Genomic DNA, 57,671 nt, shown 5'->3' with positions numbered 1-57,671 from the left:
TATAAGAGTTGCTGCTGAGACATTAAACGGCGCCAACGAGAACTTGATCTTTGAAAACTGAACAACGAGTGAGTAGGAAATCACGCAAGTGAAATCCAAATTAGAGAATTAATTTTCTCGTCAGATGTTTCAAAATGAGCATATCGCTCTTTTCAATACTAATTGGAGAGTTTGATCCTGGCTCAGGACGAACGCTGGCGGCGTGCCTAATACATGCAAGTCGAGCGGAGTTATTTTGAAAGCTTGCTTTCAAAATAACTTAGCGGCGGACGGGTGAGTAACACGTAGGCAACCTGCCCTTCAGACTGGGATAACTACCGGAAACGGTAGCTAATACCGGATAATTTCTTTTTTCTCCTGAGAGAAGAATGAAAGACGGAGCAATCTGTCACTGAGGGATGGGCCTGCGGCGCATTAGCTAGTTGGTGGGGTAACGGCCCACCAAGGCGACGATGCGTAGCCGACCTGAGAGGGTGAACGGCCACACTGGGACTGAGACACGGCCCAGACTCCTACGGGAGGCAGCAGTAGGGAATCTTCCGCAATGGGCGAAAGCCTGACGGAGCAACGCCGCGTGAGTGATGAAGGTTTTCGGATCGTAAAGCTCTGTTGCCAGGGAAGAACGTCCGGTAGAGTAACTGCTACCGGAGTGACGGTACCTGAGAAGAAAGCCCCGGCTAACTACGTGCCAGCAGCCGCGGTAATACGTAGGGGGCAAGCGTTGTCCGGAATTATTGGGCGTAAAGCGCGCGCAGGCGGCTATTTAAGTCTGGTGTTTAAACCTTGGGCTCAACCTGAGGTCGCACTGGAAACTGGGTGGCTTGAGTACAGAAGAGGAAAGTGGAATTCCACGTGTAGCGGTGAAATGCGTAGATATGTGGAGGAACACCAGTGGCGAAGGCGACTTTCTGGGCTGTAACTGACGCTGAGGCGCGAAAGCGTGGGGAGCAAACAGGATTAGATACCCTGGTAGTCCACGCCGTAAACGATGAGTGCTAGGTGTTAGGGGTTTCGATACCCTTGGTGCCGAAGTTAACACAGTAAGCACTCCGCCTGGGGAGTACGGTCGCAAGACTGAAACTCAAAGGAATTGACGGGGACCCGCACAAGCAGTGGAGTATGTGGTTTAATTCGAAGCAACGCGAAGAACCTTACCAGGTCTTGACATCCCTCTGAATCTGCTAGAGATAGCAGCGGCCTTCGGGACAGAGGAGACAGGTGGTGCATGGTTGTCGTCAGCTCGTGTCGTGAGATGTTGGGTTAAGTCCCGCAACGAGCGCAACCCTTAACTTTAGTTGCCAGCAAGTAATGTTGGGCACTCTAGAGTGACTGCCGGTGACAAACCGGAGGAAGGTGGGGATGACGTCAAATCATCATGCCCCTTATGACCTGGGCTACACACGTACTACAATGGCCGGTACAACGGGAAGCGAAGCCGCGAGGTGGAGCCAATCCCATCAAAGCCGGTCTCAGTTCGGATTGCAGGCTGCAACTCGCCTGCATGAAGTCGGAATTGCTAGTAATCGCGGATCAGCATGCCGCGGTGAATACGTTCCCGGGTCTTGTACACACCGCCCGTCACACCACGAGAGTTTACAACACCCGAAGTCGGTGGGGTAACCCGCAAGGGAGCCAGCCGCCGAAGGTGGGGTAGATGATTGGGGTGAAGTCGTAACAAGGTAGCCGTATCGGAAGGTGCGGCTGGATCACCTCCTTTCTATGGAGAATCGTTCTCTGCAATGAGGACATTCAAATCGGAAGTTTAACTTCCAAAACTCAGGTTTAGGCCTGTTACTCACTCGTTGCTCAGTTTTGAGAGTTTAAGCTCTCAAGTAAGACTTGATCCTTGAAAACTGGATACCGAAACGAATTTGCGTTTTAGAACATCTTTTAGCAACTTGTGTAAACAAGTAAATGTTATTAGTGAGATTTTTCTTCGGAAGAATCAAGGTTAAGCTAATAAGAGCACACGGAGGATGCCTAGGCGCCAGGAGCCGACGAAGGACGTGGCGAACAACGAAACTGCCTCGGGGAGCTGTAAGCAAGCTTTGATCCGGGGGTGTCCGAATGGGGAAACCCAGCTGTGGTAATTCGCAGTTACTCATTTCTGAATACATAGGAAATGTAGAGGCAGACCAGGGGAACTGAAACATCTAAGTACCCTGAGGAAGAGAAAACAATAGTGATTCCGTCAGTAGCGGCGAGCGAACGCGGAACAGCCTAAACCTAAGAGCTTGCTCTTAGGGGTTGTGGGACGTCTCACATGGAGTTACAAAGGAATATGGTAGGTGAAGAGGTCTGGAAAGGCCCGCGATAGAGGTAAAAGCCCTGTAACCTAAACTGTGTTCTCTCCGAGACGGATCCCGAGTAGTGCGGGGCACGTGAAACCCCGTATGAATCCAGCAGGACCATCTGCTAAGGCTAAATACTACCTGGCGACCGATAGTGAAACAGTACCGTGAGGGAAAGGTGAAAAGCACCCCGGAAGGGGAGTGAAATAGAACCTGAAACCGTGTGCTTACAAAAAGTCAGAGCCCTATTAATGGGTGATGGCGTGCCTTTTGTAGAATGAACCGGCGAGTTACGTTTAACATGCAAGGTTAAGCCGAGAAGGTGGAGCCGCAGCGAAAGCGAGTCTGAATAGGGCGAATTAGTATGTGGACGTAGACCCGAAACCGTGTGATCTACCCCTGTCCAGGGTGAAGGTGCGGTAACACGCACTGGAGGCCCGAACCCACGTACGTTGAAAAGTGCGGGGATGAGGTGGGGGTAGCGGAGAAATTCCAATCGAACTCGGAGATAGCTGGTTCTCCCCGAAATAGCTTTAGGGCTAGCCTCGGTATAAGAGTAGTGGAGGTAGAGCACTGATTGGGTGCGGGGTCCGCAAGGATTACCAAGCTCAGTCAAACTCCGAATGCCATATACTTATTGCCGGGAGTCAGACAGTGAGTGCTAAGATCCATTGTCAAAAGGGAAACAGCCCAGACCATCAGCTAAGGTCCCCAAGTGTGTGTTAAGTGGGAAAGGATGTGGAGTTGCACAGACAACCAGGATGTTGGCTTAGAAGCAGCCACCATTGAAAGAGTGCGTAATAGCTCACTGGTCGAGTGACTCTGCGCCGAAAATGTAACGGGGCTAAACACACCACCGAAGCTATGGCTAGATACGTATGTATCTGGGGTAGGGGAGCGTTGTGTAGGGGTTGAAGGTGTACTGAAAAGAGCGCTGGACACTACACAAGTGAGAATGCCGGTATGAGTAACGAAAAGATCAGTGAGAATCTGATCCGCCGAAAGCCCAAGGTTTCCTGAGGAAGGCTCGTCCGCTCAGGGTAAGTCGGGACCTAAGGCGAGGCCGAAAGGCGTAGTCGAAGGACAACAGTTTGAAATTACTGTACCACCGTAATCCGCTATGAGCGATGGGGTGACGCAGGAGGGTAGTGACGCGGACTGATGGATGTCCGTCTAAGCAGTGAGGCTGATGTGTAGGCAAATCCGCACATCGTTAAGGCTGGGCTGTGATGGGGAGCGAAAATTATAGTAGCGAAGGTCATGATCTCACACTGCCAAGAAAAGCCTCTAGCCAGGAGAAGGTGCCCGTACCGCAAACCGACACAGGTAGGCGAGAAGAGAATTCTAAGGCGCGCGGAAGAACTCTCGTTAAGGAACTCGGCAAAATGACCCCGTAACTTCGGGAGAAGGGGTGCCCCGGTAGTGTGAATAGCACGAGGGGGCCGCAGTGAAAAGGCCCAAGCGACTGTTTAGCAAAAACACAGGTCTGTGCGAAGCCGCAAGGCGAAGTATACGGGCTGACGCCTGCCCGGTGCTGGAAGGTTAAGGGGAGTGGTTAGGGGTAACCCGAAGCTATGAACCGAAGCCCCAGTAAACGGCGGCCGTAACTATAACGGTCCTAAGGTAGCGAAATTCCTTGTCAGGTAAATTCTGACCCGCACGAATGGCGTAACGACTTGGGCGCTGTCTCAACGAGAGATCCGGTGAAATTTTAATACCTGTGAAGATGCAGGTTACCCGCGACAAGACGGAAAGACCCCATGGAGCTTTACTGCAGCTTGATATTGAATTTGGGTACGATCTGTACAGGATAGGTGGGAGCCGTAGAAATCGGAGCGCAAGCTTCGGTGGAGGCGCCGTTGGGATACCACCCTGATCGTATCTAGGTTCTAACCTAGTACCCTTATCGGGTACGGGGACCGTGTCAGGCGGGCAGTTTGACTGGGGCGGTCGCCTCCTAAAGAGTAACGGAGGCGTTCCAAGGTTCCCTCAGAATGGTTGGAAATCATTCGCAGAGTGCAAAGGCATAAGGGAGCTTGACTGCGAGACCTACAAGTCGAGCAGGGACGAAAGTCGGACTTAGTGATCCGGTGGTACCGCATGGAAGGGCCATCGCTCAACGGATAAAAGCTACCCTGGGGATAACAGGCTTATCTCCCCCAAGAGTCCACATCGACGGGGAGGTTTGGCACCTCGATGTCGGCTCATCGCATCCTGGGGCTGAAGTAGGTCCCAAGGGTTGGGCTGTTCGCCCATTAAAGCGGTACGCGAGCTGGGTTCAGAACGTCGTGAGACAGTTCGGTCCCTATCTGTCGTGGGCGCAGGAAATTTGAGAGGAGCTGTCCTTAGTACGAGAGGACCGGGATGGACGTACCGCTGGTGCACCAGTTGTTCCGCCAGGAGCATGGCTGGGTAGCTACGTACGGACGGGATAAGCGCTGAAAGCATCTAAGCGTGAAGCCCCCCTCAAGATGAGATTTCCCAATTAGTAAGACCCCTTGAAGACGACGAGGTAGATAGGTTGGAGGTGGAAGTGCAGTAATGCATGGAGCTGACCAATACTAATCGGTCGAGGGCTTATCCTATACGTAGAATGCAGATTCGTTTCGGATTCAGTTTTCAGGCATCAAGCCTGTAACACGCTTAGAAATTCATTGTCACTTCTGGTGATGAACCGAATTTCACGCGGCAGCGTCTGTTTCACAGACGCATGTTTGGTGGCGATAGCGGAGGGGTTCCACGCGTACCCATCCCGAACACGACCGTTAAGCCCTCCAGCGCCGATGGTACTTGGACCGAAGGGTCCTGGGAGAGTAGGACGTTGCCAAGCACATTAAGCCATTGTTGATTTATCAGCAGTGGCTTTTTTGTTTTTTTTGGACAAGAGTGTTATTTGAAGGGGAGTACAACATCTGAAGGGGCTGTAATTGAGTGACATTTTTGTTACCGACGCTGAGGTCGATACAAGTATAATAGATAAGTGCAAATAATAAGCAACATCTCTAATACGAAGGAACTACTCATAAATTCTAACTTTGAATTTTCTTGTGTCTTTAGATGCATTGTGGAGGTAAGGAGGATTTAAGGCATGAAACAAACAAGAATTATTAAGATATTAATTTTTTCGTGTATAGTAGCTTTAATACTGGCAGGCTGCGGTACGAAAGCGCCCAGCTGGGATGCTTTTGAGGGTGCGCTAAACGAGAAAAATTTCCCTGTGCCCCAAGAGGCGTACTCCCCAGACCAGACTACGACAAACGTTGCTATGGATTATGTGCGTTATTCTTTACCTGGATTAAAGGAGAAGAACGGCATCCCAGAGGAGTATATGGATACTATTAAGGCCTGGGGATGGGTTGAACAGGAAGAGGAGAATACCGATTCATCTGGTGTTTTTCAGAAGGATGGAGTAACGGTTCATTTAACAGTGCATGATGATTATTTTATAGTTATGATTCCTAAAGAAAAGAAGGCCTTAATTAAAGGTCTTAAGACAAAATAAATAATCGCCGTCCTTTATGGATGGCGATTATTTATTTATATGCGAACACAGGTTAACTGTACTCTATTGAGAGTAATAGGAGGCATCGGTTGGATTAAACTTAAGCATGCCTTCCTTGTTGCGTTGATTTATTTTGAACAGTGTATAGAGACGGGGCAATAAAAGCCACAAGTGGCAAATAATCAGGGATACTGTAAATGCCGGTGGTGACCAAAAAATAAAGAGAGCTGCAATACAAAGACCAATATAAAAATTATGTAACTGTACTTTACGGAAAATGCGGTAACTAATGTGTTGATCTGGCATGAAGCCAAGCCACGGGATTTTAAATGAGATGGACCATCTTTTTGAAATAGGATGCCCGGAGATTAGAAGTACTGAGCGTGAAATAACATATTGAACCCAGAACATAACCGGAGCAGCTATAATTAAGTAGAGAATACTCCACCAAGAAAGAAAGACTGTCTCGAGCACAAGGACCAAAAGAGGGAGCAAAATATAAACACGCAGCAGAGGTGCCGTTAGATTAATTTTTTTGATTAATTTATATTGATAGAATGTAGCAGCGCCTTTGGTGTTGGGTTCCATATAAAATAGACTAACCTCCTCACAGATTCATATGTTCTTAATATCGGCGAATGAAAGCATTTTATTAAACTATGGGCGAATATTCACCGATATAGGGGCAGCGGAATATATATAATACACGAAACGAAGGATATGAAAAAACTATGAAAAGGTTTAAAATGATAGAAGGTGTATCATACTGTTCTTAAAAGAGTCAAGGTGGGATGGTTATGGAACAGCAAACCGGGCAAGCTTGTATCATTTGTGGGCAGGAAAAAGAAGAAGGTATTGTGATTGTCTCGCATTTTATTTGTGAGGATTGTGAGGCAGAAATGATCCGTACCGAGGCAGAAGATGCTAAGTACCGTTTTTTTATTGGCCAGATGAAGAAGATCGGATTGCAAAAGAACGCTTAAGTAGAGTAACTCTGTTAATTGATGCGGATAAGAGAGCAGTCTGGATGAAAGATATAAGGGCTGCATTAGAGATATTCATATACGGCTTCCTCGTTGTTTAAGCGGGGGGAGCCGTTTTGCTGTTCAGTCAGATGCTTTTATGAGGAAACATAGGAGTTTCTGAATATTTACGTTAAAATAGAAGGAACCCTATGGGAAGGAATTTAATATGAATAAATTACAACGATGTAGGGCACCTGTATACGAAATGCTGGAGCAATATAGAATTGTGGGTAATATATCTTATCATGTGCCGGGACATAAAAATGGAGCGGCATATGACTGCGTAGAAGGCGCTGGGTTTCTAGATGAGGTCATGAAGTACGATGTTACGGAGATTACCGGCACGGATGATCTTCATCATCCTGAGGGAGTCATTAAGGAAGCACAGGAGCTGGCTGCTGATTGCTTTGGAGCAGAGGAGAGTTTTTTTCTAGTTGGCGGAAGTACGGCGGGTAACCTGGCGCTGATTCTAACGTCTTGCCCCGAGCCAGGAATGATTCTGATTCTTCAACGAAATGTGCATAAATCAGTGATTCATGGTCTTATGTTAGCTGGAGTGAGGGCTGTTTTCGTCGAGCCGCTGATTGATCCACTCAGCGGCTTGGCAGTAGCGCCGGCGGCAGAAGCTGTTGAGGCTGCACTTGCAGCCTATCCGGAAGCCGCCGCTGTATTTGTCACCATGCCCAATTACTACGGCATGGGCAGTGACCTTGCGCCCCTCGCGCGTATTTGCCACGACAGCGGTGTACCGCTGCTTGTCGATGAAGCGCATGGGGCGCATTACGGGCAGCACCCGGCACTGCCTGCCGGGGCGCTTGCTTGTGGCGCGGACGGCGTAGTGCAGTCCACGCACAAGATGCTCACTGCGATGACCATGGGCGCTATGCTGCATGTTCAAGGGCAGCGGCTCGACCGCGCCCTGCTCTCGCAGCGGCTCGCCATGGTGCAGAGCTCCAGCCCATCATATCCTATGATGGCGTCACTTGATCTTGCCCGGCGGCTGCTGCACAGCCGGGGCAGCGAGGCTTTCACGGCAGGGCTGGCCGCCGTGGATGTCCTGCGGCGCGGCCTTGCCGAGCTGCCGCGCTATGGATTGGTGCAGCCGGCAGAGCCGCTGCACGACGGCACGCCGCTGCATAAGGCGGCGTACGAGACGCAGGACCCCTTCAAAGTCGTCATTTATGACGCCACCGGGGTCCTAGGCGGTTTCGAGCTGCAGCGCAGGCTCGAGGCTAAGGGCTGTGTGCCGGAGATGAGTGACGACCGGCACGTAGTGCTGCTGTTCAGCCTCGGTTCGAAGGCTGAAGATGCAGCAAGGTTATTGCAGGCGCTGCGGGAAATAGAGTCGGAGGATACATCCGAATCACCGCACACCGCAGGCATTTCAGAATCTCGAAATATTTCCACGTGGAACAATTTGAATGTTTTACAAATCTCAGCACCTGTTCCCTTCTCTTTGAAGCCGGTGTCAGCCAATGAGGTAGAAAGTATTAATCTTGAACACAGCGTGGGGAGAGTAGCTGCAGAAATGGTAATTCCCTATCCACCAGGCATTCCATTATTATATCCGGGTGAGGTCATCACAGATCAGATACAGCAAAGACTGACTGGTTTAGCTTATGGAGGCGCGAAGTTCCAGGCTTGTGCTGATCCGGTCTTGCAGCGTATTAAGGTATACAACATTCAGAAGGGCGGAGAAGTATAAGTGGGCAAAGAAGGTTTCTTCATAACATTAGAAGGGGGCGAAGGCTCCGGAAAAACAACGGTACTGGGCAGAGTAGCAGCATATTTGCAGAATCGGTCCATGCCCTATCGAATTACACGTGAACCTGGAGGCATAGAAATCGCCGAAAAAATTCGCTCTATTATTCTGGATCCTGCCCATACTGCAATGGATGCACGTACTGAGGCATTGCTGTACGCTGCATCAAGAAGCCAACATCTCGCTGAAGTAGTAGAGCCAGCTCTTAGAGAAGGGCTTACAGTCCTCTGTGACCGCTTTGTAGACAGCAGTCTCGTTTATCAAGGACATGCAAGAGGATTAGGTATGGAAGAGGTGTGGAGTATTAACCGTTTTGCTATTGGAAATCGCATGCCCGATCTAACCTTTTATCTGGATGTAGACCCTGAGATTGGATTATCACGGATTGCGGCCAATCAAGATCGCGAAGTCAATCGTCTGGATATGGAGAGTCTTGCCTTTCATCAGAAGGTTCGTGAAGGTTATCATTTATTAATTAAGGCGAATCCGGAGAGAATAGTAGTTCTTGATGCAAACCGCCCTATTTATCTGGTAGAACAAGATATCGTGAGAACTCTTGAAGAGAGAGTATTAAAGGGTTTTTAGGGTGTTTTGTCTAATATAATAAGAGAAGTGGCATATAACTAAGCGTTTGCTTATGAAGTGAGGTTACTACTAAGAACACATTAAGTAGTAATACTCCATAAAACTTTTTTGGGAGGGAATGCGAAGATGAAGTTGATCATTGCAATTATCCAGGATAAAGACAGTAACCGGTTATCCAGTGAGCTAGTAAAAGCCAATTTCCGTGCTACCAAACTCGCAAGTACAGGTGGATTTCTGCGGGCGGGAAATACGACATTTATGATTGGGGTAGAAGACAGTCAGATCGAAGCTGTATTGAACGTTATCCGTAACAGCTGTAAAGTGCGTGAACAACTAGTCACTCCAGTAACTCCGATGAGTGGCACGACGGATTCCTATTTACCGCTCCCTGTTGAAGTACAGGTCGGTGGCGCTACTGTATTCGTGCTTCCTGTAGATCGTTTCGAACATTATTAAGTATAATATAAATGAGTAAGTCATTTACAAAAAAGGGGCGGTAGATAACCTTTGAAGATCAATCCGGGATATAGGCCCTTAAAGAGTGAGCTTCCAAATGCAGAAGGGGCTAATAAGCCTGTTCAGCAGAAATCGTTCTCTGACGTTTTTCAGCAGCAAGGTGAACAGAAAACCAAAGATGAACTAAACCGCCAGATCAAAGAAATACAGTCACAAGGCGACCGTTTATCTAAGTCTATGACCATTCGTGAACTCACCATTTACCGGATGATGATCAAAAGGTTTCTGGAAGAAACCGCTCGTAGAGGCGTTATACTGAAAGAGACACGTGGATGGGATAGACGTGGGCGGGGTAAGCGTTACAAGCTGCTTGAGGAAATTGATGCGGCTTTGCTATCTATGGCAGACGATCTGCTGAATAGTGAGCAGGGCCGAATAGATCTGTTGGGACGTGTTGGAGAAATTCGTGGGTTGTTAATCAACCTTTCTTTTTAAAGTTTTGGGAGGAAATTATGCCTTTTCATGATATAGTAGGCCAGGAGCATGCTAAACGGCTACTCCAAAATGCCTTGCGCAAGGATGCTGTGAGCCATGCTTATTTATTTACAGGACCAGCAGGCAGTGGACAAATGAAGACGGCGCTGATGTTTGCCCAAGCAATTTTTTGCACGGAAAGCAAGGATGACGCCTGTGGCGAATGTCTAGAGTGCCGAAAGGTTGAGCATGGAAACCATCCTGATTTGTCATTGCTGCAGCCCGACGGTGCAAGCATAAAAATAGACCAGATCCGTGAGCTGCAGCGTGTCTTTTCCTATCGATCTGAGGGTGTGAATCCAAAGGTTTATATTATAGATGGGGCAGACAAAATGACGGTACAAGCTGCCAATAGTTTGTTGAAGTTTCTGGAAGAACCGCCAGCTCCGGCAGTGGGAATCCTAATATCTGATAATAGTCGTTCTTTATTGCCGACGATTCAGTCACGGACTCAGCGGATCCCATTTAGTCCGTTAAATCCGGATATTATGCTTCAAGCGCTAGCAAGTGAGGGTGTGCCGATCCCCTTAGCTCGATGTGCAGTATCACTCAGTTCGGGACTTGATGGTTGCAGGGAACTTTTGGAACAGAATTGGTTTGCAGAAATGAGAAATCTAGTGTTACAATTAGCTAAGGAGTCCTTAAGCAAGGGCAGCTCCACGGTAGCAACTGCCGGGCAGAAGCTGTTCAAGACTGGGCTCGCTGAACATTTGGATATCCTTTTCAGCATGTTCCATCTATGGTTTAAAGATATGCTCTACTTCCTGTACCGCAAGCACGAAAGTATCGTTTTTATAGATCAGTTAGACTTTATTTCCAGGCATGCCCGTGGGCGCAGTGCGGAACAATGGGTGGCTTATATGGGATATGCTGCAGAGAGTACTAAGAAGCTGCGTTCCAATGCCAATGCCCAGTTGTGTCTGGAGCAGTTCTTAATCCGACTGGAAAGTTAAAGGATTAGCAATGATATATCCTCCGGATGTCGCTTTACCTGGAAGTATCGTTTTAACAGACGAGGAAGGACAAGCATGGATCATCAGGGAGCGGACATGCCCATAGGTTCCTTTTACCGGCAAACAAGGGGGTTAATTTTTGTACAGCGTAGTAGGTGTCCGTTTTAAAAAAGCGGGTAAAATATATTATTTTGATCCACTTGATTTTCCGATTGAACGAGATCAATGTGTTATTGTTGAGACAGCACGTGGGGTGGAATACGGTAAGGTTGTCGTAGGCAAAAAAGAGGTGGAGGAGTCCGATGTTGTACTACCCCTCAAAAAAGTGATGCGTATTGCCGGAGAAACCGACGCACGCGTTGTTGAGGAGAACAAAAGCGCCGCTAAGGAGGCTTTTACCACCTGTTTAAATAAAATACGCGACCACGGTCTCAAAATGAAGCTCGTAGATGTAGAGTTTACTTTTGACCGTAATAAGATTATATTTTACTTTACGGCTGAAGGACGCGTTGACTTTAGAGAATTGGTTAAGGATCTGGCAAGTATTTTTCGGACCCGCATTGAGCTTCGGCAAATTGGGGTACGTGATGAAGCTAAGATGCTAGGTGGACTTGGACCTTGTGGACGAGTGCTTTGCTGCTCCTCATGGTTAGGGGATTTTGAACCCGTATCCATAAAAATGGCCAAGGATCAGAACCTTTCACTTAATCCGACGAAGATTTCCGGACTTTGTGGACGTCTGATGTGTTGTTTGAAATTTGAGCATGACAATTATGAGAGTGTAAAGGAAGAAATGCCAGCGGTCGGCAAAATTGTCGTGACCTCATTGGGGGATGGCAAAGTAGTAGGAATCAATGCCGGAAACCGTACGGTTCATGTACAGTTGTTTGAAGTGGGCAAAGTTAAGGAACTTCCAATGGATGATGTTGTCGTCAAGTAAACCATATAAGGTTACTTTCGGGGTGGAAACTTGGAGAAGAAAAATATATTTGCACACATGCAGGATATGGAAGCGCAGATGGAAACGATGCGCGCCAATCTTGGAGAATGGAAACAGACGGTAAAAGAACTGATGGAAGCTAACCAGAGGTTAACTCTGGAGAATGAACAGCTTCGCAAAATTTTAAAGCGGGATGCACCTTTGGATCCTACCGTAGATTCTGCGGAGGCGGAAGCTCTTTTAGCTACCGGAGAGGGAACAGAAGAGGTTGTCGGGGAAGGTTATGACAACTTGGCTCGACTTTACCACGAAGGCTTTCACATCTGTAATGTTTATTTTGGACATTTACGCACGGAAGGTGACTGTCTGTTCTGTCTTTCTTTTCTTAATAAATGAGGATATCCAGCCGTAGGAGATTAATCCTACGGTTTTTTTTGAATTTTAGCCCATAGGCATATGGCTTTGAAGCAAGTTTTTCTCAACAAAACCTTTAGGAGATTATTACATGACGAATTCTTTTAATGATATATCTGTCCCCTTGTTACCGACGGAGCGGGTGGATGATTTACTAACACATGATCTGCGCATTATTCAAAGTGATGAAGTATTTAGTTTTTCTATGGATGCTGTATTGCTTGCTCGTTTCGCCAGTGTTCCGCCACGTGGAAGAGTTCTAGATCTTTGTACGGGAAATGGTGTAATACCGATTTTAATGACTACCCGGACAAAAGCTTCTATAGAAGGTATTGAAATACAACCTCGTTTAGCTGATATGGCTCGTCGTAGCGTGGCTCTAAATGGCCTTCAGGATCAGGTTGTAATTCATGAAGGTGATTTGCGCGAGTTATATACTACCGCAGGACATGGTGTGTATGATGCAATAACGGTGAACCCTCCTTATATGCCGCTTAATGGCAGTGATCTGAAGCTGAACAGCCATCAGGCTATGGCTCGCCATGAGATAGGCTGTACACTGGAGGAGGTCATTCAGGCTTGTGTGCGATTGGTTCGGACGGGCGGAAAGGTAAGTATGGTTCATAAACCACAACGGTTGGTTGATATTATCAGTCTTATGAGACAATATAGACTCGAGCCAAAGATTATTCGGTTTGTACATCCACGTGCCCATCTGGAGGCAAATATGGTATTAATCGAAGCCGCACGTGATGGAAAGCCTGAGGTTCGTTTACAACCACCGCTCATCGTATATAATGAGGACAATCAATACTGTCCAGAGATTATGGACATCTACTATGGTGCTAAAGAGGGTAAATCATGAAGATATCATGTCAAAGCAGTTTTCAAAACAAGACTAATACCAGTACTCAGGAGACAACAGGGTCGCTTTTTCTGGTGGCTACACCTATCGGTAATCTGGAGGATATGACCTATCGTGCAGTCCGTACATTGCAGGAATGTGATATTATTGCCGCGGAAGATACGAGACAGACCCGAAAATTACTCAGCCACTTTGAGATTTCACCTTCGATGTTGTTTAGTTATCATGAGCATAATAAGGCCGCCAGTGGACCTGAGCTTGTACGCTATATAATAGAAGGAAAAAATTTGGCACTCGTCAGCGATGCCGGTTTACCAGCGATTTCTGACCCTGGAGCGGATCTTGTAGCCCTTGCAATAAGTCATGGAATTCCGGTGATTCCTATCCCTGGAGCTAACGCAGCGTTGTCAGCTTTGATCGCTTCTGGTCTATCTACGAATACGTTCACCTTTATCGGCTTTCTTCCCCGAGAGCGTAAGGACATCCGAGCAGTATTAAGTCCACTTCGTTCGGCTCAAGGCACTTTGTTGTTCTACGAATCTCCCCATCGCGTAGTTAAGACACTTGCTCATCTTCAAGAAGCATTCGGTAATCGCCAGATTGTGTTGGCACGTGAATTAACGAAAAGATATGAGGAGTTTCTACGCGGTTCGATTGAGGAATGTACACTATGGGTGGCTGAACATCCTCCGCTAGGCGAATATGTTATTGTCGTAGAAGGGGAGAGCAAGGAAGATGCAGAAATCGCAGAATCGGCGTGGTGGCGTCAGTTAAGCATTGAAGATCATGTAGCTCATTACGAAGCACAGGATGTACCACGGAAAGAGGCTATGAAAAAAGCGGCATCAGACCGGGGTGTAGCCAAACGGGATATTTATAATGCGTTGCTTGATAGAGCAGAAGAGTAAGTGTTATAGACGAATTCCTAGAATAACTAAGGATTTTTGGAGCCGTTTCGAGCTTGAGTGATTTATCTGTAGGTTAAATGTAATTTGTACAGTTATTTTTGAATTTTTTTATGTATTTGTTCGTTTAGTTGTACTTCATACAGTTATAAAGGTGGAAAGGATTGATTTCACGGAGATATAGGAAATATAAGTGTACAAAATACAATTAATTCGTTTAATGGTAAAAAGCATTTAAAATAACTGTAAGAAATACAACTAAGTATTACTAGTTCCGTCTTGAAGCACATTGCCCTTAGGGAGGGGATAACCAGGAGGGCAAACCCAGACATAAAAAATACCTCCCGCGGTCACGGGAGGTCAAGGAGATATGAAAAGGTTAGAATTAACAATTTGATTAGTTCTATTATATACTATTTAATTTAGTTTGTCACAGGGGTAGGGATGGAAGATATGCATTCATGACAAACTATTTTTCCTTTAAAGTAAGTTACGTTCTCAGCGTTGCCACAGAAAATGCAGGCAGGCTCATACTTTTTAAGCATAATCCGTTCGCCATCAACGTAAATTTCCAGTGCGTCCTTTTCGCCAATGCCAAGTGTACGGCGTAATTCAATAGGAATAACAACCCGTCCAAGTTCGTCTACTTTTCTTACAATTCCTGTTGATTTCATCATAACAATCGTTACTCCTCTCAATGTTCCAAAAACGTCATTATTCGACATTGTTCACTGTTTTATGATACTTATAATACCAACGATTCCCAAATCAGTCAACCTTTTTTCATAGGCCGAATAAGAAAATTTCCATAAGAACTTTGAATGTCCCTATAAAAATTAAGAATTACCCTGAAAGCATTTTGTCGATTTACCAAGACCAAAAATGATACTTTTCGACAAAGTACGACATAATTACTTATTATATACTGATATTAGTTAAAATCATATTAAATTATTAGAAGGAGTTGATCTCATGAAGCAGCCGCTCACGGAAGAAAAAGTTTTCAAGGATCCCGTTCATAATTATATTCACGTACAGGATACGATTATTTGGCGACTAATTAATACAAAAGAATTTCAGCGTTTACGCCGGATTCGCCAGTTAGGTACCTCATATCTCACTTTTCATGGTGCAGAGCATAGTCGTTTTTCTCATTCTTTAGGAGTATATGAAATTACACGCAGAATCATTTCGCAATTTGAGCGCAGCGGGTATAAGGATTGGATTCCTGAAGAAAGTTTGCTTACTTTGTGTGCGGCTTTGCTGCATGATTTAGGGCATGGTCCATTTTCACATTCTATAGAAGAAGCTTTTGAAATGAACCATGAGGATTGGACCTGCCGAATTATTTTGGAGGACACGGAGATCACCGAAATATTGCGTGATGTGGAGGAAGATTTTCCTCGTAAAGTAGCCTCAGTTATCTCTAAGACATATGAGCATGAAATTGTTGTCAATTTGGTTTCCAGTCCGCTGGATGCTGATCGTATGGATTATTTGCTGCGTGATGCGTACTATACAGGTGTAAACTATGGAACCATCGACATTGATCGGATTTTGAGAATGCTTCGTCCTTATAATGGGCGGATTGTAGTAAAAGAATCAGGTATGCATGCCATTGAAGATTATTTAATGTCGCGTTATCAAATGTACTGGCAGGTATATTTTCATCCGGTGACGCGCAGCTCTGAAATTATTTTGCGTCAAATCTTCCGTAGAGCTAAAGAATTGTTCCAAGAGGGGTACAAATTTCGCTTTATGATCGCTCCGCTGGAAGATCTCTTTCGAGGAGAAGTAACAGTGAAGCAATATTTAATGCTTGATGAGGCACTGGTACAGACTGCTTTTATGCAATGGACACTTGAAGAAGATGAGTTATTAAGCGACTTGTGTACCCGTTTTATTCATCGTAAACTGTATAAATATGTAGAGATCGAGAATTTGGATACAGATATGATTACGGAAATCCGCAGCAGTTTTGCGGGAGCGGGACTTAACCCAGAATATGACTTAGAGATTGATTATCCGACAGATTTGCCTTATGATGTGTTCCGTCCAGGAGCAGCCTTCGACAATAATCAAATTTTACTGCTTGATCGCAATGAGCAATTGCGGGAAATTTCAGAGGTATCGGATATTGTGCGCTCAATAAGCGGAATTCATCGTGGCAGATATCACCTATATTTCCCACAGGATAAGCTGAAAAAAGCCCTTACACGGTTGCCCTCTTCTGTAGCAGAGATTTTTGCAAAATAATACAAATATTTATGGAACTATTGATAAAAACAACAAGGAGTGAGCTTTAAAATGTATCTGTTCGACACACATACACATTTAGATGCGCCTCAATTCGACGAGGATCGCGAGGAAGTTATAGCTCGTGCAGTAGAGGCCGGAGTTAGCAAGATGATCAATATTGGATTTAATCGGGAAACGATCCCTTCAACGATGAAGCTGGCTGAATCTTATGATTATATTTATGCAGCGGTGGGCTGGCATCCACAGGATGCGATTGATATGAAAGAGGGGGACCTCGATTGGATCGCCTCTCTTTGCAGCCATGAGAAAGTGGTGGCCATCGGAGAGATTGGGTTGGATTATTATTGGGATACCTCTCCCAAGGATGTGCAGCAGGAGGTCTTCCGCAAACAAATTGGACTAGCCCGTGAACTAAAAATGCCAATCTGCATACATGACCGTGATGCCCATGAAGATGTCGTACGGATTTTACGGGAGGAAAAAGCAAATGAAATTGGTGGCGTAATGCATTCTTTCTCAGGCAGCTGGGAAACCGCAAAAATGTGTCTAGATCTAGGATTTCATTTGTCATTTGGAGGACCGATCACGTTCAAAAATGCCAGAGTGCCTAAAGAGGTGCTTGCACAGACGCCATTGGACCGATTATTGATCGAAACAGACGCTCCATATTTGACTCCACACCCCTTCCGAGGCAAGCGAAATGAGAGTGCTCATGTGAAGTTAGTAGCAGAGGCTGCGGCTGAAATTAAAGGGTTAACATGGGAAGAATTGGCTAAAATTACGTATGCGAACGCACTGGAACGATTTGGGATTGTCTGAAAACAGGAGTAAAACGGGTGAAAAATAGAGAATGGCCGATATATTAAACTTTTTTAATATAAAAACGGCTGATTATTACAATATTTTAACCATATATTTGCGTAAACGTGGTTGAATCGTCCTTTACAACATGCATCAAAACAGGATATCATCTTTTCAGTGATGTGAGCTGTTGTTATTGTGACAGCCATTGATTCATGGATCGTCTCGCTGAGTCTCCGTATGGAGAACGGGGGAACCAATATTGAACTGCCGCATGCCTGTATCTTGAATACGACTAGGAATTGCCGCAGAACAATATTTGATTTCTTCACGTGGTCTTTGGGGTGAATTTAAGGGCAACCGCCGTGAGCGGGTGACCTGAAATAGGGCGTCTCTCTTTCGTCCGAACCCGACAGCTAACCCCGTAAGCGCAAGTAAGAGAGGCAACCTCGTGCACAAACATTCCCGCGTATTCTGACATCGGAGAAGCCACGAAAGAGTCCTCAAGAGAACTCTTTTTAGGCTTCTTTATTTTTGAATAAACTGAATGTTGCCCGCATACTGTTATATAACAGGTGTAGGAGTAGCTGTGCCGAGCAGGCGATCCATGAGCAGGAGACGCTAAGTTAATACGTGCGTATCCTGTGACAATCTCAAATAGTTTCGTCAAAGAAATTCAGTCCTCATGATATACAAATTGACGACGAGGCTATGTAAGGAGGATGGAGAGAATGGGCTTATTCCAACCAGAGGTATCCCATGATTCGCAGTCATCCAGCAGGTCTTTCGCATTACGGTGGGAGCAAGTAAATACTCGCGTACTTTTACTTGCAGGTGTGATTTCAATCGCAATCGCGCTGTTAATTCTGCTGTACGTACACGGTCAAAGTAATAAACAATTAGTTTTAGTAATAGACGGGCAAACACAGACACTTGAAACGCGAGAAGCACTTCTTGGTGATGTGTTGGAGAAAGAGCAAATTTCGCTGCAGCCGCATGATGAATTATCTTTAGGTCTGAGTGATGAAATAAAAGACGGTGACCGTGTCGTTATCAATCGTGCGCAGAAATTTAGCCTTACTGCGGACGGAGCAACAAAAACGTTATATACGACCGAAGACACTATCGGTCAAGCGATTGACAAACTGGGTATCAACCTAGAAGGCTATGATAAGATTTTTCCTTCGTTAGACACCACCATCTCTGCTGACATGGAGATTAAGATCGTTCGTATCAACAAGCAAACGGTACAGCGAACAACTAACTTACCTTTCCGTGTTATTAAGACAGCAGATCCCTCCCTTACTGTGGGAACAGTTAGAGTGGCACAGGCAGGCAAACCAGGCGTCATGGTTCAGCATATTGAAAAGATCTATCAAGACGGAGAACTGGCCTCTATGCGCATGATCGGCAAGGAAGTACAAACGGTAACAAAAGATAAGATCATTGCCGTTGGTACTAAAGCACTTCCTAAGCCTACTGTAGTTGCTAAAGCTACAACAACTTCCAAATCAAGCACTACCTCCAAAACGACTAAAGTTAGCGCTAAGACTAAGAACGTCACAAGCAAGGCTGGCGTAGACTTTGAGTACAAGAAGATGATTAAGAACGTCTCCATGACAGCTTATTCGTCAGAAGAGCCAGGGATAGGTACTAAAACTGCCTCCGGAACACGCGTAACGGAAGGTCGTACAATTGCAGTAGATCCGAATGTAATTCCTATTGGCTGGTGGGTTTATATCGATGGGCTTGGATTCCGCCGTGCAGAGGATACTGGCGGTGCCATTAAAGGCAATAAAGTGGATGTCTATTATGATTCCCTGAGCCATGCTCGTAATTTCGGCCGTAAATCACGTACCGTTTATGTGATTGGACCTGTGAAACCAGAGCTTAACTAGAACTGAAGCTTTTGCAAAAAATCCTTTGATAAGCTATAGTGATGATAACCGTTAAGGAACGCTGGATGATCATTTCGTTGATCGCAGAGCAACCGCTCATCACTTATACATTCTTTAACCAAAAGAAGAGGAGCGAATCCTCTTCTTTTTGCTTTTTTTGGAAGGAGTCAAGAAATATGATTAAGGAATTAATCGTCGTTGAAGGCAAAAGCGATACCGTAGCCATTAAGCGTGCTGTAGAAGCGGATACCATTGAGACAGGCGGCTCTGCTGTAAACCGGACTGTAATTGCTAAGATCGCGCTTGCTATGGAACGTAGAGGGGTTATTATTCTTACGGACCCGGACCATGCTGGGGAGCGAATTCGTAAAATCGTTTCAGCGAAGGTGCCGGGCTGCAAGCATGCTTTTATTCCAGAGAAGGACGCAACTCGAAAAGGGGATATCGGTGTAGAGAATGCATCGCCAGAGGCGATTCGTCATGCGCTGCGTAATGTACATACCTCTTTTGAAGGAGCACCTGCTTTGATTGGTATTGATGATCTTATGGCCGCTGGAATGCTTGTACACCCTCGGGCTGCTGAAAGACGTATGGCACTTGGTAATTTGCTTGGAATCGGATATTGTAACGGCAAACAGCTGTACAAGCGGCTGGCGATGTTTGGGATTACGCGGGAGGAATTTGCCGGGGCTCTCGCCCAAATTGATCAGGGAGGCATTACTTCATGAGTGGTAGAGAGGAAATTTCGACTCCAAAACGGACCAAAGAGATTATTCAACGTTATGGATTCAAGTTCAAGAAAAGCCTGGGACAGAATTTTTTGATTGATCAGAATATTTTGGACAAGATTGTAGACGCTGCTGGACTAGATAGCGATTCTGGGGCGCTGGAGATCGGGCCGGGAATTGGAGCGCTGACGGAGCGTCTGGCACTAACAGCGGGTGCTGTAACTGCCGTAGAGATTGACCGTAGACTGATTCCAATATTAAAAGACGTACTTTCCCCCTATCCCCATGTTAAGGTTCGTAACGATGATGTCCTCAATGTGAACTTGCAGGAAATGTTCAAGGAAGATTTCACCACTGTGAACAAGGTCAGTGTGGTTGCTAACCTGCCTTATTATGTGACTACTCCGATTCTGATGAAGCTGCTCGAAGAGAAGCTTCCCCTTGATAACATCGTTGTAATGATTCAGAAGGAGGTTGCGGAGCGTATGGCTGCATCTCCAGGTGGAAAGGAATACGGAAGTCTTAGCATTGCCGTGCAGTACTACAGCGAGCCTGAGCTCGTCTGTATCGTGCCACGTACGGTATTCATCCCTCAACCTAATGTGGAGTCTGCTGTTATCCGTCTGAAGGTTAGAGAGCATCCTCCGGTAAAGGTGGAGAGTGAGAAGCATTTCTTTGAAGTGGTTCACGCTTCTTTCACACAGCGCCGCAAGACGATTGCTAACAATCTGAAGGCTCGTTACTTCCCTGAACAAGGACGTGAGCAGCTGGAGGCTTTACTCGCAGAAGCGGGTATTGAACCGACCCGTCGCGGAGAAACACTCAGTCTTGAAGAATACGCCCGCTTAAGCGGTGTTTTGCTAGCCGCTGGAATTGAATAAGCAATAGGAAACGGTTGTTGTCTTAAGGACGACAACCGTTTCTCGTAGAAATATAAGGATGTTATTCTGGTGGAGCATTATACATTCTTATATTTTAAAAATATGTTGAGTTATGAACCAACTGAGGCCTTTGCCCATACGATGGGGTAGAGGTGGTGGTTGTAATGAATTTAGGAGACTTGGTCGTTCGCAAATCTTATGGCGGTGATTTAACATTTCGTGTAGATAATATTGTGCAGGATAGAGCCGTCATTAAAGGCACAGATTTCCGCCTGTTGGCGGATTCTCCTCTGGATGACCTGGTTCAAGTGCCTCCTACCCGAATAACGGAACGGGGACAGCAAGCACAGATCAAAGCGAAGGAATCACTGACACAGCTGCGGAAGGACCGTCAGGAGCAAAGTCAGCGGAGCGGGGGAACCCTAACAGAGGGGACATGGGCTCCACCGTCCAAGGAAGCTCCTTATTTTGAAGTGCCAGGTAAAGTACTGCATCTGGATGGCGATCCGGCATATTTGAATAAGAGCCTTAGCTTATACGAGCAGCTGCGGATTCCCGCTGAAGGGCATCATGTTCATGAATCTGCAATGGCTGATACGTTATACCGGCTGTTGCCCCGTGTACGCCCAGATATTGTAGTGATCACTGGTCATGATGGGGTACTGAAGCAACAGCATACTTACGATCTGTATAGTCTGAATAGCTATAAAAATTCGCAAAACTTTATAGCTGCTATTAGGGTAGCTAGGGAGTATGAGCGGAATTTTGATGCGTTGACTATTGTTGCCGGTGCTTGTCAATCTCATTTCGAGGCCTTACTTGGAGCTGGAGCTAATTTTGCCAGTTCACCTGGTCGAATTTTGATCCATGCTCTGGATCCCGTGTATGTAGCAGCAAAATCATCCTTTACTTCCATCAGGGATACTGTAAATCTTAGCGATGTTCTGAATAATACCATCAGCGGTAATCAGGGTATTGGTGGTGTTGAGACCCGTGGCAGCTTCCGCATCGGAATGCCGCGACTGCAGAATCTGTCGGCGCTAAAAGTGACACCATCAGCCATTTAAGCGGCAGAGATAGGTCTATGGTGTCAGGAATATAGGTAATTTGAATGGGCTGAATAGAATATCCGAAAGAAAGGGTGAGCGCTGAGCTTAACCCTTTCTTTTTTTCTTTGTAATGCCTATATTACAGATAACAAGGATATTAGTCCGGCGCTGATTTCTCGCAAAAAAATTCCGTTGACAACGAAATATGCATCAACTATAATTAATTATTTATTTGCTTTGACATTGTCCTGAAAAAGTTGTATAATGGACAAGAAAAGAGGTGGTCGTCAGGTAATGGCTAATAACGCGCTGTTGGAAATCAAACGCAGTCTTGAAGCTCACGTCGGTCATAAGATCACATTGCGTGCAAACGGAGGTCGTCGTAAAACCGTTGAACGCACAGGTGTCCTGGAAGAAACGTACCCTTCTGTATTTATTGTCAAACTGGATCAGGAGCAGCAAACTTTTAAGCGAGTCTCCTATAGCTATGCCGATATACTTACTGAATCTGTGGAAATCACAGTTTGTGAAGACGATGGGCAGATGCGGATTATGTATATTAAAGCTTAATGTTTCACGAACAGTCTCCCTTGGAGGCTGTTTTTTGTTTGCGTTTTTTGAGACAAATATTTGGTGCATGATCCGTGTGCTAAGCAAGCATACTAATTGGGCAACGGGTTAATCATTTATTTTCATAAGGGAGGAATTCCGTAATGAGCCGCAGAAAACGAGGCATGATGTCGGAGGAACTGAAGACAGAGTTAGCCAAGGAGCTGGGTTTTTATGAAACCGTGGAACGTGAGGGCTGGGGTGGAATTACAACTCAAGATGCTGGCAACATGGTGAAAAAAGCGATACAGCTTGCTGAACAGGCTGCGCGGAAATCTTAAATTTTAGGCTATAAAGTGAATATTACTGAAAAAGGGTGCGTCTAAATGGCGACACCCTTTTATTATTGGACTTCATTAGAAGTTTCTCATATAATATGTTAAGTTGTTTTTACGGGAAAAGCTGAAGGTGGGTGAACGCCTTGAAAATGTATGAAAAGGCACCAGCTAAAATTAATTTGATGCTGGATGTGCTGCACAAACGTGCTGACGGTTTTCATGAGGTGGAAATGATTATGACCATGGTAGATTTAGCAGACCGCTTAGAGCTGTCTGAGCTGCCAAGGGATACTATTATAATATCAAGTCAGGCTGGTTATATTCCCCTGGACGAGAAAAATTTAGCTTTCCAGGCGGCAAGGCTTATTAAAGACCGTTATAACGTGAAGAGTGGGGTACATATCCATCTGGATAAAAGAATTCCGGTTGCGGCTGGCCTGGCTGGCGGCAGCAGTGATGCCGCAGCTACGCTACGCGGTCTAAACCGTCTGTGGCGTCTGGGTATTCCTGCACAGGAGCTACAGGAGCTTGGCGCTGAGCTGGGTTCTGATGTACCTTTCTGCGTCACAGGCGGCACAGCCTTGGCTACAGGACGAGGCGAAAAGCTGACACCAATCAATAACCCGCCACAATGCTGGGTTGTGTTGGCGAAACCACCGATCAATGTATCGACTGCAGAAGTGTATGGACGCGTTCGGAGCAATAATATAGCGGTTCATCCTTCTGCTCGAAAGATGCAGCAAGCGATAGAAGCTGGAGACTTTGGGGGCGTGTGCAACCATCTGGGCAACGTGCTTGAAGATGTTACCCTAAAACTGCATCCAGAAGTTCAGCAACTTAAGGAAGCGATGATAAAGCTTGGAGCAGATGGCGTACTGATGTCAGGTAGCGGACCTACCGTATTCGGATTAGTGTCCAAGCAGTCTAAAGTAGCAAGGATTTACAACGGACTGCGAGGGTTCTGCAAGGAAGTCTACGCAGTGAGATCACTGAATTAGTCTGCTTCTCTTGTGTAAACCCGTACAAAAGTGATATATTTTTCTAAAATATTCGGTTTTGGCGAGGAGCATTCCGTGAAGAAATTAAAAAGAAGCCAACGTTTGGTAGACATGACTCAGTTTTTACTTGAGCGGCCGCATGAACTACTGCCGCTGTCTATATTTGCCGATCGCTATGGAGCTGCTAAGTCCTCCATTAGTGAAGATTTGGCAATCATAAAAGAAGTATTTGAAGGTGAAGGCATCGGAGAGCTGCAGACTTTAGCTGGCGCAGCGGGTGGAGTACGTTATATCCCGGTTATGCCTAAAGATATGGCGCTTACCTTTGTGCAGCGCTTATGTGTGCAGCTAGAGCAGACTGACCGGATATTGCCTGGCGGTTATTTGTATATGTCGGATCTACTTGGGTTGCCGTCTTTGATGGAACAGGCGGGTAAGATCATCGCAACGGCCTTTTACGGATCGGAAATCGATGTGGTGATGACCGTTGAAACGAAAGGCATTCCACTAGCCTATGCAACAGCAGCACAGCTAGGCTTGCCGGTAGTGCTTGTGCGACGTGACCATCAGGTTACAGAGGGATCAGCAGTAAGTATTAACTACGTATCAGGATCTCATAAAAGCATACACACAATGTCTCTCTCCAGACGTGCACTCAAGGAGAAATCGCGAGTACTTATCGTAGATGACTTCATGAAGGCGGGAGGGACTGTACGTGGTATGGTCGATCTGCTCGGTGAATTTAATGCCGAGGTTGCAGGGGTAGGCGTTTTAGTGGAATCAGGCGCTGTAGAGACGGAAGAGCGTCTGTTGCACGATTACGTGTCCTTGGTAAAACTAAGTGAAGTAGACTCGAAAGAGCGGAGAATTTCGGCGCATCCGGGCAACTACTTTTCCTCTTGATTAGCCATTCTCTTACATTTTCAAAAAGCGTGGAAATTGTCGAAAACGTAAGGAATATTAAGAAAACTACTCGATGTATGTCGAAAACAACATATCCCAAAAAATATATTTCTTTTTTAGGTATTTTATGGAATCAAAAAGAAGGAATTCGCTTTGCTGTGTGGAATTATACACCAAGTCTCTGATGGAAAAAGGTGGTGAACACACACATGCAAATTACGGATGTCAGACTCCGCCGCGTTAACTCTGAGGGGAGAATGAAAGCAATCGCATCCATTACCATCGATAACGAGTTTGTTGTTCATGACATTCGCGTCATCGATGGCAATAATGGGATGTTTGTTGCAATGCCCAGCAAGCGTACACCGGACGGCGAATTCCGCGATATCGCGCACCCGATCTCTTCGGGAACACGCGAGAAGATTCAATCCGCGGTTCTGGCCGAGTACGATCGCGCCGCTACGGAAGAAGAAGAAGTTATTGAAGAGGGAGCTTAGGCTTCCTCGGAAGACGGCTACCTTTTGGGTGGCGTAGGATCCGCCGTTTTTGATAAGATCACACCGACATACACTTCATGAATTAGCAGCCTGATCTTGCAAGAAAAGCTATTGCTGGTGAAGGATTTGACGACATCTTCGAAAGGCAGCGATAAATGCTTTTCTAACTTGGGGTTTATAGAAAAGAGAACCATGACTTCATGGTTCTCTTTTCTTTTTGCCCGGAATGAGATATATTCAGTAGTGAGTTCAAGAGTAGGAGGTTGGCATTCTTGAAAAGAATGGCTGTAGTACTTGCCGCAGGTCAAGGCAAGCGAATGAAATCTAAATTATATAAGGTGCTGCACCCCGTTTGCGGTAAGCCGATGGTAGGGCACGTGCTTGATACAGTAAAAGCGACCGGATGCCAGCGCACCGTTGTTGTTGTTGGGCATGGCGCAGAGAAAGTTAAGGCCTATGTAGGTGAAGGAGCGGAATACGTTCTGCAGGAAACTCAGCTCGGCACTGGCCATGCTGTCAAACAAGCAAAGGATTTACTTGCTGGCGAAGAAGGAACAACTATAGTTATTTGTGGAGACACACCACTCGTAACCACGGAGACCCTGGAAGGACTCATGGCGCTTCATGAACAGCGTAATGCGGCTGCAACCGTATTGACAGCTGTTATGGAAAAACCTACTGGCTACGGAAGAATTATTCGTGGTGAAGATGGCGGCGTTCTGAAGATTGTAGAGCAGAAGGATTGCACTACTGAAGAAGATGCCGTTCAAGAAATCAATACAGGCACTTATTGTTTTGATAATGCTAAATTATTTGCTGCACTCGAGAAGGTAACGAACAGTAATAACCAGCAGGAGTATTATTTGACTGATGTGATTGGGATTCTTCGTTCACAAGGGGATACCGTACTAGGATATCAGACCCATGACGCAGCTGAGTCTATCGGCGTTAATGATCGTTTAGCTTTGTCCGAAGCGGAAGCCTTTATGCGTCAACGTATTAATCGTAAACACATGCTGGGCGGTGTGACCATCATTGATCCAGCCTCCACTTATATCGGAGCAGATGTAGTTATCGGATCAGATACTACGCTTTATCCAGGAACCATCCTGAAAGGGAAGACTGTAATCGGGGACAATTGTGTGATCGGACCGGCTAGTGAAATCGAAGACTGTCAGATTATGGATGATGCAACGATTAAGCAGTCCGTATTGAATCAAGCTCAAGTCGGCGCACGGACAACCGTTGGGCCTTTTGCCTATTTGCGTCCAGGCTCTGTGCTTGGAGAAGAGGTTAAGGTTGGAGATTTCGTCGAAATCAAGAATGCTACGATTGGTGACGGTTCAAAAGTGTCACATCTTAGTTATGTCGGCGACGCATCTGTAGGTAAGAATGTAAACGTCGGGTGCGGTGCGATTACCGTTAACTACGACGGGTATAATAAATTCAAGACAACAATCGCAGACGATGCCTTTATTGGCAGTAATGTTAACCTTATTGCTCCAGTTACTGTGGGCAAAGGGGCTTTTGTTGTAGCAGGTTCGACAATTACACGTTCCGTTTCCGAGAACGATCTGGCTGTAGCTAGAGTAAGACAAGAGAACAAACCGGGATATGCAGAGAAGATCCGTTCCCGTGCAAAAGCGAAGAAAGACCACTCGAGTCCATCGTAAAGCGTTGCTAAGAAGCGCCGGACGGACTTATATTTCCGCGCCGGCGCCTTTGGAAAGCTAAATTCCGTCACGGAGGGTTTATATTTTATGACTTATTGTGATTCCAAGTTAAAGATTTTCACCTGTAACTCCAATCCTAAGCTAGCTAGTCAAATTGCTGATTACATCGGGATTCCGATGGGTGAATCACACACCACAAGTTTCAGCGATGGAGAAATTCAGGTCAAGCTGTCAGAAAGCGTTCGGGGATGCCATGTTTATATTGTTCAATCCACTTGTGGCCCTGTAAATGATAACCTGATGGAGCTTTTGGTTATGGTAGATGCGCTTAAACGTGCCTCCGCAAAAAGCATCAACGTGGTTATCCCTTACTACGGATATGCCCGTCAAGATCGTAAAGCCCGTTCCCGTGACCCCATTACCGCTAAGCTGGTAGCGAATCTAATTGAAAAGGCTGGCGCTCACCGTGTAATCACGATGGATCTTCATGCCATGCAGATTCAAGGATTCTTCGATATTCCAGTGGATCACTTGCTTGGTGTACCGATTCTGGCTCAGTATTTCCGTTCCAAGCAAATCGAGAACCCAGTTGTCGTATCGCCGGACCATGGCGGTGTAGTACGTGCAAGAAAGCTTGCTGATTTCCTGAACGCTCCACTGGCTATTATAGACAAGCGTCGTCCAGAACCTAACGTCAGCGAAGTTATGAACATCATCGGTAATATCGAAGGCAAAACAGCCATCCTGATCGATGATATCATCGATACCGCTGGAACGATCGTACTTGGTGCTAATGCTTTGATGGAAGGCGGCGTGAAGGAAGTATACGCATGCTGTACACACCCAGTATTGTCTGGTCCTGCACACGAGCGTCTGGAGAATTCTCCAATCAAAGAAATTATCGTGACGGATACCATTCCAATTCGCAGCGCGAATCCAACCTCTAAGCTCAAGGTGTTGTCCGTGGCTCCACTTATGGGTGAGGCAATTATCCGCGTTCATGAAGAGTTGTCGATTAGTAAATTGTTCGAGATTGAATAAATATAACGAATGAATAGTACAAAAGGGTTACACCTCCGTTCTCGGAGATGTAACCCTTATCGGCGTGCTACAGGTAGAACTACTGGATTTAATATCCGGGACGGGAGACAAAGGTGAATAAACTGCGGTTATAGAGTGTCCCTTGTAGCTCCACGAAAGCTTCGTCTACCGCTGTTAATACACCGATATCAATATGCACGTCGCCCTTGTATATTTCCACGGGCACAGCATATTGGATGTGGTACTGAAAATGGCGTTGATGTGTCAATAATTCGCCTTTGTGCGGCATGGGTTATCACCTGTCTTCGGAGTATAATTTCGCTCTGGTTGCACAGAGATATGTAGATTAGATCTATTGTACCAAAAACGGACTCCTCTTGCCGGAGAGCCCGAACGGAAAGGAAAGGTTCGATAATGAAATGGATTGTCGGATTGGGAAATCCCGGAACACAGTACGCGAAAACAAGGCATAATGTTGGCTTTATGGCTTTGGACGAGCTTGCTGCCCAGAACGGAATTGCCTTCAACCAGAGCAAATGTAAATCCGTCATCGGTGAAGGGGTCATTGGTGGCGTCAAAACCGTATTGATTAAGCCCATGACCTTTATGAACTTGTCCGGTGAGGCCGTTCGCGCTTATATGGATTATTACAAAGTTCAACTTGAAGATATGATCGTCGTTTATGATGATTTGGATACAGAAATCGGAAAAATCCGCTTGCGTTATCAAGGAAGCGCTGGTGGACATAATGGAATTAAATCCATCATACAGCATGTAGGAACACAGAATTTCAATCGGGTACGAATGGGTATTTCTCGTCCTGAGCAAGGTTTTGCTATTGTCGATTATGTTCTTTCTACTTTTCCTAAGAAGGAAAGCAATCCGCTTAAGCAAATGATCCTTAATACTTGTGATGCACTGGAATACAGCTTACAGCATTCATTTGAGCAGACGATGGCTAAGTTCAATGGTTAATCTGTAAACCCTGTTGTTTTTAAGGCTAAAGATGAAGCTGCCCGGACATACTGAAGGTATATAGTACCTTCAGGAGGCATATAGATGGCAATAAACTATGTTTGTAGGCACTGTAAGACATCTCTAGGCAGTATTAATAGAAGTGATGTTACAGAAATGCAGTTGGGCCTTCATTCCTTGACCCCTGCGGAGCGCAGAGATATAATAGCGTATAATTCAGAAGGTGAAATCACGGTAAAGGTTACTTGCGACTATTGCAAGGAGGCTTTAGAGAACAATCCGGAGCTTAGCCTGCTGACAAGTCCGCTTCAGTAAGGTGGAAGCGCCTGTCTCTATCGTCATCCGCAAGCCTTGGCGTTACAGCTGAGGCTTCTTTTCGATTCCAATCATAATAGGTGACGGTGGCTATGCCACCGTTAGCCTGTTTAGTAAGAGAGGTGCGCCTGTTGTTACAAGGTCTTATAGAAGCTTTTTCCAAGGATCCCGATTTCCAGTCTATCACCCATGGTGTTGCTGCAGGTATGAAAGAGCAGCTCATATCGGGGCTTACAGGTTCTGCTAGACAGATTATGCTTGCAGCATTACATGAAGAGACAACTCGTCCCTTACTTGTAGTGACTCATAATATGTTTTCGGCCCAGAAGATGGCCGATGATTTGCAGGAAGCGCTTTCTCCTGACCGGGTTCTGCTCTATCCCGCCAATGAACTAGTGGCTGCAGAAGCGGCTGTATCAAGCCCAGAGACACTGGCTCAGCGTATAGATGTGCTGACCAAATGTGCTCAGGGCTTCCGTGGTATTGTTGTAGTTCCTTACTCAGGAGTGCGTAGATTGCTGCCAGCCCCAGAGGTTATGGCAGAGGCACAAGTCACCGTTTCCCAAGATGGAACGCTTGCTCTGGATGAATTTTTGATGTCCATGATTGAAATGGGCTATGAAAGAGTAGAGCGGGTTGAGAATCGTGGTGAACTGAGCGTACGGGGTGGAATAATTGATTTTTATCCAATGACATCTCCTTTGGCTTATCGGGTTGAGTTATTTGACGATGAGGTTGATTCCATAAGAACTTTTGATCCAGTGGATCAGCGATCTATTGATAAGGTACGTAGTGTGAAGATTACACCGGCCAAAGAGATTATAGCTAGTAGATTGCGCCAGGAATCTGCTTCTGCTGAAGCCTCAGCTATGATGGAGCGACAGTTGGAGAAGATGGCGGATCGCCAGGCGAAGCTCAGGCTGCGGGAAGAAATTGGCCGTGAGCTGGAAATGCTGCGGGAAGGTACTTATTTCCCGGAGATCTATAAATATATCAGTCTTTTATATCCTGAACGCTCTCATTTATTTGATTACATGGCCCAGGATACCATTCTTATTCTAGATGAGCCGACAAGACTGCTCGAAACGGCGAGACAGCTTGAACGGGATGAATCGGAATGGAATCTGCATTTGCTGCAAAACGGCAAATCATTGCCGGATCTAGATCTCTCTGTCGATACGGATGTTGTTATGTATCAGCGCCCGTTCCAAAGCCTGTTTATGTCAATCTTTTTACGTCAGGTTCCGCATATTCAGCCTCAGAACATTCTTGGGTTTATCAGTCGTGGAATGCAGGATTTCCATGGCCAGATGAATGTGCTGAAATCGGAAATGGAGCGTTGGCAGAAGTCCGGTGTTAAGGTAATGATGCTTGCGAGCAGTGAGGAACGGATTGAACGAGTGCGCAGAGTTCTTTATGATTACGGCATTAACGAGCCGATGATTGTACAAGGAAATCTGGGTTCTGGTTTTGAGCTGCCCTCTATTCATCTAGCTGTTATAACTGAGGGAGAAATGTTCTCTCAGAAGCAGCGGAAGGCACGGAAGATCTCCAAAGGAATAGATAATGCAGAACGGATCAAGAGTTACACAGAGCTGAAAATCGGTGATTATGTCGTCCATCAGAACCATGGTATCGGAAAATATATGGGAATCGGCACGCTTGAGGTCAGCGGTATTCACCGTGATTACATGCATATTCTGTATGCTGGCGGCGATAAGCTCTCAGTTCCGATTGAGCAGATTGACCTGATTCAGAAATATGTCGGTTCCGAAGATAAAGAGCCGAAAGTATATAAGCTAGGCGGCAACGAATGGACACGAGTGACCAATAAGGTTCGTTCCTCCGTTCAGAATATTGCTGATGATTTGATAAAGCTATATGCTGAGCGCCAAAGTGCCGCAGGATATGGTTTTGAAAAGGATACACAGGAACAGCATGAATTTGAAGAAATGTTCCCTTACGAGGAGACCCGAGATCAGCTTCGGGCTATCGAAGAGATTAAGAAGGATATGGAACAAAACCGGCCAATGGACCGATTGCTTTGCGGTGATGTTGGGTATGGTAAGACTGAAGTGGCTATTCGGGCGGCTTTTAAATCAGCGATTGAAGGTAAACAGGTGGCGGTGCTAGTCCCGACAACGATTTTGGCTCAGCAGCATTATGAGACCTTCCGGGAACGTTTCGCTAATTACCCGCTTAATATTCAGGTCTTAAGTCGTTTCCGCAGCCGTAAAGAGCAGAACGAGACGATTAAAGGCGTTAGGGCAGGAACTGTCGATGTAGTTATCGGTACACATCGTCTGTTATCTCAGGACCTTGTATTCAAGGATCTGGGGTTATTAATTGTGGATGAAGAACAGCGTTTCGGCGTGACTCATAAAGAAAAGCTGAAAAAACTGAAAACGAATGTAGACGTTCTTACGCTGACTGCAACTCCAATTCCTCGTACGCTACATATGTCGATGCTCGGAGTGCGGGATTTGTCTGTCATTGAGACCCCGCCAGAGAACAGATTCCCTGTGCAAACGTATGTAGTGGAGCATAGCCAGACCCTTACGCGGGAAGCTGTAGAGCGGGAATTAGCCCGCGGTGGTCAAGTCTATTATCTCTATAATCGTGTGCAGGGCATTCAAGAAATGGCTGCTCAAATCTCTATGCTTGTTCCTGAGGCTAGAGTTGGCATCGGACATGGTCAAATGTCGGAATCTGAGCTGGAGAAGACCATTCTCGATTTCCTTGACGGAGAATACGATGTGCTCGTCAGCACAAGTATTATTGAGACGGGCGTAGATATTCCGAACGTTAATACACTTATTGTGCATGATGCGGATAAAATGGGCTTGTCTCAGCTCTATCAGCTGCGTGGACGTGTAGGCCGGTCCAATCGGATCGCTTACGCTTATTTCACGTATCAACGGGACAAGGTTCTGACAGAGGTTGCAGAGAAACGTCTGCAGTCTATTAAGGAATTTACGGAGCTGGGCTCTGGTTTCAAAATAGCGATGCGAGATCTGTCTATTCGCGGTGCAGGTAACTTGCTGGGTGCAGAGCAGCATGGCTTTATCGCATCCGTGGGGTTTGATCTGTACTCACAAATGCTGGCGGAGGAAATTCGTAAGCGTAAGGTTACTGTGCTTGGGGAGGAAGACACATCCCTGAAAGAAGGCAATACAGTCATTGATTTGTCGATTGACGCGTATCTGCCGTCAGAGTATATTTACGACAGTATCCAAAAAATTGAAATTTATAAAAAAGTGGCGGCAGTAACCTCCTTCGATGATGCTTCCGAGCTTGAAGATGAGCTCTTGGATCGGTTCGGTGAGTTACCTGAAGCCGTGGTGAATCTACTATCGGTCGCTCGTTTGAAAGTGTATGGAAAAATGTATGGCATTGATTCCATGATTAGACGCGGAGATGATGTTACCTTGAATTTCTATGAGGGAAGTCTCGGCGCTTTAGACACAGCGAAACTCGCCAAAGTTGGAAATAGCTTCGAAAGACGTGTACAATTTGATAGGGATGCGAAAGCCAGTATCCGGGTCAAATCGAAAGATTTAAGTGATAAACAGCTGCTTGACTTGCTTGAACAGTTTCTTAAGGAAGCTAAACAGTCTTTTAAATCGAAGGGAGAACTACACAATGTCGTTAAATAAAACAAAATCATGGAAAGTGCTGCTCGTTTCATTGGCAGCGGCAGTTTCCTTTTCTATGCTAGCAGCATGTGGAAATAGTGCGGATGATAATCAAGCTGTGGCCACTTATAAAGGTGGAACGATTACACAAAAGGAATTTGCAATGGATCAAAAAATCATGAAATTCCTCTCTCCACAACAAGCGCAATATTTAGAGATTGATGCGTTTAAGGAGTCCATTCTGAAGCAAGAAGTGGGCTTTGAATATTTGGCTTCCCAAGCAACGGATGAAGCGAAAAAGCAAGCGGAGAAAGAAGCCGATACTCAAATTGCAAGCATTAAGGAACAATTGGGTGATACCTATAAGAAGACATTGAAAGATGCTGACGTTACAGAGAAAGATATTCGTACTTATATGGAGCGTGTGCTGACAGTTTATCAGGATATGCTGCTTAAAGTGACTGATGATCAAGTTGCCAAAGAATTCGAAGCGACTAAAGGCGACTTTACGGTTGCCACACTGCGTCATGTGCTAATTGGTCTGACAGATGCAGACAACAAAGAGCGTACCAGCGAAGAAGCGCTTAAAATAGCGAAAGAAGTTAAGACGAAGCTGGATGGCGGTGCTGATTTCGCAGCCATCGCTAAGGAATATTCTGACGATACTGGCTCTAAAGAGGCAGGCGGAGAATATAAAGATAAAGCTGTAGGCACTTATGTGGAGGAGTTTAAGAAGGCTGCTCAGACCTTGCCTCTAAATACCATCAGTGATCCTGTAGAAACTTCTTACGGTTACCACATCATCAAGGTGGAGTCCCGTACAGACAAGACTTTTGACCAGTTAACGGATGAGCAAAAAGAAGGCATTAAGAGCTCAATTGTATCCAAGAACCTAGAAACGTTCATGGAAAAGGATCTGGAAGGCATTATTGAGAACATCAATCTGCCAAAAAGCTCTGCTGCCGCCGATGAAACCGGAACAAATAGTGGAACAGAAGCCACTACAGCTCCAAGCGCATCCCCAAGTGCTTCTCCAAGTGCTACAGATGCCGCTGAATAAACATCGGTAAATATGGACAAGCTTACCTTAGAAAAGCCATCTTCACTTAAAGTGAAGATGGCTTTTTATTTCGCAGAAACGGTTGTAGAACTACCTTTATCTTGATGCAGATATTAATACATGTCAGCTTATGTATAAGGATCTGGGAAGAGATGAATACTATGGTCAGATATTACGATAAATCACTGGGATTATCCTTTCCCATAATGGACAGTAGTAAGACCATACTTCTTAAGAAAGCGGGGCACATGTGAAATGAAAGCTACTGGAATTGTTCGCCGTATTGATGACCTCGGACGCGTGGTTATTCCCAAAGAAATTAGACGTACTCTTCGTATTAGAGAAGGAGACCCACTGGAAATATTCGTCGATCGGGACGGTGAAGTCATTCTCAAGAAATATTCTCCGATTGGTGAGTTGGGTGACTTTGCAAAAGAGTACGCGGAGTCATTGTTCGAAGGTACTGGACACATTACGATGATTGCTGATCGTGACACCTTCATTGCCCTTGCAGGCGGCTCCAAAAAAGATTATTTGGAGAAACAGGTAGGAGTGCTGCTGGAGAAAGTCATGGACAGCCGTAAGACTGTGTTAGAAACCAATGAAGGCAGTTATGAAATTGCTAAAGATCATCCGGATTTGGTGTCCTCATATGTAGCCTCACCGATCATTTCCGGTGGAGATCCTATTGGTTGTGTAGTGATGGTGAGCAAGGATGATTCGGCGAAGATGGCGCAAATGGAAATAAAAATGGCCGAAACGGCTGCCGCTTTCCTGGGCAAACAAATGGAGCAGTAATCTTAATTTAGACCCCGCTTTCCTTTTGGTAAGATATACAAAGGGCAAACGGGGTTTTGTCGTTTACACAAAACCGTTTCTACTTCTGGGCATACATACGTTATAATATAGAAATTCATCCCATCAAAGTTGTAGAAGCAGGTATTATATGAAATCTAATACACAAACATCACGATTGCTGCAAGGCGCATTTATCCTTAGTGCCGCGGCCATTATCTCAAAGCTTATTGGCACACTTCAAAAAATTCCGCTGCAAAATCTAGGCGGAGATGCTGTATTTGGTATATACAACACAGTGTATCCCTTGTATACAATGCTGTTAACGGTAGCTATGCTAGGTCTGCCTGCGGCGATCTCCAAATTTGTCGCCGAAGCTTCGGCTGGGAGACGCGATGAAGAAGGCCGCCGGATTCTACTATTATCCGCGCTAATTACAGGCATCAGCGGCTTGATTATCGGCGCCATCACCTATGCAGGTGCACCCATCATTGCCGAATGGGTAGGTAACTCACATGTAATGCCTGCCTTGCGGACAAGCGCCTGGGGTCTGGCTGTTGTCCCTGTCATGTCGGCCATACGCGGGTACTTTCAGGGGCTGCATAATATGGTTCCTACAGCCGTGTCACAGATTGTAGAGCAGTCTGTACGGGTTACAGTGATGATTATTCTTCTGTTATATCTCACTTCGCAGGGAGCAGGAGCCGAGAGTATCGCTGCTGGCGCGCTGCTTGGTTCTGCCGGAGGGGGAGCCGCAGGGCTTGTAATTATGCTGCTGTACTTGAGACGTCACCGCCGGAGGGTAAAACAGGAAGCTGCTGCTGAAGTAGCTGCTGCTGTCGAAAGTCAGCGTGTAAGAGCGCTGGATGCAGGACATGGGCTAGGTTCCAAACAAGGGTTTATGGGCATTAAAGCAGGTACACTGCTGGCTTATGGAATTCCCGTAATGCTAGGTGCACTGGCTATGCCTCTTATCGGTCTTGTAGATGTATTCACTGTGCCTCGACTGCTGTCGTCTGACGGAAGTGAAGTAGCTGCGATGGCCCAGTTTGGTGTGTACAATCGGGGTTTGCCACTTGTGCAGATTATAACGATGATTGCCACCTCACTGTCTGTTGTGTTCATTCCAGCTTTGGCGGAAGCGAAGTACAAGGGAGATATGAAGCTGATTGAGACCCGCTGCAGCTTGTCGCTGCGTTGGTTCTGGCTGTTAGGTCTAGCGGCCTCAGCCGGCCTTGCAGTGCTTGCTGAGCCGATTAATATGGCTCTTTACGGCGATACCGCTGGCAGCAGCACAATGACTTGGCTGGCTTTTACCGCTGTTGGCGGTACAGTCAGCATCATCTCTGCTGCGCTCCTCCAGGGCCTCGGCTACGTGCGCGCCCCGGCCCTGCACCTTTTGGCCGCCGCGCTGCTCAAGGCGGCCCTGAACCTGCTGCTGGTTCCGCAGCAGGGCATTACCGGCGCGGCCATCGCTGGCGTGGCCGCGCATTCGTTCGCAGCAGCGCTTAACGTGCTGCTGCTGTACCGCCAGGGCCATCTGCGGCTTCGCCTCGCAGATGCCCTGGCACGGCCCGCGCTGCTCACAGCGGGCCTGGCTCTTGCCGCCGCAGCTGCCAGCTGGGGCACTGGCGCCGCAGCTACGGCCGCTGGCATCGGCGGCGGACGCACCGCCAGCTTGGCGCAGAGCCTGCTCGGGGTGCTCGCAGGCTGCGTTGTCTTTGCCGTAGGTGCGGTGGTGCTGCGGCTGCTCAGCGAAAGCGAGCTTCGCCAGCTTCCGGGCATCGGCCCGTCTCTGGCGGACAAGTTCAAAAAGCTGCGTTTATTTCCATAATTAACCCGCTTAAAAGGAGGAACAGATATGAGTGCAACATTAACAGTTGTTGGTCTCGGGTCAGGTAATCCCGATCGGCTGACACTAGGAATTATAAAAAAACTGAAGGCAGCATCCGTTGTCTACGTTCGTACCCAAGAGCATCCAGTTATGGCTGCTCTCAACGAGCTTGAAATCGCCACGCAATCCTTTGATGGACTGTATGAAACATTAGCTTCGTTTCCTGAGGTCTATGCTGCAATTACTTCAAAATTGATTGAAGAGGCTCGCTCCGCCGCAGACGGTACAGATATTGTCTATGCGGTTCCGGGGCACCCCATGGTTGCAGAGTCAGCTGTTTCACAGCTGCGTCAGCGTTGCCCGGAAGAAGGAATAGAACTGCAAATATTAGGCGGGGAGAGTTTTCTGGACGAGGCGTTTGTGCGACTGGGGTTCGACCCTATTGAAGGCTTCCAGTTATTAGATGCTTCAGGCATTCGCAGCGCTCAGCTTCAACCTGAATTGCATACTCTGATTGGCCAGGTTTATGACAGCTTTACAGCTTCGGAGACAAAGTTATGTCTGATGGAGCTGTATCCGCCCGAATATGAAGTGGTGGTGGGTCATGCCCTTGGCGTGGAGAACGAAGAAAACATTGTGACTGTTCCTCTATACGAATTGGATCGGCTTGAGGGTTATGGTAATTTGTCTCTGGTCTATGTACCTGCGAATCGTGAGGAGAAGCTAAGAAATCGTACTTTCGCTCGCTTGCATGAGATTGTCGATATTTTGCGTAGTCCGGACGGTTGTCCGTGGGATCGGGAGCAGACTCATGAATCTTTGCGTAAAAATCTAATCGAAGAAACCTACGAAGTGCTTGAGACGATTGATGAGGATGACCCAGACCATATGAAAGAGGAGCTGGGCGATCTTTTGCTGCAGATCATGCTGCACTCCCAAATGGAAGAGGAGCTGGGCACGTTTGACGTATTTGACGTCATAGAAGGACTGAATGATAAGCTTATCTTCCGCCATCCCCATGTATTTGGTGACAAGAATGCGAATGATGCTGAAGAAGCTCTGATCAATTGGGAGGGCATGAAGGCAGAGGAGAAGCGGCGTAAAGGCGTGAAGCCAGAGGAATTATCCGCCCTCAGTGGGGTTCCGCGTGATTTGCCCGCTCTTATGAAGGCGTACAAGCTTCAGAAAAAAGCATCCAAGGTGGGCTTTGATTGGGACAACGCTACGGATTGCTTAGCTAAGGTTCGTGAAGAAATAGAAGAGCTGCAAGAAGCCATCGATACTGATGCAGCCGCCGAGGATCAAATTCTGGAGCTGGGCGACCTGTTATTTGCTGTTACCAATGTTGCCCGATTTATTGGCGCAGATCCGGAAGAAGCTTTAACCCGGACCAACCGCAAATTTGTGCGTCGGTTTCAGTATATCGAGCAAAGTCTGCGAGCCAAGGGTATGAGTGTAGAAGATAGTAGCTTGGAAGAGATGGAAGAGTTGTGGCAGGAGGCAAAGACTGAGGAACGAAAAGTATAGTAATTTTCTCAGACTATGTACGGTATACGGACCTTAAGATGAGGCAATGCTGTGAAAGTAGCATTCATCTCTGATTTAGATTATGGCGAGTAGTTTAATAGTGCTATAGAATAGATTCTGCGACGATTTCTGAGAAATAACTGTTTCTTTTTTTAAAAAACGACGATTCGTGGCAGGATTTTAAGATGACATCAAGAATATCATAAAGACGAAATGACGACTTGCCCCATAATATGGCGGTGAATCTCGTTTCATTTATTTTTTCGTATCCTAGGAGGAACTTTAAATTATGAACAAGACAGATCTGGTAAACAACATTTCCGAGAAAAACGGATTGGCAAAAAAAGATGTAGAAGCAGTATTGAACGGATTCTTGGGTGAGATCACAGAAGCTTTGGCAAAAGGCGATAAAGTTCAACTGATCGGTTTCGGTACATTCGAAACTCGTAAACGTGCAGGACGTACTGGTCGCAACCCGCAAACGGGCACAACGATTGAAATTCCAGAATCAACTGTACCGGCATTTAAAGCTGGTAACAAGCTTAAAGAAGCCGTTAACTAATGCGTCTTGACAAATTCCTGAAAGTGTCCCGATTAATCAAGCGCCGTACAGTGGCCAAGGATGTGTCCGAACAAGGCCGGGTGCTGATTAACGGGCGGGAATCTAAGCCAAGTAGTGCAGTTAAGATCGGTGACGAGATTACTGTGCAATTTGGACAAAAGCTTGTAACGGTCAAAGTCGAAAAGCTAGTCGAAACGACACGCAAGGACGAAGCCGCTGGTATGTATACTCTACTTCGGGAAGAGCCTGTTGCCAAAAGCACCGGCTTGGACTGGTAGGAGTAACATAGTTAATAGTAAAAAAGAAGGCACAACTTTACATATTGTAGAGTTGTGCCTTCTTTTTTCTTTTTTTATCTCTCTTATTTTAGTGGATTGGAATGTTCTATAACTTCTTCTACTGCCATAGATTAGAGGTAAGAAGGAGGGGTACATGCTATGATCGAGCCAGGAAAGGTAAATAAACAGCATGATCTGCACATGCGCAGTCGTAAACAGCTAGAGTTGACGGGCGTGCAAAATGTGGAGAGCTTTGATAGCGAGGAATTTTTGCTTCGTACAGAACTCGGCCATCTCACCATTCGCGGGAATCATTTACATATCAAAAATTTAAGTCTGGAGAATGGACTGTTGTCCTTGGAGGGCAATGTACATTCCCTGATTTATCTAGATCCCGGATCGCAGGGCAAAAATAAAGGTCTACTCGGTAAGCTATTTAAATGAATCCTGCAGTTCAGTGGCTGACGCTGTTCTACATGATATTGGCCGGGGTGACAATGGGACTGGCCTATGACAGCTACCGGGTGCTGTCGCTCAAGTTCAATTTTCCCAAATGGCTGAATGCCATGCTTGACCTGCTGTATTGGTTTTGTGCTGCTTTGTTTGTTTTTAGAATGCTCTATGCCGGAAATCAGGGGCAATTGCGATTTTATGTCTTTTTAGGTTTATTTCTAGGAATATGGATCTATTTTTTGATCTTCAGTGTTACGGTGCGGCGTTTTGTGTTAATGTTAATTCAATCGGTTCAGTATATGTGCAGATTGCTATGGAGACTTGTGGAGATTCTAATAGGTAAACCTCTTCGCTGGCTTTGGCGCCTTATTATAGGGTTGCTAGTGCTGCTAGGTCGTATTCTATTATTCATCCTTAAGCTTCTGCTGCGTCTAACGAAGCCAATTTGGGTATTACCAGTAAGGTGGATTTCTCCATGGTTATCTCGGCTTAAGCATAGCGCCTGGATCGTGAAGATTACTGGATGGATTACCAAATGGCGGAAACGCTGACCTTTGAATTAGGGGGTACGCTGCATGAACAGATTCACTGCGGAAGAGAAAAGTAATCCCAGCAAAAATTCGGCCGCAGGCGCGAAGAGAAGAAGAGTCATGTGGATTCTCTTTGTGGCAGTATTTTTTGGCTGGGCGGGTTATACTTACTTCAATCAAAGTGCGGCAATTACGGACAAGGGCGAGCAACTCGCCAAGAAACAAAAGACTAGTGAGAGTGTCACAGCATCTTTGAATCAACTGAAATATGAAGTGTCCAGACTTAATGATGATGAGTATATTGGCCAATTAGCGCGTAAATGGTACAATATCTATCCTCAAGGGGAAACTCCTATTCGAACAGAGCAATCAGAGCAATAATACTGGCTAAAAGAGGCTTTTACTCTGTTGCCTTGCTTTGCTCTTTACTGTATAATCAAATCACCGCAGACAGGATGACCTTAATATTCGTCTGTATATTTTTAAGGGAGGATCATTTTATTCTATGGCAATTGAAGTGGGCACCAAGTTAGAAGGCAAAGTGACAGGCATCACGCATTTCGGAGCATTTGTGGATCTGTCAGGAGGTGTCACAGGTCTCGTTCACATCTCGGAAATCGCCGATAATTACGTCAAGGATGTTAACGATCATCTGAAGATTAGTGATGTAGTAACCGTCAAGGTGATCAACGTCGATAAGGACGGCAAGATCGGACTTTCCATTAAGCAGGCTGTTGACAAGCCAGCATCGGAAGTACGTCCGCCTAGAGCTCCAAGACCAGAACGTCCTAGCGGCGGAGACCGTTTCGGCGGCGGTGGCGGCAGTGGTGGAGGCGGCGGTGGATTCAATCGTGAACGGGGTGGGCGTCCATTTAAGCCTGCAGCCGGTAAACCTTCATTCGAGGATAAAATGTCGCGATTCCTGAAAGACAGCGAAGAACGGATATCTTCGATTAAGAAGAACACAGAAGGAAAGCGCGGAGGCCGTGGAGCCAAACGCGTATAATCCAATACCTGTACATCATAAATAACCGCAAGGGCATTTCGCCCTTGCGGTTTTTTTGTCGTGTCATATAAACTTGCCGACAGCATCCATGTCATTCTCACATAACTCTAGGGCAATCGCTGGCGAATGACCGCCAGGCTTGCGCCTAAAACTGCACTGGAAACAAGCTTAAGGAGAAGCAACCTACTGCGCCGCAAGGGATCGATCTATTTTTTTAGGAATAATGAACAAAGGCTTTTTTGTCGGAAATTTCTTATGACTGTCCCTCCATTTCTGACAAACTTTCTCAAATGACCCGCTATATAATGAGAACCATAAATTCTTAAACGGGTGGTGTAGGGAAATGAGTAAAAGCAATGTGGTGAATTTGCCAGAGTGGACAAGAGTGGGAAGCGAAGATAAGAAGCAGAGACAAGCCTTAGGCACGCGTATTATAGCTTGGGGTCAGAAGCAGCGTTATATTCAGCTTATAACAGCGAAGAAGTGGATGCTTCTGTTAAGCTTTATGGGGTTTCTGCTAGGAAGAGCTATGATTCTGGACGAGCTGTCCCCTTTTGCTGTCGCATATTTTGCCGTCATTGTGTTTATGCGTCGAGACTCTATGTTACCTGTAGCAGGTGCTATTATAGCTGGAAGTCTCTTCACTCCGTTTCCGGGTGCCTTGGTTACTACGGCTGAACTAATTATATTTTTTCTTGTTTATAGAGGGCTTGAAAGTTTCGAACGAATAGATTTGTCTTATGCACCCCTTATGGTATTCGTATCCTCGTTTATGGTTGGCCTGTTCAAGATTGTTCTCGGACCGTCTCTTTCCTGGTACCCCTTTATGATGACAACTCTGGATGCTTTACTTGGGTTTGTTCTTACCCTTGTGTTCATTCAGGCACTTCCTCTACTAACTTACAAACAAAAGAGCAGATCGCTGAGGAACGAGGAGGTTTTATGCCTTATTATTCTGTTAGCCTCCGTAATGACAGGCCTTGTGGGCTGGACCCTTAATGGTTGGTCATTAGAGCATATATTGTCTCGTTATTTAATTCTGCTCTTTGCCATGGCGGGGGGCGCTCCCCTCGGTGCAGCTGTTGGGGTGGTGACGGGGTTGATCCTCAGCCTGGCCGATATCAGTGCTATCTATCAGATGAGTCTGCTTGCTTTTTCCGGAATGCTAGCGGGAATGATGCAGGGTGGGCGAAAGGGTGCGGTATCTATTGGCATGTTGCTAGGATCAACGATCCTTTCCGTCTATTTTACGGGTCCGGGTGATATGATGGCCTCAACATGGGAGACCTGCGCAGCAATAGTGCTGTTTCTAATAACGCCTAAGGCGATGATATCGGCGATTGCAAAATATGTACCGGGCACGTCAGATCATAGCCGATCTCAACATGAATATGCCCGCAGGGTCAGGGATCTGACTGCAGAACGGGTCACTCAATTCTCACAGGTATTCCAACAGCTCTCCAGTAGCTTTGGTCAGATTCCACGTGCCGGAGAAGTGGGCAAATCGGATCGTGAAATGGAAGATTTTATGAATACGGTCACAGAAGGCGCCTGTGCTGGATGCATTCGCCGTACCCACTGCTGGGATGCAAAATTCTATCAGACATATAGATACATGACAGATATGATGACAACTGTTGAGGAATGCCCTGATATTACGGCTGCTCAGCTGCCACCGGAATGGAGCCGTATTTGTGGCAAAACCGGAGAAGTGCTTGAGGTCATGAAGGGACAATATGATCTCTACCAACATGATATGCGGTGGAAAAGACAAATATACGATAGTCGCCAATTTGTTGCCGAGCAGTTGTCAGGCGTGTCACAGGTTATGGAAGACTTGGCCAAGGAAATTAAGCGTGAGGGACAGGCCATGTATCGGCAGGAAGCGCAAATCCGCGAGGCTCTTGAGAAATTGGGACTGTCTATTCATGGCATTGAAATTTTAAGTCTGGACCCAGGACGCGTAGAAATAGAAGTAGTGCACGCTTATAATCGCGGTTTTGATGAATGCCGTAAAATGATTGCCCCACTCCTCTCCGACATTCTGGATGAGAATATTGCTGTCATGAGTGAGACGGCGGTTCATCCCCGGGAAGGACTCTCGATGGTTACCTTTGGTTCAGCCAAAGCCTTTGAGGTAAACACGGGTGTGGCAGTTGTTTCTAAAGGTGGAGATATGCTGTCTGGCGATAGTTTCAGCACCGTAGAGCTTGGAAATGGCACCTTTGCAGTATCCATTAGTGATGGTATGGGGAATGGTGAGCGGGCAAGGATGGAGAGCAGTGCCGCACTCGGCATGTTAGAAAAGCTGCTGCAATCCGGAATGGATGAGAAGCTGGCTGTAAAGTCGGTCAACTCAATTCTTTTATTACGCTCCCCTGATGAATTCTATGCTACTGTCGACATGGCTTTAATCGATCAATATTCTGCGCAGACAACGTTTATGAAGATTGCTTCAGCACCAAGCTTCATCCGGAGGGGGAGTGAGGTCATTCCAATAACCTCTAGCAATCTGCCGATAGGAATCATTAAAGATATTGATGTGGATTTAATCAGTATGCAGCTTCGCCCCGGCGATATTTTAATTATGATGACTGATGGTATTTATGATGCGCCTGGATATGCCGTTAATAAGGAGATATGGATGAAGCGGATGATCCAAGAGCTTGAGGGTGATGATCCTCAGGATTTAGCGGACAGCCTGTTGGAGAAAGTGATCCGTTATCAGGGCAATGAGATCCTTGATGACATGACTATTGTCGTCAGCCGTCTTGATCATTTCCATCCGGAATGGTCCAGCTTGCATATGCCGGGCATCGGCCGTATGGAGCGCCCGCGTACGGTAAGTTAGTTATTTTAGGTTTAGATTTAGATTTAGTAGGTTTTAATGTTGGGCACGCGCGAAGCGTCGTGTTGCTTGTATAGTTTAAGGCACGTGCAAGATATCGTGTTGCTGGGGGCACGCGCGAAGCACCGTGTTGCTTGTATAGTTTAAAGCACGTGCAAGATATCGTGCTGCTTGGGGGCACGCGCGAAGCGTCGTGTTGCTTGTGAGTTTGTAGCACGCGTAAGGCGTCGTGCTGATGGAGGTATTCGAGGCGAGTACGTGATGTGTAACTCGCCGGCCTCTACTATTCTCGTTTCAATGTCGGCTGACTTGGGACGGAATTTGTAGATCTAAACTGTTTACTAGTGAAGGTATGGAACGGAGAGAAAGTTTGGAGCTGTAGAAGCGGAGCGTTCGCCTTTGTCCTCGGATTCCAACCGCGAGAGGCGGTTCTAATCAAGGAATCTGAGGACAACAGCGATCGAAAGCCCAAACATTTCTCGCAGTTCCACTATTCACTACCCCCCACTATTTGATCGAAATTCCCCCACTTAATATCGACCGTTTGAAATCTCTCATTTCTGGATATGCTAGAAACAGAGGTTCAAACAAAGGGGGAGTTGAGGGTTATGAAGCAAATTATGCTCATTACTGACGGTTGTTCGAATGTAGGAGAAAGTCCGGTGTTGGCAGCGGCGCATGCCCTGCAGGAGGGAATCACCGTAAATGTGGTCGGTGTAGTTGATTATGGTACGATCGGTGAAATCGGCAGCCGGGAGATTGCCGACATTGCCAAGGCCGGGGGAGGCCTTAGCCGAATAGTCGGAACACCACAACTGGCGCAGACGATTCAGATGATGACACGCAAGACCGTGGTTCAGACGATCCAGCAGGCGGTTAATAAAGAGGTAAAAAAGATACTAGGCGACGGCTCACTGGATCAGCTGCCTCCTGTTCAACGTTCACAGGTTGTTACAGTTGTAGATGAACTGACAGAAACAACGCCGCTACGCATTGCACTTCTTATCGATGCCAGTGCCAGTATGAAGCCTAAACTGGGTGCTGTGGAAGATGCAATCCGCGATTTGGCACTCAGTTTAGAAGCACGGGAAGGCAAGAGTGAGATCGCTGTGTTTCATTTTCCCGGAAATAACAGCAGTGAAGATGCCAAGCTTGATCTGGATTGGACGCATGACATGTCAGGTATTCGTACGCTATTCTCTAAATTACACATGAGAGGCGCAACACCGACTGGCCCAGCTATTTTCAAGGTGCTTGAACATTATCGTTATGATACACTGGATGAACATCGTGGACGCCGACTAAGCGATGACCACGACGAAAGAGAAGGGATGATTGGTGGGTATGTCGTCTAATCCGTCCTATCCTACTGGTACCTTAATTAACGGCAAATGGCGGGGTAACCGTTATGTCGTTGAGCGGATGCTGGGAAGGGGCGCGAACGGAACCGTATATCTTGTGCAAAGAGAAGGCAGACGGGAAAGGTACGCGCTAAAAATCGGATACGATACACTTGAACTTCAATCGGAGATCAATGTACTGACCTCGCTGCAATCGCGACGAAAGCGGAATGAACATCGGGCTCGTCGTGAGAATCCATTGTCTTCTTATTTTTTGGAAGCGGATGATTTTGCGAATGGGGATAATATCCCCTTCTATGTGATGAGGTATGTTGAAGGCAAACCGCTGCATCATTTTTTATCGAAAAACGGTCCCGATTGGTTAGGCCTGGTAGGTCTTGGTCTGCTTGAAAAGCTGCGCACACTTCATGAATGTGGATTTGTGTTCGGTGATTTGAAGCCCGAGAACGTCATGGTATCTAAATACGGTGAAGTGGAACTGATCGACTTTGGGGGTACAAGCCCTATTGGTCGTAGCGTGAAGCAGTTTACCGAATGGCATGATCGTGGTTTCTGGAATGCGGGCAGTCGAATCAGCGATGAGGGTTACGATCTTTTCGCATTTGCTGTGCTGTGTCTTCGTTTGCTCAATGAAGAAGGGCTCAAAAAGGCAGCCTTACAGCTGCCGCAGACGAGAAGTGTGGACGAATTATTTAAGCTGGCTAGAAATTTACCCAATAAGAAACTATCCTCCTGGATTTGTATGGCGTTAAAAGGGGGGTTCTCAGGCTCTGCGGATGCTACTGAGGTCTGGCGAAACCATATTTATAACTCGCGCAGAAAGCGCCCGGATAGTATGGACACCCCTCGGTGGTTAAAAAATGCATTCGCATTGTCTTTGTTTTTGCTCGCCTTTACGATTTATTGGGTATTCCGTTTTTGAACTCATACATATAGTTGGAGAGAGAGGGGGGCGCATATGGAGCAAATGAATGGACTGGTGGAGTCTGTATTGGAGTCAGCAGCCGAGCATGAGCTGTGGGCGCCCCATGACACCATTGTAGTCGCAGTTTCCGGCGGCCCGGATTCTGTGGCTCTTTTGCATGTTTTACATGAAATATCTTTAAAATTTATACCGCTTACCTTAATATGTGCTCATGTGAATCATGGATTTAGGCCGGAGTCGAAGGAAGAGGCAGAGCTCGTACGTGGTATGGCTGAAGAATTGGGACTGCCCTTTGAGTTTGCGGAATTCGATATTCCCTCCTTGGCTAAAGAGAGTGGACTTGGTCCTGAGGGTACTGCACGTGAGAAGCGGTACGAATTTCTGATTGATACGGCGCACCGATATGGGGCGCGTTCTGTTGCTCTGGCTCATCATGCTGATGATCAGGCAGAAACTGTAATTATGCGTCTATTACGCGGAAGTGGCTTATCTGGACTGTCGGGTATCAAGTGGAAAAGAACAGAAAAAAAGGTGGAACTCATTCGCCCATTCCTACGTATTAACAAAACAGCACTTTTAGGGTTATGCCAAAATGAAGGTTTCACTTATGCTGAGGATGCCACCAATCTGCTGACGAAATATAAGCGGAATGCCATTCGTTTGGAAGTTCTTCCTTTTCTGGAAAAGTATAATGGCAGAGTGAGGCAATCCCTCGTACAGCTTGCGGAAATTGCGGGAGCTGAAGATGAGTATATGGAAGCGTCTGCGGCAAAATGCTTTGAAGAGCTAGTTTCGGAAGGGGATGGGAAATACACCTTTAACAGAGCTTCATTTGCTGCCATACCCTCCGCTTTACAACGGCGTTTGATTAAACTAATATTAAATTATCTGTCGGCGGATTTATCTGCCCTTGATTTCCCCAAGATTGAAGCTGTACGTCGGGGAACGCTGCAGAGCTATCCCACCACCTGGAGCTTGGATTTGGGTGGAGGCCTGACTTGTGTGCGGCAATATGATAGTATCTTGTTCTCGTCCAAGCCCACGACGCCACAGGCAAGCTATACATATCGTCTGTTTTTACCGGACTCTGAGCTTAAATTGGAGGAAATAGGTAAGGTGATGTCGATGGCGGTACTGGAGAGAGAAAACTTTTTTGTACAGGGGGAGGATTATGGGAAGATGTCGGCTTGGTTTGACCGTGATGAACTGGTCTTTCCACTGACGATACGATCCCGATTGCCTGGAGATACCATAAGGATCATGGGATTAAACGGAAGCAAAAAGGTAAAAGATATTTATATTGATGATAAAATACCTGCTTCCGAACGGTCATTGATTCCCCTCGTTTGTGATGGTTTGGGCAATATCGTCTGGATTCCGGGCGTAAGACGCTCGATGCATGCCGCAGTAGGGCGGCACACGACCTCCGTACTTCTATTGTCTCTGGCAGAGCTGGATGACCACGAAGTCACGTAATGGTCGAAGTAAGTCTTTCATAGTATAACTTAGGAGGTTTCGCAAGTTGCAAAACGATATTCAAGAAGTATTGATCACCGAAGAGGAACTTCAGCAGAAAATTAAGGAGCTCGGTCGAACACTGAGCGAAGAATACGCAGGTCGTACCCCTTTAGTAATTTGTGTACTAAAAGGTGCGTTTATATTTATGGCAGATTTGGTTAAAGCCATTACAGTACCTGTTGAGATGGATTTCATGGCAGTGTCCAGCTATGGAGCATCCACCAAGTCCTCTGGAGTAGTCAAAATTATTAAGGATTTGGATGTATCGGTAGAAGGCCGCGATATCTTGATCGTTGAAGATATTATTGACAGTGGTCTTACACTCAGCTATTTAATTGAGTTGCTCCGCAACCGGAATGCTGCTACTATCTCTGTGGTTACCTTGTTTGATAAACCATCAGGCCGCACTGTTAATCTTGAAGCCAGCTACACAGGCTTCGTGTTACCTGACGAATTTGTAGTAGGCTACGGATTGGATTATGCCGAGCGGTATCGGAACCTCCCATATGTTGGAGTACTGAAACCTGAGATTTATTCCAATTGAACTAAGGACTGCCTCGATCATACGGATCGGATACCCACAACTTCCTTTATTTGAGGTGTCCCAAGAGGCTATGGTACAATAACTTGAGTGTTGTGAGAGGAGGTAGGGGATGAATCGGTTCATCCGGAATTCTGGTTTTTATTTGATTTTATTTTTAGTCGTGGTGGGTATTGTCCAGTTTGTGAGCAATGGAAATGAAGCCGCCGATTTCCCTAGATACGACGAGTTACGGCAGGAGATCAAGAACAACAATGTGAAGGATTTGACGGTTCAGTTTGAGGGTAATGCCTTTCTGGTCACAGGTGAGTATAGAGAGCTGCCTGCCGATACTAAATCGAAAAGCTTCTCCACATATATTCCTCCTACAGATGCCGCTATCAATGAACTGATTCAAGCCAGTGATGTTAATGGGATTGAATTAACTCAGAAGAAAATGGAAGGTACCAGCATTTGGCTGACATTCCTTTCTTCAATTATCCCACTGGTAATTATGTTCATCTTGTTCTTCTTCCTGTTTAACCAGGCGCAAGGTGGCGGCGGTAAAGTCATGAATTTCGGCAAGAGCAAGGCTCGGTTATATAATGAAGAGAAGAAGAAAATCAGCTTTGAGGATGTAGCAGGGGCGGACGAAGAGAAGCAAGAGCTTGTCGAAGTCGTTGAGTTCCTAAAAGATCCACGCAAATTTGCAGCTGTCGGCGCACGTATTCCTAAGGGCGTATTGCTTGTAGGTCCTCCGGGAACAGGTAAAACATTGCTTGCCCGTGCGGTAGCAGGTGAAGCTGGCGTACCTTTCTTTAGTATTTCCGGTTCTGACTTTGTGGAAATGTTCGTGGGTGTCGGTGCTTCTCGGGTACGTGATTTGTTCGAGAATGCTAAGAAGAATGCTCCATGTATTATCTTCATTGATGAAATTGATGCTGTGGGTCGTCAGCGTGGTGCCGGTCTTGGTGGCGGACATGACGAGCGTGAACAGACGCTTAACCAATTGCTGGTTGAGATGGATGGATTCGGTGGTAACGAAGGCATTATTATTGTAGCGGCGACTAACCGCGCTGATATACTTGATCCGGCATTGCTTCGTCCAGGACGTTTTGACCGTCAAATTACGGTTGACCGTCCTGATGTGAAAGGCCGTGAAGCTGTACTTAAGGTTCACGCTCGTAACAAACCGCTTACGAAAGATGTAAGACTGGATGTTGTTGCTAAACGCACAACCGGATTCACAGGTGCTGATCTGGAGAATCTGCTGAATGAGGCAGCTTTGCTAGCTGCACGTCGTAACCGTAAAGATATTTCCATGATTGAAGTGGATGAAGCTATTGACCGTGTTATCGTAGGTACTGAGAAACGCAGCCGTGTGATCAGTGACCGCGAGAAACGTATTGTAGCTTATCATGAAGCAGGCCATACTATTGCTGGTTACTTCCTTGAGCACGCCGATATGGTGCATAAAGTTACTATTATCCCACGCGGACGTGCAGGCGGATATGTTATTATGCTTCCGAAGGAAGATCGGATGATCGTTACCAAGCAGGAGCTTTTGGATAAGGTTACTGGATTACTTGGTGGACGTGTTGCTGAAGAATTGTTTATTGGTGAGATCGGTACGGGTGCATACAGTGACTTCCAACAGGCTACGCGCATCGTACGTGCCATGATTATGGAGTATGGTATGAGCGATAAGCTTGGACCTATGCAGTTCGGATCTTCTCAAGGTCAAGTATTCTTGGGTCGTGATATTGGGCATGAACAGAATTACAGTGACTCCATTGCTTATGAGATTGATCAGGAAATGCAGAACTTTATTACTTCGAGTTACGAACGTTGTAAAGATCTGTTGATCAAACACTCCAAAGAAATGCACTTGATTGCCAATACATTACTTGAGAAAGAAACACTTGAGCTTGATCAGATCACACAACTGATTGAACAAGGATTCCTTTCCGAGGATGGTAAACCAGAGGGTGGCGAAGGTGTTGCCCATGAAGTTGGCGAGCCTGTCATCGACAATATCGGTGATGTACGAGTTCGCATTCAAGGCAAGCCTGAGGATGAACAGTCCACACTTCCTGACCTGTCGAAGGATATCCCGAATAACCCTGATTCTGAGGGTAATGACGGTTCCGGTGATGACAATAAAGGTGGGGGCACTAGCCTTACCTAATTGGGTCCACCATTCATATGATGTAAATTTATCCGGAGAACGTAACTGTTCTCCGGATTTTTTATTTTAATTTTTAAGGGATTCTATGCCTTAAAGCCTGTCCAGTTACATTGACAGAGGCTGGAACGTTGTGTACATTAGTGATTAATATTACTTACTATTTATATCAGCATGTTCATTTTTTCACCATGATGGCGCATGCCATTTGATAACATCATGTCGGCGAAAAGCCGCGAGGATTTAAGGGGGAGAACAATCGGTGGAAGCTCTGGCGCTTGAGCGCAAGCAGGAACAGAATCGAGAACTTCGTATACGTCTTGAACAGCTTAAAAAGGAACGAAACGCAATCATTTTAGCTCATTATTATCAACGTGATGAAATTCAGGAGGTTGCCGATTTCCGGGGCGACTCTTTTTTACTCGCTCAGAAGGCTGCAGAGACAGATGCAGAAGTTATTGTATTCTGCGGTGTTCATTTCATGGGGGAAAGTGCAAAAATTCTAGCCCCGAACAAAACCGTCCTTATTCCTGATGAACGTGCAGGCTGTCCAATGGCAGATATGGTCAATGTAGACGGTTTGCGTAAGCTAAAAGCTCAACATCCAAATGCTAAAGTAGTCACTTATATCAACTCGTCCGCCGAGATTAAAGCAGAAACCGATATTTGTTGTACCTCTGCTAATGCTGTAAAAGTAATCGAATCCCTTGACGCCGAAGAGATTATTTGGGTCCCAGATAAGAATCTTGGTCAATATGTACAAGATCAGACGGGCAAGAAGCTGATTATTTGGGAAGGCTATTGCAACACTCACGACATGTTGACCGTCAAAGATGTAGTAGAAATGAGAGCAAAATATCCAGATGCGGAATTTGTAGTTCATCCAGAGTGTCGTCCTGAAGTAGTCGCCATGGGTGACTATGTAGGCAGCACTACATCAATTCTGGAGTATTGCCGGAAATCGGATCGTAAGCAATTTATCGTTGGAACGGAAGATGGTACCGGATATCAGCTTCGTAAGGATAGTCCAGATAAAGAATTCCATTTTGCTACCAAATTTCTTGTTTGTCCTAATATGAAAGTTAATAATCTAAAAAAACTGGTGAAATGCCTGGAGACGATGAAGCCACAAATCTATGTACCGCCTGCTGTCGCCGACAAAGCCAGAACATCCCTAGAGCGCATGCTACAAGTCCGGTAGCATGCGCTACTCTTTCGTTGAAACAGGTGAAAAGCGGTCATGATTCCACAATATTTGGTTGATTTTGATCTTCGGGATATTCCTACGGTAAAGACAGATTGTATTGTTATTGGTTCAGGGATTGCCGGGTTATTCACAGCTATTAAAGCCAGTGAAGATCGGCGTGTCATAATGATCACAAAGAAATCAGTAATGGAAAGTAATACTCGCTATGCACAGGGGGGGATCGCAGCTGTTATAGCTGAGGATGATTCCCCTGCTTACCACCGGCAGGATACCTTAATGGCCGGAGCAGGTCTTTGCTCCTCAACAGCTGTCGATGCACTTGTTAATGAAGGGCCGGAAGGCGTTCATGAGTTAATTCGCTTAGGAACTCTGTTTGATAAGGAAGATGGGGTACTGGCTTTGACTCAGGAAGGTGCGCACAGCCACCGCCGTATTTTGCATGCTAATGGGGATGCTACAGGTTATGAGATTGTTCGTGCATTGGCGGAACAGGTAGCCGAACATGAGAATATTGAGGTCTGGGATGATCATTATGTTATCGATCTCATCACTGAAGGTGGAGAATGTGTAGGCGCATTATTGCAACGGCCCGGTGGTGGAAGGTTGTTCCTGCAAGGGAATGCGACCATTTTGTGCTCTGGTGGAGCAGGACAATTATATCGATACACTACCAACCCAGAAGTAGCTACAGGAGATGGAGTAGCTATCGCCTATCGCGCTGGGGCTCATATACGAGATATGGAATTTATTCAATTTCATCCTACAGCACTTAGTTACCCGGGAGCTCCTAGATTTTTAATCTCCGAAGCTGTGCGTGGGGAAGGAGCAGTCTTGCGCAATATTAATGGAGAACGGTTCATGGAACGTTATCATGACCTGCTTGAGCTAGCTCCGCGGGATATTGTAGCACGAGCTATTGTAAGTGAAATGGAACATACTAAATCAACGTTCGTTTATTTGGATATTACACATGAATCTCCAGAGATGGTGAAGCATCGGTTTCCCACAATATTTGAGACATGTATGGGCTATGGACTGGATATTACAAGTGATTGGATCCCAGTGGCTCCCGCTGCGCATTATATGATGGGGGGGATTAAGACCGGTCTGAATGGAGAGAGCACCATCCCACGTCTGTTTGCTTGCGGAGAGGTTTCCTCCACAGGCCTGCATGGCGCTAACCGTTTAGCTAGTAATTCATTATCTGAGGCCATTGTATTCGGACAGCGTATTATTGATCGGATTCATGAGCTTTCCCCGCTGGACCGTGATGTTTTATCGGTTAACAGTAACGAGGGACGTGTAGATTCGCCAACTCAAGCCATTGTGGAACGTCGTTTGAAGCTACAGAAGATTATGGTTCGATATGCTGGACTGCGTCGTAACGAAGAGATGTTACTTAAAGGACTAGATGAATTAAAACGACAGCTGCCAATCTTTGGATCAGCTTTGTCCAAACGTGAGGAATATGAATTTGCTAATATGCTGACCTGCTGTTTGCTTGTGACAGAGTCTGCTCTGGCACGGGAAGAGAGCCGTGGGGCGCATTACCGTGAGGATTATCCGCAGCGGGATGATGATCAGTGGCGTAAGCACCTGCTTCAAATTCGCGAACTGGGAATAGTGGAGGAATTAAGCGATGATGTTTAATGGTTACAATGAAGAACTAGTACAATCTATCAAGGCTTGGTTGCGGGAAGATGTTGGTTCCGGAGATGTAACCACGCAGATGACGATTCCAGTGGGCCATGAGTCCAAAGGGATTATTCATGCCAAGGAAGACGGGATAATTTGTGGCATTCCAATTGCAGAGCTGGTCTTTGAAATTGTGGATCCGGCACTTAGTTTTACAGCCCTTGTCGAAGAAGGCCAAGCTGTAACCAAAGGCACAGTAATTATTGAGGTTGAGGGCAGCACACATGCGATTCTAACAGGTGAGCGGCTTGCGCTTAACTTGATGCAGCGTCTTTCGGGTGTGGCATCACGTACAGCTTCTTTCGTGCAGGTGCTGGAGGGATTACCGACTCGTCTAGTGGACACACGTAAGACTACACCAGGTCACCGGATGCTAGAGAAATATGCTGTTCGTATTGGTGGAGGCTATAATCACCGTTTTGGCTTATATGATGCAGTTATGATCAAGGATAATCATATCAAAGGCGCGGGTGGTATTCGGCAGGCTGTAGGTCGTGCCCGGAAGAACATCCCGCATACGATGAGCATCGAAGTGGAGACCGAGAATTTAGAGCAAGTCGAAGAGGCGCTGGCAGCAGGTGCTGATATTATAATGCTCGATAACATGTCTAACGATATGATGAAGCAAGCCGTGGCTAGGATTAAATCGAAAGCTCCGCATGTTAAGACAGAGGCTTCTGGCAATGTATCGTTAGAAACCTTACGCGGGATTGCTGAAACGGGTGTGGATGTGATTTCTGTCGGGCGCCTTACGTACTCCTTCTCCAGTCTGGATATCAGTCTAGACCTTAATGCCAAGAAGGAAGGGCCTTTGTCATGATGCTTGCTGTCGATATCGGTAATACCAATATTGTTCTCGGTGTATATAGAAAACGCGATTTGCTGCATCATTTTCGGCTAAGTACTGCGCGTCAATCGACCGTGGATGAATATGGAGTAATGATACACAATCTTTTTCACATGTCAGGTATATCTGTCAAAGACGTTGAAGGTGTAATTATATCTTCGGTTGTTCCGCCACTGGTTAAGACTATTGAGGATATGTGTATTAAATATATAGGGAAAGACCCATTGATTGTTGGACCAGGGATTAAGACGGGGCTTAACTTACGTTATGAGAATCCGCGTGAAATTGGCGCAGACCGGATTGTTAATGCAGTTGCTGCGATTGAACAATACAAATGTCCACTTGTCGTTGTTGATTTTGGTACGGCTACGACTTTTGATTGCATTGATGCAGGTGCTAATTATCTTGGTGGGGCGATTGTCCCCGGCCTAGGCATTTCAACAGAGGCATTATACCAGCGGGCATCTAAGCTGCCGCGAATTGAATTGGAAAAGCCTAAAAAGGTCATCGGACGTAATACGGTGCACGCGATGCAGGCCGGGATTATTTTTGGTTATGCGGGTCAGGTTGAGGGCATTGTTAAACGAATTAAAGTCGAGATGAACGCTCCCGAACTGAAGGTTATTTCGACCGGAGGCCTCGCCTCGCTAATTGCGGGTGAAACGGACTGTATCGATGAAGTAAATCCTATGTTAACGCTAGAAGGATTAAGAATTATTTACGATCGTAACCAATAAAGATAAAGAAGCCTAAAAGGCGAAGAGATAGGAGGGCTATGCACCCAATGGAAAAAAAGAAGGATCGACTAATCCGCGGCACGGCTCTTAATGGTAAAGTGAGAGCGTTTGCTGTCCGCACAACTGAATTGGTTGAAGAACTGAGACGCAGACACGATACGTATCCAACGGCTACAGCCGCAATGGGACGTACAGTTACCGCTGCAGCCATGATGGGCGCTATGCTCAAGGGTAGTGAGAAGCTGAGTATTATGGTTAAAGGGAATGGACCGATCGGACAAATCGTTGCAGAATCCAATGCATTGGGAGAAGTGCGTGGTTATGTGCATAATCCTCACATTCATTTACCGAGCAATAGCATGGGGAAGCTGGATGTAGCTGGAGCGGTGGGAACTGAAGGGTTCATTGATGTTATAAAAGATTTAGGTATGAAAGAGCCGTACAGAGGTAGTATTCCTATTATCTCCGGGGAGCTTGGCGATGATTTTACCTATTATTTTGCGGTTTCTGAGCAAACTCCAGCTGCGGTCGGCCTAGGTGTACTGGTAGATACCGATGAGTCAGTAATTGTGGCTGGAGGATTTATTGTTCAGCTTCTTCCTGGTCTGACTGATGCGGAGATCACAGAGATTGAAAAAGCTGTAGGGGCGATGCCTTCTGTAACAGCGCTTCTCGATCAGGGGCTGGAGCCAGAAGAAATGCTGCGCTACCTGTTGCCGGATGCAGTGGTTATGGATGAACTGGATATTAACTTTGCTTGTCAGTGTTCGCGTGAGCGGGTAGAGCAGACATTGGTTAGCTTAGGACGGGATGAACTGGAGAGATTAATTGCAGAAGATGAACAGGCTGAAGTCGTATGCCATTTTTGCAATGAGGCTTATGTTTTCAATAAGGACGATTTACAGGTCATTTTAGAACAAGCGAATTCGTAGGGTATTGGGATGATGACGAGACAGGAACGTGCACTTCGCAATACGGTTATTATTCTAGCTGTTGCAACTTTAATGCTCGGGGGTCTATTATTCTGGAGTTTGCGCGCCATGGCCCTTCTTAAAGGAGATACAACAGACAATGAATCACCGGATGTAGCGACTGCAGGCGGACAACCGATAACGGATCAGCAGTGGATGGATGAGCTCAAAAAAAAGCATGGAGAAGAAGTGTTAATCAGTATGCTTAACCATATTGTCGTGAACATGGAAGCTAAGGCATTAGGAATTACCGTGACAGACGATGAGGTTAAGCAGGAACTGGCACGCACTATAGTTGGGTACGAATCAGAAGCGCAATATTATGCTCAAATGCAATCTCAGCTCGGATTATCTCGTCAGGAAGTGTTCGCAGAGACAGCTTATCGTCTGTCCTTACAAGCGATAGCCACGGTGGGCATTACAATCAGTGATGCCGATATAGATGCTTATTTAGAGCAAAATGCCGAGCGCTTCATTCCAAAAAAGGAAATGCAGCTTTCTATGATCAAGGTCTCATCCTATGAGAAAGGCCAGCAGGTAATGGATCGCTTGGAACAGGGTGAGGATTTCGCTGATTTGGCTAGGGAAGTGTCTATTGATGATGAGAGTCGGCAGCACGGAGGCAGCTTAGGCAAAGTAGAGGAAGATGACCCTTTTTGGCCAGAGGGAATGTTAAAGACTGCCGCTGGATTGGATGTGGGTGATATAGCCGGTCCAATCGAGACAGGGGAAGACTTCGCCATTATCCGCTTGGAGAGTATTCACTCTCCAGAAATGCCGGATCAGAAAGAAATTCGGGCGCTTGTACGTCAAGAGCTGGCTTTGGAGCAAGCCCCTCCCTTGCAGCAGGTGGAAAGCGATCTACGCAATAAATATGAGGTATCAATAAATATTGACAACAGCCTGCAAGATTGATAATATGATATTAACGTAAACCCTACCGTTTTAGTCGGAAATAACTGACGGTGGTCAACAATTTAAACTCCATACACAGAAGCATAAAGTCATAATTTACGTTCTTATATCGCATTTATCATTCTAAGGAGGTTTTTGCTCATGGCTAAAGTCGTTAACAACGTAACAGAATTGATCGGAGGTACTCCGCTCGTTCGTTTGAATCGTCTGGCACAGGAAGGCTCCGCAGATATTTATTTGAAATTGGAATATCAGAACCCGGGATCAAGCGTAAAAGACCGGATTGCAATCAGCATCGTGGAAGAAGCTGAGCGTGAAGGTCTACTGAAACCGGGAGGTACGATTGTAGAAGCTACTAGTGGTAACACTGGTATCGGCCTGGCACTTGTAGCTGCTGCTAAAGGTTATAAAGCAGTTATCGTAATGCCGGAAACAATGAGCTTGGAGCGCCGTAATCTCCTTCGCGCATATGGAGCGGAATTGGTGCTGACCCCAGGATCGGAAGGTATGAATGGTGCGGTTAAGAAAGCAGACGAAATTCTGAAAGAAAACCCAAGCTATTTCCCATCCGAGCAATTCAAGAATAAAGCGAACGTGAAGATTCACCGTGAGACTACTGGACCTGAAATTATTGACGCTATTGAATCCATCGGCGGTCCTTTGGATGCTTTTATTGCAGGTATCGGAACAGGCGGAACGATCACTGGTGCGGGTGAAGTGCTGAAAAGCCAATATCCTGATATTAAGATCTATGCTGTAGAGCCTGCTGCTTCCCCAATCTTGGCTGGAGGCAAACCAGGTCCTCACAAAATCCAGGGTATCGGAGCTAACTTCATCCCTGAGATTTTGAACCAAGATATCTATGATGAAATCATCCACGTTGAGAATGATGAAGCTTTCGAAACTGCACGTCGTGTAGCTAAAGAAGAAGGCGTCTTGTCTGGTATTTCTTCAGGTGCTGCTGTATTTGCCGCTCTTAAAGTAGCTAAAGATTTAGGCCCTGGCAAAAAAGTAGTAGTCATTATCCCAAGTAACGGCGAACGTTACCTGAGCACACCACTTTACAATTTCGAAGCGTAATTGTTTGCAATAACGTAAATCTATAAGAGTCTTCATACCACTTTT

53 protein-coding genes, 3 rRNA genes and 1 riboswitch are annotated in these 57,671 nt (G+C 46.1%); of the genes, 53 read left to right on the top strand and 3 right to left on the bottom strand.

The window, feature by feature from the left end; genetic code table 11:
* The first annotated feature begins 159 nt into the window (after window positions 1–159).
* The 4 genes from MHH63_RS24045 to MHH63_RS24030 all read left to right on the top strand — a co-directional run bounded on the left by MHH63_RS24045 (window position 160) and on the right by MHH63_RS24030 (window position 5,793).
* Window positions 160–1,717, top strand: a 16S ribosomal RNA gene (locus tag MHH63_RS24045).
* A 232-nt stretch (window positions 1,718–1,949) separates the two neighbouring features.
* Window positions 1,950–4,876, top strand: a 23S ribosomal RNA gene (locus MHH63_RS24040).
* A 128-nt stretch (window positions 4,877–5,004) separates the two neighbouring features.
* Window positions 5,005–5,121: ribosomal RNA gene (gene rrf, locus MHH63_RS24035) — 5S ribosomal RNA — on the top strand.
* Together the 16S, 23S and 5S rRNA genes form the textbook arrangement of a ribosomal RNA operon.
* A 258-nt stretch (window positions 5,122–5,379) precedes the next feature.
* The gene (locus MHH63_RS24030; RefSeq protein WP_036678856.1) at window positions 5,380–5,793 is read left to right on the top strand and encodes a hypothetical protein; all 414 of its coding nucleotides are present in this window, start codon (window positions 5,380–5,382) and stop codon (window positions 5,791–5,793) included.
* A gap of 63 nt (window positions 5,794–5,856) precedes the next feature.
* Here MHH63_RS24030 and MHH63_RS24025 read toward each other — a convergent pair whose 3' ends face one another.
* The gene (locus tag MHH63_RS24025) at window positions 5,857–6,381 is read right to left on the bottom strand and encodes a hypothetical protein (RefSeq protein ID WP_076130063.1); all 525 of its coding nucleotides are present in this window, start codon (window positions 6,379–6,381) and stop codon (window positions 5,857–5,859) included.
* Between the two features lie 209 nt (window positions 6,382–6,590).
* Between MHH63_RS24025 and MHH63_RS24020 the strand changes: the two genes are divergently transcribed.
* From MHH63_RS24020 to rsmI, 10 genes are all read left to right on the top strand, one after another.
* A complete protein-coding gene (locus tag MHH63_RS24020; protein ID WP_036678851.1) occupies window positions 6,591–6,776 on the top strand; it encodes a sigma factor G inhibitor Gin in 186 nt (61 codons plus the stop codon).
* A gap of 208 nt (window positions 6,777–6,984) precedes the next feature.
* Window positions 6,985–8,523, top strand: coding sequence for an aminotransferase class I/II-fold pyridoxal phosphate-dependent enzyme (locus MHH63_RS24015; RefSeq protein WP_341172171.1), 1,539 nt, complete (start codon window positions 6,985–6,987; stop codon window positions 8,521–8,523).
* Window positions 8,524–9,165: a dTMP kinase gene (tmk, locus tag MHH63_RS24010; RefSeq protein ID WP_341172170.1), complete on the top strand. Its 642-nt coding sequence runs from the start codon at window positions 8,524–8,526 to the stop codon at window positions 9,163–9,165. It begins immediately after the preceding gene.
* A 126-nt stretch (window positions 9,166–9,291) separates the two neighbouring features.
* Window positions 9,292–9,621, top strand: coding sequence for a cyclic-di-AMP receptor (locus tag MHH63_RS24005; protein ID WP_036678844.1), 330 nt, complete (start codon window positions 9,292–9,294; stop codon window positions 9,619–9,621).
* A gap of 51 nt (window positions 9,622–9,672) precedes the next feature.
* Entirely contained in the window at window positions 9,673–10,116 is a 444-nt protein-coding gene (locus tag MHH63_RS24000; protein WP_036678842.1) for a YaaR family protein, read from the top strand.
* 17 nt (window positions 10,117–10,133) lie between these two features.
* Entirely contained in the window at window positions 10,134–11,108 is a 975-nt protein-coding gene (holB, locus tag MHH63_RS23995; RefSeq protein WP_076099912.1) for a DNA polymerase III subunit delta', read from the top strand.
* A gap of 139 nt (window positions 11,109–11,247) precedes the next feature.
* Window positions 11,248–12,048 (top strand): PSP1 domain-containing protein, encoded by an 801-nt coding sequence (locus tag MHH63_RS23990; RefSeq protein WP_036678838.1) that lies wholly within the window; start codon window positions 11,248–11,250, stop codon window positions 12,046–12,048.
* A 30-nt stretch (window positions 12,049–12,078) separates the two neighbouring features.
* Window positions 12,079–12,444 carry a DNA replication initiation control protein YabA gene (gene yabA, locus MHH63_RS23985; protein ID WP_036678835.1) on the top strand — a complete coding sequence of 122 codons (366 nt, stop codon included), beginning with the start codon at window positions 12,079–12,081 and terminating at the stop codon, window positions 12,442–12,444.
* 109 nt (window positions 12,445–12,553) lie between these two features.
* A complete protein-coding gene (locus tag MHH63_RS23980; protein ID WP_341088159.1) occupies window positions 12,554–13,327 on the top strand; it encodes a tRNA1(Val) (adenine(37)-N6)-methyltransferase in 774 nt (257 codons plus the stop codon).
* Window positions 13,324–14,235, top strand: a complete 912-nt coding sequence (rsmI, locus tag MHH63_RS23975; protein ID WP_341172169.1) for a 16S rRNA (cytidine(1402)-2'-O)-methyltransferase — start codon at window positions 13,324–13,326, stop codon at window positions 14,233–14,235. The genes MHH63_RS23980 and rsmI overlap by 4 nt, the downstream gene beginning before the upstream one ends.
* A gap of 419 nt (window positions 14,236–14,654) precedes the next feature.
* On the opposite strand, the gene MHH63_RS23970 is transcribed toward rsmI, so the two are convergent.
* Window positions 14,655–14,909: an AbrB/MazE/SpoVT family DNA-binding domain-containing protein gene (locus MHH63_RS23970; RefSeq protein ID WP_036678829.1), complete on the bottom strand. Its 255-nt coding sequence runs from the start codon at window positions 14,907–14,909 to the stop codon at window positions 14,655–14,657.
* Between the two features lie 295 nt (window positions 14,910–15,204).
* Between MHH63_RS23970 and MHH63_RS23965 the strand changes: the two genes are divergently transcribed.
* From MHH63_RS23965 to MHH63_RS23905, 13 genes are all read left to right on the top strand, one after another.
* On the top strand, window positions 15,205–16,488 hold the full coding sequence (locus MHH63_RS23965; protein WP_076186801.1) for an HD domain-containing protein: 1,284 nt from the start codon (window positions 15,205–15,207) through the stop codon (window positions 16,486–16,488).
* A 51-nt stretch (window positions 16,489–16,539) separates the two neighbouring features.
* Window positions 16,540–17,310 carry a TatD family hydrolase gene (locus MHH63_RS23960; RefSeq protein WP_036678823.1) on the top strand — a complete coding sequence of 257 codons (771 nt, stop codon included), beginning with the start codon at window positions 16,540–16,542 and terminating at the stop codon, window positions 17,308–17,310.
* Window positions 17,311–17,508: 198 nt separating this feature from the next.
* Window positions 17,509–17,738: riboswitch (cyclic di-AMP (ydaO/yuaA leader) on the top strand.
* Between the two features lie 285 nt (window positions 17,739–18,023).
* Window positions 18,024–19,190 (top strand): 3D domain-containing protein, encoded by a 1,167-nt coding sequence (locus tag MHH63_RS23955; RefSeq protein WP_076105834.1) that lies wholly within the window; start codon window positions 18,024–18,026, stop codon window positions 19,188–19,190.
* A gap of 176 nt (window positions 19,191–19,366) precedes the next feature.
* Window positions 19,367–19,918, top strand: coding sequence for a ribonuclease M5 (gene rnmV / locus MHH63_RS23950; protein ID WP_036678817.1), 552 nt, complete (start codon window positions 19,367–19,369; stop codon window positions 19,916–19,918).
* Window positions 19,915–20,799, top strand: a complete 885-nt coding sequence (gene rsmA / locus MHH63_RS23945) for a 16S rRNA (adenine(1518)-N(6)/adenine(1519)-N(6))-dimethyltransferase RsmA (RefSeq protein WP_036678815.1) — start codon at window positions 19,915–19,917, stop codon at window positions 20,797–20,799. Before rnmV ends, rsmA begins: the two co-directional genes overlap by 4 nt.
* Window positions 20,800–20,963: 164 nt before the next feature.
* The gene (gene yabG, locus MHH63_RS23940; RefSeq protein WP_036678813.1) at window positions 20,964–21,866 is read left to right on the top strand and encodes a sporulation peptidase YabG; all 903 of its coding nucleotides are present in this window, start codon (window positions 20,964–20,966) and stop codon (window positions 21,864–21,866) included.
* Window positions 21,867–22,142: 276 nt separating this feature from the next.
* On the top strand, window positions 22,143–22,418 hold the full coding sequence (gene veg, locus MHH63_RS23935; protein WP_019914493.1) for a biofilm formation stimulator Veg: 276 nt from the start codon (window positions 22,143–22,145) through the stop codon (window positions 22,416–22,418).
* 143 nt (window positions 22,419–22,561) lie between these two features.
* The gene (locus MHH63_RS23930; RefSeq protein WP_036678812.1) at window positions 22,562–22,738 is read left to right on the top strand and encodes a small, acid-soluble spore protein, alpha/beta type; all 177 of its coding nucleotides are present in this window, start codon (window positions 22,562–22,564) and stop codon (window positions 22,736–22,738) included.
* A 140-nt stretch (window positions 22,739–22,878) separates the two neighbouring features.
* Window positions 22,879–23,733 carry a 4-(cytidine 5'-diphospho)-2-C-methyl-D-erythritol kinase gene (gene ispE, locus MHH63_RS23925; protein WP_076138497.1) on the top strand — a complete coding sequence of 285 codons (855 nt, stop codon included), beginning with the start codon at window positions 22,879–22,881 and terminating at the stop codon, window positions 23,731–23,733.
* 75 nt (window positions 23,734–23,808) lie between these two features.
* Window positions 23,809–24,636, top strand: a complete 828-nt coding sequence (purR, locus tag MHH63_RS23920) for a pur operon repressor (RefSeq protein ID WP_036678807.1) — start codon at window positions 23,809–23,811, stop codon at window positions 24,634–24,636.
* A gap of 209 nt (window positions 24,637–24,845) precedes the next feature.
* The gene (gene spoVG / locus MHH63_RS23915) at window positions 24,846–25,133 is read left to right on the top strand and encodes a septation regulator SpoVG (RefSeq protein WP_020425826.1); all 288 of its coding nucleotides are present in this window, start codon (window positions 24,846–24,848) and stop codon (window positions 25,131–25,133) included.
* Window positions 25,134–25,405: 272 nt separating this feature from the next.
* On the top strand, window positions 25,406–26,806 hold the full coding sequence (gene glmU, locus MHH63_RS23910) for a bifunctional UDP-N-acetylglucosamine diphosphorylase/glucosamine-1-phosphate N-acetyltransferase GlmU (protein WP_076138495.1): 1,401 nt from the start codon (window positions 25,406–25,408) through the stop codon (window positions 26,804–26,806).
* An 87-nt stretch (window positions 26,807–26,893) separates the two neighbouring features.
* Window positions 26,894–27,847 carry a ribose-phosphate diphosphokinase gene (locus tag MHH63_RS23905; protein ID WP_036678796.1) on the top strand — a complete coding sequence of 318 codons (954 nt, stop codon included), beginning with the start codon at window positions 26,894–26,896 and terminating at the stop codon, window positions 27,845–27,847.
* A gap of 88 nt (window positions 27,848–27,935) precedes the next feature.
* On the opposite strand, the gene MHH63_RS23900 is transcribed toward MHH63_RS23905, so the two are convergent.
* Entirely contained in the window at window positions 27,936–28,136 is a 201-nt protein-coding gene (locus tag MHH63_RS23900; RefSeq protein ID WP_036678792.1) for a hypothetical protein, read from the bottom strand.
* A gap of 125 nt (window positions 28,137–28,261) precedes the next feature.
* Here MHH63_RS23900 and pth point away from each other — a divergent pair, with 125 nt between their 5' ends.
* From pth to cysK, 26 genes are all read left to right on the top strand, one after another.
* Window positions 28,262–28,822 carry an aminoacyl-tRNA hydrolase gene (gene pth, locus MHH63_RS23895; protein WP_341172168.1) on the top strand — a complete coding sequence of 187 codons (561 nt, stop codon included), beginning with the start codon at window positions 28,262–28,264 and terminating at the stop codon, window positions 28,820–28,822.
* A gap of 84 nt (window positions 28,823–28,906) precedes the next feature.
* A complete protein-coding gene (locus MHH63_RS23890; protein ID WP_036678789.1) occupies window positions 28,907–29,137 on the top strand; it encodes an anti-sigma-F factor Fin family protein in 231 nt (76 codons plus the stop codon).
* Between the two features lie 131 nt (window positions 29,138–29,268).
* A complete protein-coding gene (gene mfd / locus MHH63_RS23885; RefSeq protein ID WP_038568019.1) occupies window positions 29,269–32,793 on the top strand; it encodes a transcription-repair coupling factor in 3,525 nt (1,174 codons plus the stop codon).
* Window positions 32,780–33,832: a peptidylprolyl isomerase gene (locus MHH63_RS23880; protein ID WP_341172167.1), complete on the top strand. Its 1,053-nt coding sequence runs from the start codon at window positions 32,780–32,782 to the stop codon at window positions 33,830–33,832. Before mfd ends, MHH63_RS23880 begins: the two co-directional genes overlap by 14 nt.
* 255 nt (window positions 33,833–34,087) lie before the next feature.
* Window positions 34,088–34,630 carry a stage V sporulation protein T gene (gene spoVT / locus MHH63_RS23875; RefSeq protein ID WP_036678783.1) on the top strand — a complete coding sequence of 181 codons (543 nt, stop codon included), beginning with the start codon at window positions 34,088–34,090 and terminating at the stop codon, window positions 34,628–34,630.
* 148 nt (window positions 34,631–34,778) lie between these two features.
* Window positions 34,779–36,461 (top strand): putative polysaccharide biosynthesis protein, encoded by a 1,683-nt coding sequence (locus MHH63_RS23870; RefSeq protein WP_076130071.1) that lies wholly within the window; start codon window positions 34,779–34,781, stop codon window positions 36,459–36,461.
* A gap of 27 nt (window positions 36,462–36,488) precedes the next feature.
* Window positions 36,489–37,988 (top strand): nucleoside triphosphate pyrophosphohydrolase, encoded by a 1,500-nt coding sequence (gene mazG, locus MHH63_RS23865; RefSeq protein ID WP_076307262.1) that lies wholly within the window; start codon window positions 36,489–36,491, stop codon window positions 37,986–37,988.
* A gap of 289 nt (window positions 37,989–38,277) precedes the next feature.
* Window positions 38,278–38,550, top strand: coding sequence for an HU family DNA-binding protein (locus MHH63_RS23860; RefSeq protein WP_036678778.1), 273 nt, complete (start codon window positions 38,278–38,280; stop codon window positions 38,548–38,550).
* Entirely contained in the window at window positions 38,550–38,828 is a 279-nt protein-coding gene (locus MHH63_RS23855; RefSeq protein WP_076130073.1) for an RNA-binding S4 domain-containing protein, read from the top strand. The genes MHH63_RS23860 and MHH63_RS23855 overlap by 1 nt, the downstream gene beginning before the upstream one ends.
* 159 nt (window positions 38,829–38,987) lie before the next feature.
* Complete coding sequence (gene yabP, locus MHH63_RS23850) at window positions 38,988–39,272, top strand: sporulation protein YabP (RefSeq protein WP_036678773.1); 285 nt, start codon at window positions 38,988–38,990, stop codon at window positions 39,270–39,272.
* Window positions 39,269–39,832, top strand: coding sequence for a spore cortex biosynthesis protein YabQ (gene yabQ / locus MHH63_RS23845; protein ID WP_341172166.1), 564 nt, complete (start codon window positions 39,269–39,271; stop codon window positions 39,830–39,832). Before yabP ends, yabQ begins: the two co-directional genes overlap by 4 nt.
* 24 nt (window positions 39,833–39,856) lie before the next feature.
* Complete coding sequence (locus MHH63_RS23840; RefSeq protein ID WP_076130075.1) at window positions 39,857–40,192, top strand: FtsB family cell division protein; 336 nt, start codon at window positions 39,857–39,859, stop codon at window positions 40,190–40,192.
* Between the two features lie 124 nt (window positions 40,193–40,316).
* Complete coding sequence (locus tag MHH63_RS23835; protein ID WP_036678766.1) at window positions 40,317–40,817, top strand: S1 domain-containing RNA-binding protein; 501 nt, start codon at window positions 40,317–40,319, stop codon at window positions 40,815–40,817.
* A 343-nt stretch (window positions 40,818–41,160) separates the two neighbouring features.
* Entirely contained in the window at window positions 41,161–43,668 is a 2,508-nt protein-coding gene (spoIIE, locus tag MHH63_RS23830; protein WP_076130076.1) for a stage II sporulation protein E, read from the top strand.
* 605 nt (window positions 43,669–44,273) lie between these two features.
* Window positions 44,274–45,020, top strand: coding sequence for a VWA domain-containing protein (locus tag MHH63_RS23825; RefSeq protein WP_038568031.1), 747 nt, complete (start codon window positions 44,274–44,276; stop codon window positions 45,018–45,020).
* Window positions 45,010–45,948, top strand: coding sequence for a serine/threonine protein kinase (locus MHH63_RS23820; RefSeq protein WP_036678862.1), 939 nt, complete (start codon window positions 45,010–45,012; stop codon window positions 45,946–45,948). Before MHH63_RS23825 ends, MHH63_RS23820 begins: the two co-directional genes overlap by 11 nt.
* Before the next feature lie 36 nt (window positions 45,949–45,984).
* On the top strand, window positions 45,985–47,427 hold the full coding sequence (gene tilS / locus MHH63_RS23815; RefSeq protein WP_076130077.1) for a tRNA lysidine(34) synthetase TilS: 1,443 nt from the start codon (window positions 45,985–45,987) through the stop codon (window positions 47,425–47,427).
* A gap of 46 nt (window positions 47,428–47,473) precedes the next feature.
* Window positions 47,474–48,013 carry a hypoxanthine phosphoribosyltransferase gene (hpt, locus tag MHH63_RS23810; RefSeq protein WP_036678757.1) on the top strand — a complete coding sequence of 180 codons (540 nt, stop codon included), beginning with the start codon at window positions 47,474–47,476 and terminating at the stop codon, window positions 48,011–48,013.
* Window positions 48,014–48,122: 109 nt separating this feature from the next.
* On the top strand, window positions 48,123–50,177 hold the full coding sequence (gene ftsH / locus MHH63_RS23805; protein WP_036678755.1) for an ATP-dependent zinc metalloprotease FtsH: 2,055 nt from the start codon (window positions 48,123–48,125) through the stop codon (window positions 50,175–50,177).
* A 259-nt stretch (window positions 50,178–50,436) separates the two neighbouring features.
* Window positions 50,437–51,375 carry a quinolinate synthase NadA gene (gene nadA, locus MHH63_RS23800; protein ID WP_036678753.1) on the top strand — a complete coding sequence of 313 codons (939 nt, stop codon included), beginning with the start codon at window positions 50,437–50,439 and terminating at the stop codon, window positions 51,373–51,375.
* A gap of 39 nt (window positions 51,376–51,414) precedes the next feature.
* Window positions 51,415–53,031: an L-aspartate oxidase gene (nadB, locus tag MHH63_RS23795; RefSeq protein WP_341172165.1), complete on the top strand. Its 1,617-nt coding sequence runs from the start codon at window positions 51,415–51,417 to the stop codon at window positions 53,029–53,031.
* A complete protein-coding gene (gene nadC / locus MHH63_RS23790; protein WP_248549703.1) occupies window positions 53,021–53,896 on the top strand; it encodes a carboxylating nicotinate-nucleotide diphosphorylase in 876 nt (291 codons plus the stop codon). Before nadB ends, nadC begins: the two co-directional genes overlap by 11 nt.
* Window positions 53,893–54,660, top strand: a complete 768-nt coding sequence (locus MHH63_RS23785; RefSeq protein WP_076305370.1) for a type III pantothenate kinase — start codon at window positions 53,893–53,895, stop codon at window positions 54,658–54,660. Before nadC ends, MHH63_RS23785 begins: the two co-directional genes overlap by 4 nt.
* 47 nt (window positions 54,661–54,707) lie before the next feature.
* Window positions 54,708–55,592, top strand: coding sequence for an Hsp33 family molecular chaperone HslO (gene hslO / locus MHH63_RS23780; RefSeq protein ID WP_036678742.1), 885 nt, complete (start codon window positions 54,708–54,710; stop codon window positions 55,590–55,592).
* Window positions 55,593–55,601: 9 nt separating this feature from the next.
* Complete coding sequence (locus MHH63_RS23775; RefSeq protein ID WP_081383501.1) at window positions 55,602–56,546, top strand: peptidylprolyl isomerase; 945 nt, start codon at window positions 55,602–55,604, stop codon at window positions 56,544–56,546.
* Window positions 56,547–56,687: 141 nt separating this feature from the next.
* The gene (cysK, locus tag MHH63_RS23770; protein ID WP_036678737.1) at window positions 56,688–57,626 is read left to right on the top strand and encodes a cysteine synthase A; all 939 of its coding nucleotides are present in this window, start codon (window positions 56,688–56,690) and stop codon (window positions 57,624–57,626) included.
* Window positions 57,627–57,671: the final 45 nt, after the last annotated feature.

This window comes from Paenibacillus sp. FSL H3-0310 (assembly GCF_038002785.1).
Classification (GTDB): domain Bacteria; phylum Bacillota; class Bacilli; order Paenibacillales; family Paenibacillaceae; genus Paenibacillus_AQ; species Paenibacillus_AQ odorifer.
This window is presented reverse-complemented; position numbering and strand designations above follow the sequence as displayed.

Bases quoted from the DNA above. Each gene is read 5' to 3' on its own strand.
- MHH63_RS23930 (WP_036678812.1), top strand. From the start codon at position 22,562: ATGAGCCGCAGAAAACGAGGCATGATGTCGGAGGAACTGAAGACAGAG.
- MHH63_RS23840 (WP_076130075.1), top strand. From the start codon at position 39,857: ATGAACAGATTCACTGCGGAAGAGAAAAGTAATCCCAGCAAAAATTCG.
- rsmI (WP_341172169.1), top strand. From the start codon at position 13,324: ATGAAGATATCATGTCAAAGCAGTTTTCAAAACAAGACTAATACCAGT.
- MHH63_RS23970 (WP_036678829.1), bottom strand. From the start codon at position 14,909: ATGATGAAATCAACAGGAATTGTAAGAAAAGTAGACGAACTTGGACGG.
- yabQ (WP_341172166.1), top strand. From the start codon at position 39,269: ATGAATCCTGCAGTTCAGTGGCTGACGCTGTTCTACATGATATTGGCC.
- spoVT (WP_036678783.1), top strand. From the start codon at position 34,088: ATGAAAGCTACTGGAATTGTTCGCCGTATTGATGACCTCGGACGCGTG.
- MHH63_RS24030 (WP_036678856.1), top strand. From the start codon at position 5,380: ATGAAACAAACAAGAATTATTAAGATATTAATTTTTTCGTGTATAGTA.
- rnmV (WP_036678817.1), top strand. From the start codon at position 19,367: ATGATTAAGGAATTAATCGTCGTTGAAGGCAAAAGCGATACCGTAGCC.
- MHH63_RS24025 (WP_076130063.1), bottom strand. From the start codon at position 6,381: ATGGAACCCAACACCAAAGGCGCTGCTACATTCTATCAATATAAATTA.
- MHH63_RS23820 (WP_036678862.1), top strand. From the start codon at position 45,010: ATGTCGTCTAATCCGTCCTATCCTACTGGTACCTTAATTAACGGCAAA.
- MHH63_RS23825 (WP_038568031.1), top strand. From the start codon at position 44,274: ATGAAGCAAATTATGCTCATTACTGACGGTTGTTCGAATGTAGGAGAA.
- mazG (WP_076307262.1), top strand. From the start codon at position 36,489: ATGAGTGCAACATTAACAGTTGTTGGTCTCGGGTCAGGTAATCCCGAT.
- MHH63_RS23900 (WP_036678792.1), bottom strand. From the start codon at position 28,136: ATGCCGCACAAAGGCGAATTATTGACACATCAACGCCATTTTCAGTAC.
- MHH63_RS23965 (WP_076186801.1), top strand. From the start codon at position 15,205: ATGAAGCAGCCGCTCACGGAAGAAAAAGTTTTCAAGGATCCCGTTCAT.
- MHH63_RS23775 (WP_081383501.1), top strand. From the start codon at position 55,602: ATGATGACGAGACAGGAACGTGCACTTCGCAATACGGTTATTATTCTA.
- MHH63_RS24015 (WP_341172171.1), top strand. From the start codon at position 6,985: ATGAATAAATTACAACGATGTAGGGCACCTGTATACGAAATGCTGGAG.
- tilS (WP_076130077.1), top strand. From the start codon at position 45,985: ATGGAGCAAATGAATGGACTGGTGGAGTCTGTATTGGAGTCAGCAGCC.
- MHH63_RS23835 (WP_036678766.1), top strand. From the start codon at position 40,317: ATGGCAATTGAAGTGGGCACCAAGTTAGAAGGCAAAGTGACAGGCATC.
- holB (WP_076099912.1), top strand. From the start codon at position 10,134: ATGCCTTTTCATGATATAGTAGGCCAGGAGCATGCTAAACGGCTACTC.
- pth (WP_341172168.1), top strand. From the start codon at position 28,262: ATGAAATGGATTGTCGGATTGGGAAATCCCGGAACACAGTACGCGAAA.
- MHH63_RS23880 (WP_341172167.1), top strand. From the start codon at position 32,780: ATGTCGTTAAATAAAACAAAATCATGGAAAGTGCTGCTCGTTTCATTG.
- MHH63_RS23980 (WP_341088159.1), top strand. From the start codon at position 12,554: ATGACGAATTCTTTTAATGATATATCTGTCCCCTTGTTACCGACGGAG.
- MHH63_RS23960 (WP_036678823.1), top strand. From the start codon at position 16,540: ATGTATCTGTTCGACACACATACACATTTAGATGCGCCTCAATTCGAC.
- hslO (WP_036678742.1), top strand. From the start codon at position 54,708: ATGGAAAAAAAGAAGGATCGACTAATCCGCGGCACGGCTCTTAATGGT.
- MHH63_RS24020 (WP_036678851.1), top strand. From the start codon at position 6,591: ATGGAACAGCAAACCGGGCAAGCTTGTATCATTTGTGGGCAGGAAAAA.
- MHH63_RS23905 (WP_036678796.1), top strand. From the start codon at position 26,894: ATGACTTATTGTGATTCCAAGTTAAAGATTTTCACCTGTAACTCCAAT.
- nadC (WP_248549703.1), top strand. From the start codon at position 53,021: ATGATGTTTAATGGTTACAATGAAGAACTAGTACAATCTATCAAGGCT.
- MHH63_RS23855 (WP_076130073.1), top strand. From the start codon at position 38,550: ATGCGTCTTGACAAATTCCTGAAAGTGTCCCGATTAATCAAGCGCCGT.
- MHH63_RS23955 (WP_076105834.1), top strand. From the start codon at position 18,024: ATGGGCTTATTCCAACCAGAGGTATCCCATGATTCGCAGTCATCCAGC.
- ftsH (WP_036678755.1), top strand. From the start codon at position 48,123: ATGAATCGGTTCATCCGGAATTCTGGTTTTTATTTGATTTTATTTTTA.
- MHH63_RS23785 (WP_076305370.1), top strand. From the start codon at position 53,893: ATGATGCTTGCTGTCGATATCGGTAATACCAATATTGTTCTCGGTGTA.
- spoVG (WP_020425826.1), top strand. From the start codon at position 24,846: ATGCAAATTACGGATGTCAGACTCCGCCGCGTTAACTCTGAGGGGAGA.
- yabG (WP_036678813.1), top strand. From the start codon at position 20,964: ATGAATTTAGGAGACTTGGTCGTTCGCAAATCTTATGGCGGTGATTTA.
- MHH63_RS23860 (WP_036678778.1), top strand. From the start codon at position 38,278: ATGAACAAGACAGATCTGGTAAACAACATTTCCGAGAAAAACGGATTG.
- spoIIE (WP_076130076.1), top strand. From the start codon at position 41,161: ATGAGTAAAAGCAATGTGGTGAATTTGCCAGAGTGGACAAGAGTGGGA.
- cysK (WP_036678737.1), top strand. From the start codon at position 56,688: ATGGCTAAAGTCGTTAACAACGTAACAGAATTGATCGGAGGTACTCCG.
- nadB (WP_341172165.1), top strand. From the start codon at position 51,415: ATGATTCCACAATATTTGGTTGATTTTGATCTTCGGGATATTCCTACG.
- rsmA (WP_036678815.1), top strand. From the start codon at position 19,915: ATGAGTGGTAGAGAGGAAATTTCGACTCCAAAACGGACCAAAGAGATT.
- MHH63_RS23870 (WP_076130071.1), top strand. From the start codon at position 34,779: ATGAAATCTAATACACAAACATCACGATTGCTGCAAGGCGCATTTATC.
- MHH63_RS23890 (WP_036678789.1), top strand. From the start codon at position 28,907: ATGGCAATAAACTATGTTTGTAGGCACTGTAAGACATCTCTAGGCAGT.
- yabP (WP_036678773.1), top strand. From the start codon at position 38,988: ATGATCGAGCCAGGAAAGGTAAATAAACAGCATGATCTGCACATGCGC.
- veg (WP_019914493.1), top strand. From the start codon at position 22,143: ATGGCTAATAACGCGCTGTTGGAAATCAAACGCAGTCTTGAAGCTCAC.
- MHH63_RS24005 (WP_036678844.1), top strand. From the start codon at position 9,292: ATGAAGTTGATCATTGCAATTATCCAGGATAAAGACAGTAACCGGTTA.